This window comes from Streptomyces sp. 3214.6 (genome assembly GCF_900129855.1).
GTDB lineage: Bacteria > Actinomycetota > Actinomycetes > Streptomycetales > Streptomycetaceae > Streptomyces > Streptomyces soliscabiei.
In genome coordinates, this window is sequence record NZ_LT670819.1 from 5,029,280 (window position 1) to 5,086,154 (window position 56,875).

Genomic DNA, 56,875 nt, shown 5'->3' on the forward strand with positions numbered 1-56,875 from the left:
CGTGCTACGACGGAGGCTGGTTCTTCGGTGCCACCTCCCAGTACACCCACGCCTGTTACTCGGACATCCCTCACCTCTACCAGGGACGTGGCTTCGCCGACGGGCTCGTGCCGTACTTCGACAAGCTCCCCGGCGACATGGACTACCTCGAGTACCCGGTGCTGACCGGTGTGTTCATGGAGGTGGCCGCCTGGCTCACGCCCGGCAGCGGCAGCATCCAACACCAGGAACAGTGGTACTGGATGGTCAACGCCGGGATGTTGATGGCGTGCGCGGCCGTCATCGCCGTCTGCGTGGCCCGGACGCAGGCGCGGCGTCCCTGGGACGGCCTGCTCGTCGCCCTGGCACCCGCTTTCGCGCTGACCGCGACCATCAACTGGGATCTGCTGGCGGTCGCTCTTACGGCCGCCGCGATGCTCATGTGGTCGCGGGGCCGGTCCCTGGCCTTCGGCGTCTTGCTGGGGCTCGCCACGGCCGCCAAGCTCTATCCCGTCTTCCTGCTCGGCCCCCTGTTCGTACTGTGCTGGCGCGCGGGGAAATGGCGGGACTTCGGCAAGGCCTTCGGCGGTGCGGCCGTCGCCTGGCTGGTGGTGAACCTGCCGGTGATGCTCTTCGCCTTCGAAGGGTGGTCGAAGTTCTACCGGTTCAGTCAGGAGCGGGGCGTCGACTTCGGGTCCTTCTGGCTGATCCTGGCCCAGAACTCCAGCGATCCCCTCACCACGGACAGCGTCAACACCCTCGCCACGTTGCTCGTCGCGCTCTGCGCCGTCGGTATCGCGGTGCTGACCCTGACCGCGCCCCGTCGACCCCGCTTCGCCCAGCTGGCGTTCCTGATCGTGGCGGCCTTCATCCTCACCAACAAGGTCTACTCACCGCAGTACGTCCTGTGGTTGGTGCCGCTGGCGGTGCTGGCCCGGCCGAAGTGGCGGGACTTCCTGATCTGGCAGGCCTGCGAGGTCGCCTACTTCCTGGGCATCTGGATGTACCTCGCGTACACGATGAGCGGAGACGCCCACAAGGGCCTGCCGACCGACGGCTACCACTGGGCCATCGGCGTGCACCTGCTGGGGACGCTCTACCTGTGCGGGGTGGTCGTGCGCGACATCCTGATGCCGGAGCGGGACGTGGTGCGACAGGCCGGAGACGACGATCCCTCGGGCGGCGTGCTCGACGGGGCGGAGGACGTCTTCGTCCTCGGCGCTGCGGCCCACCCCCCGCGGCATGCCTCCCACTTCGACGGACCGCAGGTGGAATGGGGCAGGCAGGACGCCACCGAGGATTCGCCCTGAGCGAACACCGGGCTGCGGGGAGCCATGCGACACAAGGAAGGGCCGTGCACGGAGTCTCCGTGCACGGCCCTTCCTCTTGCTGCGTCCGTTCAGCGGCCCCCGACGGTCAGCGGTCCACCAGCCGGTCGAACTGCGTGGTGGTGTGCCGCAGATGGGCCACCAGCTCGTCGCCGACGTGCGGTTCCGGGGCGTCCGAGGGTACGAACAGGATCGACACCTGCATGTGCGGTGGCTCGGCGAACCAGCGCTGTTTGCCGCCCCAGACGAACGGCGAGAGGTTCCGGTTCACCGTGGCAAGGCCGGCGCGGGCGACACCCTTGGCGCGCGGCATGACGCCGTGCAAAGCCTTCGGGGCCTCCAGACCCACCCCGTGCGACGTTCCGCCCGCCACGACCACCAGGAAACCGTCCGAGGCCGCCTTCTGCTGCCGGTAGCCGAAGCGGTCGCCCTTGGCAACGCGCGTGACGTCCAGGACGGCCCCGCGGTACTCGGTGGCGTCGTGGTCCCCCAGCCACAGCCGCGTGCCGATCCGGGCGCGGAAGCGGGTCTGCGGGAACTGCTGCTGCAACCGGGCGAGTTCGTCCGCCTTGAGGTGGCTGACGAACATCGTGTGCAGCGGCAGCCGGGCCGCGCGAAGGCGGTCCATCCAGCCGATGACCTCCTCGACGGCGTCGGAGCCGTCGGTACGGTCCAGCGGCAGGTGGATGGCGAAGCCCTCCAGCCGGACATTCTCGATCGCGGAGTGCAGCTGTGCCAGGTCCTGCTCGCTGATGCCGTGCCGTTTCATGGACGACATCACCTCGATGACCACGCGGGCCCCCACGAGGCCGTACACGCCGTCCACCGACGACACCGAGCGCACCACGCGGTCCGGCAGCGGGACGGGCTCCTCGCCGCGCCGGTAGGGCGTCAGCACCAGCAGATCGCCGCCGAAGAAGTCCTTGATGCGCGCGGCCTCGTAGGTCGTGCCGACGGCGAGGATGTCCGAGCCCAGCCGGGTGGCCTCCTCCGCCAGCCGCTCGTGCCCGAAGCCGTAGCCGTTGCCCTTGCAGACCGGGACGAGTGCCGGGAACTGCTCCTGCACGTGCTTGTGGTGCGCCCGCCAGCGCGCGGTGTCGACGTAGAGCGTGAGCGCCATGGCCGGACCTGGGACCTTTCTCGTGGCTGCGGTGTGGGGAAGTGCGTCAGGGGTTCAGAGTTATGGAAGCACTGAAACACGACGTCAGCGGCGCGACATGTAGATGTCGAGCGCCTTGTGGAGCAGCTTGTTGAGCGGGAAGTCCCACTCGCCGAGGTACTCCGCGGCCTGTCCGCCCGTGCCGACCTTGAACTGGATCAGGCCGAACAGGTGGTCGGTCTCGTCCAGAGAGTCGGAGATGCCGCGCAGGTCGTAAACGGTGGCGCCGAGCGCGTAGGCGTCGCGCAGCATCCGCCACTGCATGGCGTTCGACGGGCGGAACTCACGGCCGATGTTGTCCGAGGCGCCATAGGAGTACCAGACGTGTCCGCCGACGATCAGCATCGTCGCCGCCGAAAGGTTCACGCCGTTGTGGCGGGCGAAGTACAGCCGCATGCGGTTGGGGTCCTCGGTGTTGAGGGCCGACCACATGCGCTGGAAGTACGACAGCGGGCGTGGCCGGAAGTGGTCACGCACGGCCGTGATCTCGTACAGCCGCTGCCACTCCTCAAGGTCGTGGTAGCCGCCCTGGACGACCTCGACACCGGCCTTCTCGGCCTTCTTGATGTTGCGGCGCCACAACTGGTTGAAGTTCTTGTGGACCTCTTCGAGCGAGCGGTTCGCCAGCGGCACCTGGTAGACGTAACGCGGCTGGACGTCGCCGAAGCCGGCGCCGCCGTCCTCGCCCTGCTGCCAACCCATACGGCGCAGCTTGTCCGCCACCTCGAAGGCGCGCGGCTCGATGAAATCGGCCTCGATGTCACGCAGCCGCTTCACGTCCGGGTTCTGGATGCCCGCCTTGATGGAGGTCGCCTCCCAGCGCCGGATGATCACCGGCGGGCCCATCTTCACTGAGAAGGCACCCTGCTGCTTGAGGTGCGCGAGCATCGGTTCCAGCCACTCGGTCAGATTCGGCGCATACCAGTTGATGACCGGACCCTCGGGCAGATAGGCCAGATAGCGCTTGATCTTGGGCAGCTGACGGTAGAGGACGAGACCCACGCCGACCAGTTCACCGGTCCGCTCGTCGAACCAGCCGAGGCTCTCCGACCGCCACTCGGCCTTGACATCTGCCCAGGCCGGAACCTGCATGTGGCTCGCCGAGGGCAGGCTCTGGATGTATGCCAGATGCTGCTCGCGGCTGATCGTCCTCAGGGTCAGGCTCATTCGGGGCGCTCCTCGGGCTGGTGTGTCCCCATGGGTACAGGGGCTCCGGCTCTCGCGCCGAAGCCTACTGCGCCTTGCGAGCGCCCCGACTGGGCGTACGGCACCTTCGCCCCGGCCCGTGCGCGGCCGGGGCGTTCCGTCAGGGTTCGTAGGTGTTCTACGTGTCTCTCGGTGCGGACGGTGTCCCCGATGCCGGAACCGGCCGGGTCACCAGACCCCGCCGAAGAGACCCCCGTGGGCCATTCCGATGAAGAAGCCGACGCCCGCGGCACCGAGACCCAGGATCAGACCGAAGCGCTCACGGGTGGTCTCGGAGATCCACTGTCCGTACGCACCGGTGAGGATCGCCACCAGGCCGGCCCAGGAGCTGAGCAGATGCAGGCTGTGGAAGAACGACGTGATGAAGGCCGTCACACCGAGCACCAGCGTCACCGCGAGCAGGGTGTCCTGGAGCGGATGGGGTTTGCCGTCGGTGGCGAAGAGAGATCCGGCGGTATTGGGTCGCAATGCCTGTGCCATGTGGCACCTCCTGCGGAAGGCGGCGCATCGTAGCGCCATACACACCCGACGTGTACAGATTGACGCCCACCCACGCCGGATTTCAACCGGAAGCACGTGTGCAGGTAGTCTGTACCGTCTGCACCGGTGTCTGCCCAGGCAGAGCCAGGGAGTCCGCCCAGCTCAGGGTGGGGATGTCGCTTGCCGATCCCCGACTGTCAGTGGCGGCCGATACCGTTGCGTACGCATCACAACCCTCCTGCCACGGATCGACCGTGGCCGCTGAGTCCAAAGGAGGTGGGTTCCACATGCGTCACTACGAGGTGATGGTCATCCTCGACCCCGATCTCGAGGAGCGCGCTGTCTCCCCGCTGATCGAGAACTTCCTCTCCGTCGTCCGTGAGGGCAACGGAAAGGTGGAGAAGGTCGACACCTGGGGCCGTCGTCGTCTCTCGTACGAGATCAAGAAGAAGCCTGAGGGCATCTACTCGGTCATCGACCTGCAGGCCGAGCCTGCGGTCGTCAAGGAGCTCGACCGCCAGATGAACCTGAACGAGTCGGTCCTCCGGACCAAGGTCCTCCGTCCCGAGACCCACTGAGCTCGCACGCTCAGCTGATCTCGGGATTCTGAGTAGCAGCACAAGCAGCCAGCAGCAAACCCGCCGAGAGGTACCCCCATGGCAGGCGAGACCGTCATCACGGTCGTCGGCAATCTTGTCGACGACCCCGAGCTGCGCTTCACCCCCTCCGGTGCGGCGGTCGCGAAGTTCCGTGTCGCGTCCACTCCCCGCACCTTCGACCGTCAGACGAACGAGTGGAAGGACGGCGAGAGCCTGTTCCTGACCTGCTCGGTCTGGCGTCAGGCGGCGGAGAACGTCGCGGAGTCGCTCCAGCGAGGCATGCGCGTCATCGTGCAGGGCCGGCTGAAGCAGCGGTCCTACGAGGACCGTGAGGGCGTCAAGCGCACGGTCTACGAGCTGGACGTCGAGGAAGTCGGCGCCAGCCTGCGCAGTGCCACGGCCAAGGTCACCAAGGCCTCCGGCCGCGGTGGCCAGGGCGGCCAGGGTGGTTACGGCGGCGGTGGCGGCCAGGGTGGCGGCGGCTGGGGCGGAAGCTCCGGCAGCGGCCAGCAGGGCGGCGGCGCTCCTGCCGACGACCCGTGGGCGACCGGCGCTCCCGCCGGTGGTCAGCAGGGCGGCGGCGGTGGCGGCGGCTGGGGTGGAAACTCCGGCGGCTCCAGCGGCGGCGGCTACTCGGACGAACCCCCCTTCTAGGCCCTCGGGCCCGGGTGTCCGGGCCCGATCGGGTCGAAGGCGGGTCGAATCCCAACTTCTTGATCACACAGGAGAAACACCATGGCGAAGCCGCCTGTGCGCAAGCCTAAGAAGAAGGTCTGCGCTTTCTGCAAGGACAAGGTCACGTACGTGGACTACAAGGACACGAACATGCTGCGGAAGTTCATTTCCGACCGCGGCAAGATCCGTGCCCGCCGCGTGACCGGCAACTGCACGCAGCACCAGCGTGACGTCGCCACGGCCGTCAAGAACAGCCGTGAGATGGCGCTGCTGCCGTACACCGCCCAGGCGCGATAAGGGAAGGGTGACCGACAAATGAAGATCATCCTCACCCACGAGGTCTCCGGCCTCGGTGCCGCGGGCGACGTCGTCGACGTCAAGGACGGCTACGCTCGCAACTACCTGATCCCGCGGAACTTCGCGATCCGTTGGACCAAGGGTGGCGAGAAGGACGTCGAGCAGATTCGTCGCGCTCGCAAGATCCACGAGATCCAGACCATCGAGCAGGCCAACGCTGTCAAGGCCCAGCTCGAGGGCGTCAAGGTCCGCCTGGCCGTCCGCTCCGGCGACGCCGGTCGTCTCTTCGGTTCCGTCACCCCGGCCGACATCGCCTCGGCGATCAAGGCTTCCGGTGGCCCCGAGGTCGACAAGCGTCGTATCGAGCTCGGTTCGCCGATCAAGACCCTGGGCGCCCACGAGACGTCCGTGCGTCTGCACCCCGAGGTTGCCGCCAAGGTCAACATCGAGGTCATCGCGGCCTGATCGCTGCGCTCGGCTTGAAGAGCTGAGAAGGGGCCGCACCCGCTGGGTGCGGCCCCTTCCGCTTGCTCTGTTTCTGTTTCACGTGAAACGTCAGTTTCACGTGAAACGGTCAGCGGGTCGCGCCGGTGACGACCCAGCGGCCCGACCGGGCGCGTAGCCAGAGGGTGAGCATCCGTACGGCCATCATCAATGTCATCGCTCCCCACACCGCGGTGAGGCCGCCGCCGAGAACCGGCACGAGTAGGGCCACCGGTGTGAAGACGGCCAGGGTCAGCACCATGGCCCAGGCGAGATAGGGGCCGTCTCCCGCGCCCATCAGCACACCGTCCAGCACGAAGACGATGCCGCAGACAGGCTGGGCGAGTGCCACCACGAGCAGAGCGGGCAGCGCCGCCTCCTTCACAGCCGGGTCGCTGGTGAAAAGCGGCAGGAGGAGAGGTCGGCTGATCACGACCAACAGACCGAGCACGACACCGACGGCGATGCCCCACTCGACCATCCGGCTGCAGGCGTCACGGGCGCCCTGGGCGTCATCGGCACCGAGATAGCGCCCGATGATGGCCTGCCCGGCGATGGCGATGGCGTCGAGGGCGAAGGCGAGCAGGCTCCACAGGCCCAGGGCGATCTGGTGTGCCGCGATGTCGTCGTCCCCGAGTCGGGCTGCCACTGCGGTGGCGATCATCAGGATCGCCCGCAGCGAGAGCGTGCGGACCAGCAGAGGCACCCCGGCCTGGGCGGATGCCCTGATACCGGAGGCGTCGGGGCGCAGGGACGCGCCGTGGCGGCGGGCTCCCCGGATCACCACCGTGAGGTAGACAACGGCCATGGCGCACTGCGCGATGACGGTTCCCCAGGCGGAGCCGGCGATGCCGAGGTCCGCACCGTAGACGAGGCCGACGTTCAGGGCGGCATTGGTGATGAAGCCGGCGACGGCGACGTAGAGCGGTGTCCTCGTGTCCTGGAGTCCGCGCAGGACACCGGTCGCGGCCAGGACGACGAGCATGGCCGGTATCCCGAGTGCGGAGATGCGCAGATAGGTGGTCGCATAAGGGGCGGCCGTCTCCGAGGCGCCGAAGAGCTCCACGAGTGCCGGGGCGGTGGGCAGGACAGCCGCGATCACCGCGGCACCGAGCAGCAGCGCCAGCCAGATGCCGTCCATGCCCTGGCGGATGGCGGCCGGGAGGTCGCCGGCGCCCACCCGGCGCGCGACGCCGGCGGTGGTGGCGTAGGCGAGGAAGACGAAGACGCTGACGGCTGTCATGAGGAGTGCGGAGGCGACTCCCAGCCCGGCCAGTTGGGCGGTGCCCAGGTGGCCCACGATCGCGCTGTCGGCCATGACGAAGAGGGGCTCGGCGACGAGTGCGCCGAAGGCCGGTACGGCCAGTGCGACGATCTCTCGATCGTGCTGTCGCCGAGTGGCCCTGGGGGGCGCGGGAGCCTGTGTCATGGCCACCAATCTAATCGTCCACAGGTAAGAGATGCAATCGCATAGTGACCCTTACCTCGTCTGGCACTCCGTGTCCTCCGGCGCGCCGTTCGAAGGGATCTTGGCCCGACTGGGCAACTTTTTCTTCTGCACAGCCAGTGGATGGGGAACATGCAGGTCAGGGGTGCTTGGCAGGAAAAGACGAGGGCTTGTTCACAGCACTGTCCACCGGGTCGTGCACAGGTTTTGCGGAGTTCTCCACAGCATAGGGGCCGTCGTCCACATGGCCTGTGGATAACCAGATTGGCTGACGGTGCCCGCGGGCCTACCGTGGTCCGGCGCCCGCTCCGTCCGTCGGTCGAGAAAACCCTTACAAAACCGACGCGCCGCAACCGGAGTTGGGCCTCTCAGTTGTCAGTGCCGTGCCGTAGAAAAGAGACACGGCGAGGTCCGCTCGGCGGACGGGAGGAGGTGGCTCGGTTGAGCATTTCCGAGCCCTTGGACGACCCGTGGGCCGACAGCGGTCCCAGTGATCGTCTGCCCTCTTCCCGCCGGCGCGGTGACGGCGGGCGCGGCCGGGACGAACAGCATGATCGCGGCCGGGACAGCGGTGAGTGGGAAGGCGGGGGCACCGCCTTCGAGCGGGTACCGCCGCAGGACCTCGACGCCGAGCAGTCCGTCCTCGGCGGCATGCTCCTGTCCAAGGACGCCATCGCCGACGTGGTCGAGGTGCTCAAGGGCCACGACTTCTACAAGCCCGCGCACGAGACGATCTACCAGGCGATCCTCGACATCTACGCCAAGGGTGAGCCGGCCGACCCGATCACCATCGCCGCCGAGCTCACCAAACGCGGCGAGATCAACAAGGTCGGCGGCGCGTCCTATCTGCACACCCTCGTCCAAACGGTGCCGACGGCCGCCAACGCCGAGTACTACGCGGAGATCGTCCACGAGCGTGCGGTGCTGCGCCGCCTGGTCGAGGCCGGCACGCGTATCACCCAGATGGGATACGCGGCCGACGACGACGTCGACGAGATCGTCAACCGCGCCCAAGCGGAGATCTACGCGGTCACCGAGCAGCGCACCAGCGAGGACTACCTCCCGCTCGGCGACATCATGGAGGGCGCCCTCGACGAGATCGAGGCGATCGGCTCACGCAGCGGCGAGATGACGGGAGTGCCCACCGGCTTCACGGACCTCGACTCGCTCACCAACGGTCTGCACCCGGGCCAGATGATCGTGATCGCGGCCCGTCCCGCCATGGGCAAGTCCACGCTCGCGCTGGACTTCGCCCGCGCGGCGTCGATCAAGCACAACCTGCCGAGTGTCATCTTCTCCCTGGAAATGGGGCGCAACGAGATCGCGATGCGTCTGCTCTCCGCTGAGGCCCGCGTCGCCCTGCACCACATGCGGTCCGGCACCATGACGGACGAGGATTGGACCCGCCTGGCCCGCCGGATGCCCGAGGTGTCCTCCGCGCCGCTCTACATCGACGACTCCCCGAACCTGTCGATGATGGAGATCCGCGCCAAGTGCCGCCGGCTGAAGCAGCGCAACGACATCAAGCTCGTGATCATCGACTATCTGCAGCTGATGCAGGCCGGTGGCTCCAAGCGCTCCGAGAGTCGTCAGCAGGAGGTTTCGGACATGTCCCGTAACCTCAAGCTGCTGGCCAAGGAGCTGGAGGTCCCGGTGATCGCGCTCTCGCAGCTCAACCGAGGTCCCGAGCAGCGCACGGACAAGAAGCCGATGGTGTCCGACCTGCGTGAATCCGGCTCCATCGAGCAGGACGCCGACATGGTGATCCTGCTGCACCGTGAGGACGCGTACGAGAAGGAGTCCCCGCGCGCGGGCGAGGCGGACATCATCGTGGGCAAGCACCGTAACGGCCCCACGGCCACGATCACCGTGGCCTTCCAGGGCCACTACTCGCGCTTCGTGGACATGGCGCAGACCTGATCCCCGGAGGGGATACCGGTCTGGAGCTCCGGAACTGGCACGCGACGGTGAGCCCCGCCCGGACTATCGCCCGGAGCGACCGTGTGAGGCGCGATACACGGCTAAGGCCGATGAGCTGGGGGTATCACCTCGCGCCGTGAAGAAGTGGGTCGCTGATTTTCGTCGTCGCGGAGAGGCTGGGCTCGCGCCGAAGAAGGCAACAGAAAAGCCACACTCCGGAGTTGATGACCGGTGGGTGGAGACCCTCGGGCAGCCCGCAGAGCCGGACGGCCCTGAGGAAGAGGCATTGGTGGACGCGCCCGAGACGGGCGATGACGACGAGGCCGATCTGGAAGACCTGGGTGACGACGACTTTTACGCGGACGCCCTGGAGGACGTGTGAGCACGTTCAGTCCGCAGTCCCTGGGCAATCTGGCGTTGTCGCGGAAAGCTGGCAGCCCCCTCTCACCCTGCTGAGCGGGCTCGAACTTCCCGGCCCCGATCCGGACCAGATCGACGTTCCCCGCCTGCACCAACTCATCCGCCAGCGCAAGAACCCGGTCCAGCACGCCGCCGATACCTTCAGCACGAGCATCGAGGCGATCCGACTCGTCCTGGACGAACAGCCGGCCCCTGCTCTCCCGCCGACTGAGGCTGCGGCCAAGGCCACGGGCCGTACCCGCTTCAGGGCCCGCCAGGAAGTATCAAGAAAGACTCTCTCCCGCCTCTACCTGGATGAATACCGCTCACTTCAGCAGATCGCCGACCTCACCGGCTTCTCCCGCAAGGTGCTGACCGAGCTTGCGCGGGAGTACGGCATCCCGCTCCGCGACGGACCGCAGGACTACAGGCCCAGGGGAACCGTCGAACGGGAATGGCTGGTCGAGCAGTACGTCGTCCGCCGGCGGACCTTGCCTGATCTCGCCCGTGAGATGGGCATGAGCACTGCGAACATGGCGCGGTGGGCCCACGCCCATAACATCCCTCTCCGGCCCCGCGGCGGAGGAAGCCACAACGCCGCTTTTCGCACGGCAGACCAGGCGACCGCCGCCCCGGTCGTCCTGCGTGAAGCTCTCACAAGTCCCCACGCGTGGCAGCGACTCGAACGCTTCGTGGCGGCACTGCGCTATCCCACGATCGGCGAGGCAGCCAAAGCACTCGGCACCACCCAGCCCGCGCTGACGACCCAGATCACCCACCTTGAACGTGACCTCGGACAGCCTTTACTCGAACGAGCTGAACGGGGCCGAGCCATGACGGCGACACCTTTTGGAAAGCGTGTGGTCGCGGCGGCCAGAGAGATCCTTGCGGAGGAAAAGACAAGGCAGTGAATTCACCGAGCACAGGGTCCTCCCCCTGCCCGGCTGTCACTCCGTGTCGAAGTCCGTCCCCCGGGAGATCTTCTCCCACTCGGTGAGCTCGGCCCGCACGGAGTCCAGGTGCGCGGTCAGGAGGTCGACTGCGTCGCCGCCGAGGGCAAGGCGGAGCGGGGTCTTCTCGGCGTCCAGAGCCAGCCGGATCGCCGCCGCGGCCTTCGCCGGGTCGCCGGGCTGGCTGCCGTCGCTGCCCTGCACCATCCGCCGGGTCGCGCCGACCTTTTCCACGTACGCCGGGTTCTCCTCGGAGAAGTACGCCGCACCCTTGCCGAAGAGGTTGGTACGGAACGCGCCGGGCTCCACGATCAGCACCTTGATGCCGAACGGCGCCACCTCGTCGGCCAAGGCCTCCGACAGTTGCTCCAGCGCCGCCTTGGTCGCGCTGTACGCGGAGAACCCGGCGAAGGACAGTTGCCCGCCGAAGCTGCTGATGTTCACGACCGATCCACTGCCCCGCTCCCTCATCTGCGGCAGCAGCGCCCGGGTCAGCCGCGCCGGGCCGAGCACGTGCAGCTCGAACAGGTCGCGCAGCTCCTGGTCGGTGGTCTCCTCGAACGCCCCTACCTGGGTGCGGCCCGCGTTGTTCACCAGCACGTTCACCCTGCCGTAGCGGGCCAGGACGTCGGCGGCCACCTCATCGATTCGCTCGCCGTCGGTGACGTCCAGGCTGATCGCCTCGACACGGTCCGGGTGCGCGGCGACCAGGTCGTCCAGCGCCTCGGTTCGCCGGGCGGTGCCGATCACCGTGTCACCAGCGGCGATCGCGGCCTCCGTGATGGCCCGCCCGAAACCGCTGCTCGCGCCGGTGACCAGCCAGACCTTGGCGTCCTCGCTCATCTTCATCTCCCTCGTCAACTGCCGTTCGGGCCGCCCCGTCGGCAGGTCCCATCCTTCGCCAGGCACCGGGGCGGCGTCCAAGATCCGTTGTGATAGCCATGAGTTATGGACGTCCATGGGCGTGATCTGCGCTACTTCACCTCGGTCGCCGAGGAATTGAGCTTCACCCGCGCCGCCGAGCGGCTGTTCGTCTCCCAACCCGCTCTGAGCAAGCAGATACGGATGCTGGAGAAGCAACTCGGCGTGGTCCTGTTCGAACGAGACCGGCGGACAGTGCGGTTGACCGCGGTGGGGGAAGCCCTGTTACCGCACGCCCGCGCGGTGCTGGCCGCCTGGCAGGCCGCGGAGGCGGCGGTGGAGGAGGCGAAGACCGCCGAGCGGTGCACTCTGGTGATCGGCATGTCCACCAGCCCGGGCCGCGGGCTGCTGCCCGCTCTGCGGACCCGCCTTGTCTCCCGACATCCGGACGCGCAGCCTGTCCTGCGCCAGGTCAACTGGGCGGATTCCAGCGCCGGGTTGGCGGATGGATCCAGCGACGTGGCCTTCGTCTGGCTGCCACTGCCGGACGAAGACCGTTACCAGTATGCGGTGGTAGCCCGCGAGCCTCGGCTGGTCGCACTCCCGGACGGACACCCCTTGGCGGCGCGGGCCGCGTCCGACCCCGAGGGAAAGGTGGACTTCACCGACCTGCTGGAGGAGCCCTTCCTCGCCCTCCCTCCGGAGGCCGGCCCGCTGCGGGACTTCTGGCTTGCCCTGGACGCCCGGGACGGTCGCCAGCCGCGGATCGGCGGGGTGGTGGCCAGCGCCGAGGAGACCCACGAGGCGGTCGTCGGCGGCCAGGGGGTGGCGCTGCTGGCCGCCGGTAACGCCCCGCTGGTCGTCCGGGACGAGGTGATCGCCGTGCCGGTCCGGGGCATTTCCCCGTCCCAACTGGCGGTGGCCGCCTGCCAGGACGACACACGGCCACTGGTTCTCGCCTACCTTGCCGCTGCGCGGGAGGTTGGGGCCACAACCTCTTAGCTTGTCTTTTAACCTCTGTCCGTCACTCCAGCAGCACTGTCGTGAACCTCAGGTGGTGCGTCGCCAGCCATTCCTGCATGCGGTCCCAGCGTTGCCAGCCACCGCGCTCGGCCAGAGCTTGGGTGTAGACGGGCTCCCCGCCGGCCACGCGGTCGGCGACGAAGGCCCGGCAGGACGCGGTGGCCTGTTCGATGACGTCGGGCAGTTCAGCGCGGTCCTGCCGGGATAGCCCGTAACCGTCGGCGAGAATCCGCAATCGCGTCGGGGCATCCAGCCCTGCGGGATAGAGAGCCATCGCGGATTCGGGATCGAGCATGGGAACCCAGTACCGGGCGGTCATGGCGACATCCCACAGCGGTCGGCCAGGGGCCGCCAGGTCGAAATCGATCAGGCCCGCCGCACGACCATCGCGGAACACGACGTTCTCCAGGCACACGTCGTTGTGGCACAGCATCGTCCCGCCCTTGGGGTCGGCCAGGTCCCGGGGCCACTCGACATCTGTATCGGCCGGGATGGTCGCGCTGGCCTCGTGCAGGCGCCGCAGCAGGCTTCCCACCGATCTCAGCGCGCTCTGCGTCATCGCCCAGCGCGGAAACGGCGGCAGGGCGACGTCGCCGGGGATGAAGGTCAGCCGTTCGCGGCCGTCCGCGGTGAGACCGACCGGGGTGGGAGCCGCGTCGAAGCCGTGCTCTTCGAGCGCGAGGAGGTAGGAGTGAAGGGCGCGCGCGGTGCGCGGGGCCGGGCGTTCCACCAGGGTGCCACGCCGGACGACCGCGCCCGCGTTCACCATGCCGCCGACCAGTGCTTCGTCATCTGTGGCTTCACCCTCAGCTGCCATGTCGATCACGTTATCGCCAGGTCGGCCGCGTGAGGGATGTTTCGAAATGTGCTTCGAACTTGGACGTTCACCTGGGTGTTCGCCGGACGCTGGGGCGGCCTTCGTCTGATCCTGTGCTCCGACCAAGGTGCACTGATCAAGACGAAGGCCGTGAGGGTGAGTCTGCTGTCTGACGCCGGTCCTGGGGAGGCGTTCGCGCAAGCGTCACGCTTTCGGGAGGACTTATTCGACTGCCTGACCGCGCGCGGGGACGAGCTGTTCGAGCTTGTCGATGCGTTGCTGTGTGCGGACGGTCCGGTGACTTCGCCGGTGGATCTGACGCTGGTGGCCGAGCACCGGCGTGGGCACGGCGCGATGTACGACGCGTTGAACTGCGGGAACGTGGATGTGCCGCGGCTGCGACAGGTGCTGGCCGGGTTGCCGATGCCGCGAGCCGCCGACGGGCGCTTGGTCCTGGCGGTCGACGTCAGCAACTGGCTCCGCCCGGACGCGCCGACCAGCGCGGACCGCCTGTTCTGCCACGTCTACGGTCGCAGCGGACGGTCCTCGGATCAGTTCATCCCCGGCTGGCCGTACTCCTTCGTCGCCGCCCTCGAATCGGGTCGGACATCCTGGTGCCAGCTGCTGGACGCCGTCCGTCTCGGCCCGGAGGACGACGTCGCCGAGGTCACCGCCGCCCAGCTCCGCCGCGTGGTCGAGGACCTGATCGAGATGGGCCGCTGGCACCTCGGCGACCGCGACATCCTCATTGTCTTCGACGCCGGCTACGACGGACCGCGCATGGCCCACCTCCTGGCCGGCCTCCCGGTCGAGGTGCTGGGACGGATGCGCTCCGACCGCGTCATGCGACGGCCGACACCTTCGCTCAAGGAGTACGCCCTGGCCTACCCGCAGGGCGGGCGGCCGCCGAAGCACGGCAAGGAGTTCCGCTTCGCCAAGCCGGACACCTGGGGCGAGCCAGACGCGGCCACCGTGCAGGTCACCGACCGATACGGCACCGCCCACGCGATGGCCTGGGACCGCATCCACCCCCGCCTGACCACCCGCTCCGCATGGATCGACCACACCGGCGAACTCCCCATCATCGAGGGCACGCTGATCCGCCTCCAGGTCGACCGCCTGCCCGGCGGAGGCGACCCGCTCCCGCTCTGGCTCTGGTCGTCCGCCACCGGCCTGAACAGCAAGGACGTCGACGTGCGCTGGCAGGCGTTCCTGAGAAGATTCGACATCGAGCACCTCTTCAGGCTGATGAAACAGACCCTCGGGTGGACCCGCCCGAAGCTGCGGACCCCCGAGGCCGGCGAGCGATGGACCTGGCTGGTCATCGCCGCGCAAACCCAGATCCGCCTCCTGCGCGAGGCCGCCGCCGACTTGCGGCGACCGTGGGAGAGGCCCGCCGAGCCCAGCCGGCCCACCCCGGCCAGAGTCCGCCGGGGGTTCAGAAACCTCCGCCCGCACCTGCGCTGTCCGGCCCGTGCACCGAAACCCGCAACACCCGGACCAGGCAGGCCACTTGGCTCGAAGAACCGGCGGCCCGCCACCCGCTACGACGTGGGCAAGACCGTGAAACGGCCCGAGAGCATCATCGAACGAAACCGACTCAGACCATAAAGAACAAGCTTAGTCGTACGCCAGGAACTCACACACACCTCGGCGACCAGTCGTTCCGGATCGGCCTCGACTTCCTGGTGAAATGAGCTCGACGCCGACCGCGTGGGCGGGTGGACTGGGCCTATGACGACACCTCAGGAAGAGCTGCTCCCCGGTACGCGGCGGGCGCTGCTCCACCGGATCGCCGTGGCCCAGGCCGAAGGGCGTTCCCCCTCGCTGGTCGCCGCGGTCGTACGGGACGGGCGGGCCGTGTGGCACGGGGCACGGACCTCGGTCGATGGTCACGCGCCGGATGAGAACGTGCAGTACCGGATCGGCTCCATCACGAAGACCTTCACCGCAGTCCTTGTGCTGCGGCTGCGCGACGAGGGGGTGCTCGACCTCGGGGACCCCCTGGAGAAGCACCTGCCCGGCACCGGCGCGGGGGAGGCCACGGTGGCCGAACTGCTCGCCCATACCAGCGGGCTGCCGGCCGAGGCGCCCGGACCGTGGTGGGAGCGGACCCCGGGCTCGCTACGGCCCGAACTCGCCGACGTCCTCGGTGACCAGGCCACCCCGCACCAGGCCGGCCGCCGGTACCACTACTCGAACCCCGGTTACACCCTCCTGGGCGCTCTTGTGGAAGAGCTCCGTGGAGCGTCCTGGGAAGAGGTATTGCGGCGTGAAGTGCTCGAACCCCTGGGTCTCAACCGCACGACTGTCCGATCGCAGGCGCCGGCTGCGGGTGGGTGGGCGGTGCACCCGTGGGCGGATGTGATGCTGCCGGAGCCGGCCGAGGACTTCGGGCGGATGGCCCCGGCGGGGCAGCTGTGGTCAACGACCGGTGATCTCGCGCGATTCGCCGCCTTCCTGATGCGGGGGGACGACCGGGTGCTGAGCGCGGAAACTCTGCGCGAGATGTGGACGCCCGCGGCTCCGGCCGGGCTGGCGGATGTGGCGGACGGCGCCACGTATGGACTCGGACTGCAGGTTCAGCACCGGGACGGCCGACTGCTCGTGGGCCACTCCGGCTCGGTTCCCGGATTCCTGGCGACCCTCACCGTGGGCGTGGCGGACGACGTTGCCGCGGTGGTGCTCGCCAACTGCACCTCCGGCCTTCTGACGTCCCAGGTGGCCGTCGATCTCGTACGCATCGTCGCCGAGGCGGAGCCACGGATTCCCGAACCGTGGCGTCCGCTGCGAGAGGTCGACTCTTCCGCCTTGGAGCTGGCGGGCCAGTGGTACTGGGGTACGAACCCTTTCGCCCTGCGTGTGACGGCCGACGGGCTCATCTCGTTGGGGCCGCTGTCCGGCGGCGGTCGGCGTTCCCGGTTCCGGCCGAACGGGGACGGTACCTGGACCGGTCTGGAGGGCTACTACGCCGAAGAGCTGCTGAGGGCCGTACGACGGCCTGACGGGAGCGTGGACCACCTGGACCTCGGGTCGTTCGTGTTCACGCGTCAGCCGTACGACGAGGGAGCGGCTGTCCCCGGCGGCGTCGACCCGGAGGGGTGGCGGGCTATCGGCTAGCCACACCTGCCGGGTGGAAGCGCGCTGTTTCACGTGAAACAGCGCGCTTCCACCCCGGAACGCTTCTCCCGGCACGCCGAGCCTTCAGAGCTGCAGCTTGAAGCCCATGTGGGAGGCCACGAAGCCCAGCCGCTCGTAGAAGCGATGGGCGTCGGTGCGTGTGGTGTCGGAGGTCAGCTGCACCAACTGGCAGTTCTCCCGCCGGGATTCCTCCACCGCCCACTCGACGAACCGCGTGCCCAGGCCGCTGCCGCGCTCGTCGGCGTGTACCCGCACGCCCTCGATGATCGACCTGGTCGAGCCGCGGCGGGACAGGCCCGGGACGATCGTCAGCTGGAGGGTGCCGACAACGCGCCCCTTGCGGACAGCGACGACCAGGCGCTGGTTCGGGTCGGCGGTGAGTCGTTCCAACGCGGTCAGATACGGGCTGAGGTCGTCCGGCGACTCGCGCTGTGCGCCGAGGGGGTCGTCCGCGAGCATGCCGACGATCGCGGGGATGTCCTCGGCGACGGCCGCCCGTATTTCAAGATCTTCCATGCCCGCGACCCTATGCACCCAAGGCGGCGGGTGCCTTCAGTGACTCCACGACCTGTACCAGCGGGGCCAGTTCCGGGTTCTTCGCGGCTTCGTCGAGTGCCTCGCGCAGGGCGGCGTCGTTGGTCGGGCGGGCTTCGGCGAGCAGCTTCAGACCGGCTTCGGTGACGTTGGTGTAGATGCCGCGGCGGTCGGTGGGACACAGGTAGCGCTCGAGCAGTCCGCGGTCCTCGAGCCTGGTCACCAGTCGGGTGGTGGCGCTCTGGCTGAGGACGACCGCGTCGGCCACCTGCTTCATCTGCAGATGCCCGCCGTCGCCGTCGTGCTGTCGGCTGAGCACGTCGAGCAGGGAGTACTCGCGCACGCTCAGGTCGTGGCGGGCCTGCAGCGCGCGCTCGATGTGGGCCTCGATCCTCCCGTGCAGGAGGGAGAGGGCGCACCAGCTCTGGGCGAGGGCGGTGAGTGCGGGGTCCGTCGCAGTCATGGGTTCTCCTCGGTCCCGGAGCGGCTGACACCAGGATAGAGCAACTCCGAAATAGACGGCGGTTGCACTTAGCCCGCGTCTGCAACTATTGTTGGCGCACGTAAAGCGCACGTGCAATCTTCTCGGAAGGTGTCACCTCCTATGCCTCTCGCGCTTCTGGCCCTCGCGATCGGGGCCTTCGGAATCGGAACCACCGAATTCGTGATCGTCGGCCTGCTCCCCGACGTCGCGGACGACTTCGGCGTCTCCATTCCCACGGCCGGCTTCCTCGTGACCGGTTACGCGCTCGGAGTCATGTTCGGAGCTCCGCTCATGACTGCCCTCGGCACCAAGGTCGCCCGCAAGCGAATGCTGATGCTGCTGATGGTTCTGTTCATCGTCGGCAACCTGCTCTCCGCCGTCGCCCCCACCTTCACCGTCATGCTGATCGGCCGTGTGGTCGCCTCCCTCGCCCATGGCGCCTTCTTCGGCATCGGCTCGGTCGTCGCGGCCGAGCTGGTCGCCGCCGACAAGAAGGCCGGGGCCATCGCGATGATGTTCACCGGCCTCACCGTCGCCAACGTCGTCGGCGTCCCGCTCGGCACTCTCGTCGGCCAGAACGTCGGCTGGCGAGTCACCTTCGCTGTCGTCGCCGCGCTCGGCGTCGTCGGGCTGGTCGGCATCGCCAAGCTCGTGCCCGAGCTACCCCGGGTCGAGGGCGTCCACCTGCGGCACGAGCTGGCCGCCCTCAAGAACGCCCAGGTCCTGCTCGCCATGGCGATGACCGTCCTCGGCTTCGGCGGCGTCTTCGCGGCCATCACCTACATCTCGCCGATGATGACCCATGTGGCCGGCTTCGCCGACGGCTCCGTCACCTGGCTGCTCGTTCTCTTCGGACTCGGCATGGTGGGCGGCAACCTCATCGGCGGAAAGTTCGCCGACCGCGCCCTGATGCCCATGCTGTACGCCTCACTGGGTGCCCTGGCGGTCGTCCTGGCCCTCTTCACGGTGACCGCCCACAACAAGATCCTCGCGGCCCTCACGATCGTGCTGATCGGCGCCCTGGGCTTCGCCGCCGTCCCGCCCCTGCAGAAGCGCGTCCTGGACCAGGCGCACGGAGCCCCGACCCTGGCCTCGGCGGTGAACATCGGAGCATTCAACCTCGGCAACGCACTGTCCGCCTGGCTCGGCGGACTCGTCATTACGGCGGGCCTGGGATACACCGCGCCGAACTGGGTCGGCGCCGCCCTCGCCGCTAGCGCCCTGTTCCTCGCCTTCGTCTCGGCCGCCCTGGAACGCCGCGACCGGGCCTCGGGCATTCCCAGCGCCGTCGTCGCGGGCGGCACGCCCGTGGGGCGGCAGACGACCCCCCGGCGCTGAACTTGGGCCGTTCGCCCGTCTGCCCTTCCCTCAACCACTAGGAGAACTGCCTGATGAGTACCACCGCCGTCGCGCCATTGACCAAAATCGCCGCGACCGCCGTGGAGACGCTCGTCTGACAGCGGCAGTCCACGAAGAACGCCGACTTCCCGTTAACAGGGGAATCGGCGTTCTGTCAGTCCGCGTGTCCTCAGGTAGCCGCGACCGTCAGAGGGGCGAAGCGGCGGCGCCAGTCGCCCGGCAACTCCGTGATCCCGTAGGTCATCACGGAGTTGAAGGCAACGGGCTCCAGCCCACGTGCCTTCACCCATGTGAGCAGTTCCTCGTGCCGTATGTCGATGTCGGTGCGCAGCGGTCGGTCCGCGTGGGCGGCGAGGGAGGAGAGAAGGGCCTTCGCGGTCGCCGTGTCCCGGGCGATCAGCGGGCCCACGACCTGGGTGTCCATGTTGGGCCACGCGGCCGCGTAGCCGATGATCCGGCCCTTGTCCTCGGCGACCCGCAACTGGTCGGCGAAGGCGGGCAAGCGGGTGATCATGTGCGTGCGATCGGTGCCGAAGACCTCCTCGTCGAGCCGGAGGATCGAGGACAGGTCCTCGGCAGTGGCCGCACGGGTGGCGACGCCCGGAGCCCGTTCGTCCGGCGTGAAATGACCTCGCACCATTTCCGCGCGGCCTGTGCACTTGAAGCCCAGCTCCTCGTAGAGCGGACGTCCGTTCGGTGTGGCATGCAGCGTCAGAGGGGTGGCATCCATCACGGAGACGACATGGCGCATCAGCCGCCGGCCGACACCCTGCCGGGCGTGCCGCTCAGCGACCAGCACCATGCCGATGGCGCCGAGATCCGGACTGCCGTACGGGCCGTACTCGGTGACGACGCAGGCGCTGACGAGCCCCCCGTCGGGGTCGTCGATGCCGTATCCCTTGCCGGCCGAGAGGAGGAGGCCCCACTTGTGTTCCTCGCGTGGCCACCCCCGATCCTCGGACAAGTCGGCGCAGGCGGTGAGGTCCCGGTGCGTCAGACGGCGGATGGGTAGAGCGGTGAGGGGAGGAGTCGGCACGCAGGTCAGGCTGTACGACCGGCACCGTCGGCGTCCACCGGTTTCCCCGTGGACATACGTGCTTTTGGCCATGCTGCGGCGACTGCACAGTACGTCGCCCGCGATGGCATGTTTCACGTGAAACAGAGGGGTCGAGCAAAGCCGCTGTTCCACGAGGGAAGGCGGGACTTGTGCCGCGAGCGGCGGCCGGTATGGTCGACTCCGGTTCGCTTCCGGGACGAGATGCGCCTGACGTGATGCACATTCCGTGCGAGCCGAGAGCAGGGCAATGCAGCCTAACGGGACGGAGAGATCGAAGACCTGCATTTCCGGTGATGTGACCGAGGCGCCTGCACAGGATGGGATGCTGCGGTGAGAGCGCTGCGCCCCATGTCACGCTCTCGCCTTACGTGTTCGCGGCGCGGAAATACGGGTGGACCGCGGCTGTCACGGTTGCGGAACCGATGGGGAAAGCAAGCCGTCTGCGGGGAAAGCAGGCACCTTCCGATCCAGGAAGTGCGCAGACCGATCGAATGATGTTCGAGGCGAGGCACACCATGGACGCTCCGACCAGCAGGTCGGCCGACAACGGCACGTCCGGCGGCGGGGACGGATGGTTCACACCGCGTAAGCAGCCGGAACCGGCTGCGGGGGGCGAGCAGGGGACTTCAGGGGGCCGCCGTCTGGCCGCGCTACGCCCGGTGGGCCGGAACGCGACCGACTCGCACGCCGACGCACCTGAAGTGGGCACCACGGACACCGGGCCCCGAATACCGCCGGGCCCGAAGCCCCCCGCCGCGACGGCCGCCCCCGCCGACGCACATCCCCAGTCGCTGACCGAACCGCCTTCGCTCCTCGACACTTCGAACCCGGTCGAGGCGCACACCTCCGTGGAGCCCTGGACGCCCGCCCGGCAGGAGGACCCCTCCCCGCCTCAGGCGCCCGTCCAACCGCAGGCCCTTGAGGAGTCGCAAGCGCCCGTGGACTCGCATCCTCCCGCGCAACAGCTCACTGCCTCGCCCCTTGAACCCCTCGTGCCCGCCCAACGGTCCGCACCCGACACGGACGCGTCGCCGGACGCCATCCTCATCCGGCGCACCATGGCCGAGGTGGCCCCGGTGGCCGACAAGGTCACGTCGTACTTCTACGCGATGCTCTTCGTCCGCCATCCCGACCTGCGCTCGCTCTTCCCGCCCGCGATGGACGCCCAGCGGGACCGGCTCCTCAAGGCCCTGCTCACCGCCGCCGAGCACATCGACAACACCCCGGTCCTCGTCGAGTACCTGCAGAACCTCGGCCGTGGCCACCGCAAGTACGGCACCCGGGCCGAGCACTACCCGGCCGTCGGCGAGTGCCTCATCGGCGCGCTGAGCAAGTACGCCGACTCCGTGTGGGACGCCGAGACGGAGGCGGCCTGGGTCCGGACCTACACCACGATCTCCCAGGTGATGATCGACGCGGCGGCCGCCGACGAACTGCGCGCACCGGCGTGGTGGTACGCGGAGGTCGTCTCCCACGACCTTCGGACGCCGGATGTCGCCATCCTCACCGTCCGCCCCGATCAGCCCTACCCGTTCCTCGCCGGGCAGTACACGAGTCTGGAAACGCCGTGGTGGCCGCGGATCTGGCGGCACTACTCCTTCGCCTCGGCGCCGCGCTCCGACGGTCTGTTGACGCTCCACGTGAAGGCCGTCCCCGCGGGATGGGTCTCCAACGCCCTGGTGCACCGCGCACGCCCGGGCGACGTCATCCGGCTCGGGCCGCCGGCCGGTTCCATGACCGTCGATCACACCAGGGACAGCGGTCTGCTCTGTCTGGGCGGCGGCACCGGCATAGCCCCCATCAAGGCACTCGTCGAGGACGTCGCCGAGCGCGGCGCCCGCCGTCCGGTGGAGGTGTTCTACGGCGCCCGCAGCGACCACGACCTGTACGACCTCGACACGATGCTCAGACTCCAGCGGTCCCACCCCTGGCTGGAGGTGCGCCCGGTGGTGGACCGGCACGGTCTGCTTCAGCTGCCCGAAGCGATACGCACCTTCGGTCCCTGGACCGGATACGACGCCTATGTCTCCGGTCCGCCCGGCATGATCCGCAGCGGTGTGGACGCCCTGCGCGGTCTCGGTATCCCCGCCGAGCGCATACGCCACGACTCCGTCGAGGAACTCGTCGCCGCCGGGAGCTGACCCGATGCCCTGTGGTCAGCCGAGGTCGGGAGCGTGCATGGCGCGGACGCCCTCGATGTTGCCGTCGAGATAGTGCCGCAGGGACAGCGGCACGAGATGGACGGAGGCGATTCCGACGCGGGTGAACGGTACGCGGACGATCTCGTACTCGCCGGCGGGCTCCTCGATCTCGGGGCCGTGCCGCTGGGACGGGTCCATGGACTCCAGGTGGCAGACGAAGAAGTGCTGCACTTTGACGCCGGTCGCGCCGCCGTCGTCGCCGATGTGCTCCACGGTGTCGACGAAGCAGGGCACGACGTCGGTGATCTTGGCGCCGAGTTCCTCGTGAACCTCACGGTGCAAGGCGTCCACGACGGTTGCGTCATCGGGCTCGACCCCGCCACCGGGCGTGACCCAGTAGGGATCCACACCGGGCTTGGTGCGCTTGATCAGGATCAGGTTGTCGCCGTCCAGCAGAACGGCTCGTGCGGTGCGCTTGACCACGGGTCGGACGGTCATGGGAGAAATGTGGCCCGGCTGGTTCCACGTGAAACATCGCGAAACGTCACCGGGCGGGCTCATGCCGTGACCTCCTACCGGGAGTCGGCTCAGCACCACTCGGCGGCTGCCTCCAGCAACCACGCGTGGGCCCGTGCGACATGCGGCATCGCCAGCGTTCCGGTGCGCACCACCAGGACGTACGTCCGTAGCGGCGGCACCGTCGGCTCGTGCAGCGCTACGACGTCACCACGTTCGAGAGCGGCCGCACACAGATAGCGGGGCAGAACGGCCAGGCCGGCGCCCGCAACCGTGCAGGCGAGCACCGCGCGCAGGTCGGGCACGATGACGGTGCCCGAGGCAGCGGGGCGGGAGTCGAAGACGGAGGCCCAGTAGCGGGAGACGAGAGGCAGCGACTCGTGGACCTCGACGACAGGGAGGTTCTCCAGCGCGGACGCGCCCTTGCGGCGCACCTGCCCCGCGTCGATCCGTTCGTCCCACTGCGGGGCGGCGACCAGGACATGCTCCTCGTCGCACAGCAGGGTGGCCGTGAGCAGCGCTCCGCGCGGCCGAGCCGTGCTGATGGCCAGGTCGTGGCGTCCGGCCGCCAGGCCCTCCAGGACATCTTCCGCGTTTCCGAAGGAGGCGCGCAGGGCGAACCCCTGTCCGTCGGCGCCGGACAGCTCGGTGAGCGCGGGAAGAGCCCGTTCGGCGGTGAACTCGAGAGGACCGGCGAGGTGCAGCGTCCGTAAGGCGGATTCGTCGTCGAGGCCGGTCTCGGCGATCTCGACGAGGGCGTCGAGGTGGGGGGCGGCCTTGTGGGCGAGCTCGTCCCCGATGCTCGTCGGCGTCACCCCGCGGGCCTGGCGCAGGAACAGGGGGCGGCCGAGCTGCCGCTCCAGCGTGCGAATCTGGGAGGTGACGGCCGGCTGGGACAGACCCAGCAGAGCGGCGGCGCGGGTGAAGGAGCCGGCCCGGTGCACGGTCACGAAGGTGCGGAGCAAGGCCAGATCCATGGAGTGTCCTCCCCCTTCCCAGCTCTTTTCTCCGGCTCCGAGGCAGGGCCCAACTATAAATAAGTCGATAGGTCTGTGTCGCTCCAGTGATTGGACACTGACACAGAGTCAATTAGCCTTGTTCGCGCGGTTCTTCGCGCGCGGAACCGGGGACGGTCCGAGCCACGAGGGGGGAGGCTCGGACCGTCCGTTGTGCTGAGCGGGACTGCGTAGGGGCGCGCGTAAGCGGGTCACCGCGCCGACTCCGCCAGCGCGCGCAGCACATCCGCCACCAGGTCCTCGGGGTCCTCGGCGCCGACGGAGAGCCGGATGAAGCCCTCCGGCACCGCGTCCCCGCCCCAGCGCCCGCGCCGCTCCGCGGTGGAGCGCACCCCGCCGAAGCTGGTCGCGTCGTCCACGAGGCGCAGCGCCTCAAGGAAACGCTCGGCACGCGCGCGCGTGGGCAGCGTGAAGGAGACCACGCACCCATAGCGCCGCATCTGCTGCGAGGCGACCTTGTGGGAGAGATCGTCGGGCAGACCCGGGTACCTCAGGGCGCTCACCCCGGGCCTCCCCCGCAGCGCCTCGGCCACGGCCAGGGCGGCGGCGCTCTGCCGGTCGACACGCAACTGCAGCGTGGCGATCGACCGATGGGCCAGCCAGGCCTCCATGGGCCCGGGGATGGCCCCGACGATCTTCCGCCAACGCCGTACGGCCGTCATCGGCTCGCCGGGCCGGCCGGTGACGTAGCCGAGCAGGACGTCGCCGTGGCCCGTGAGCTGCTTGGTGCCGCTGGCCACCGAGAAGTCGGCGCCGAGTTCCAGCGGACGCTGCCCGAGCGGCGTGGCGAGGGTGTTGTCCACGGCCACGAGCGCACCACGCGCGTGTGCCGCCTCGACGAGCCGCCGGATGTCGCACACGTCGAGCCCGGGGTTCGACGGTGACTCGATCCACAGCAGCTTCGCGCCGTCCAGGACGTGGAGCTGGGCGTCGTCGCCGGTCGGGGCGGTACGCACCTCGATGCCGTACGCCTCCAACTGCGCCCGCACCAGGGGCAGTACCTGGTAGCCGTCGGCAGGCAGCACGACGGTGTCCCCGGCCCGCAGCTGGGAGAAGAGCACCGACGAGATCGCGGCCATGCCGGAGGCGAAGACGAGCGTCTCGACGCCGTCCTGCCCCGGCGCCTCGAGCTCGCCGATGGCGCGCTCCAGATGGGTCCAGGTCGGGTTCTCGTCACGGCCGTAGGTGTACGGGCCCGTGGGCTCGCCGGGCAGGTGGAAGTGCGCCGCGAACACCGGGCCGGGAAGGGTCGGCTCGTACTTCACCGGCTCGGGCAGCCCGGCCCGCACCGCGCGCGTACCCTCGCCGTCGCCTCCCTCAGGCCCTCCCTTCGGAGCGGAATCGTTCATGCCATCTGTCCTTCCACGTCGGCATGCACCGCGGCGAGCAGACCGGCGCTCGCCTCCTCCACCATCTCAAGGCACTCCTCGAAACTGTCCCGGCCCCCGTAGTAAGGGTCGGGGACGTCGAGATCGTCGCAGGCCGCGGGGTCGAAAGAGCGCAGCAGCCGTACCTTCGCCGCGTCCTCCTCGGTGGGTGCGAGGAGCCGCAGGGCCTTGAGATGGCTCGAGTCCAGCGCGATCACGAGGTCGAGGCGGGCGAACCAGGCCGGCTCGAACCGTCGAGCCGTGTGATCGAGGGCATATCCGCGCTGCTCCAGAAGGGACAGGGTGCGCGGATCGGCGTTCTCGCCCTCGTGCCAGTCGCCCGTGCCGGCACTGTCGACCTCGACCAGTCCGTCGAGGCCCGCGTCCGCCACGCGCGCGCGGAAGACCGACTCGGCCATCGGCGAACGGCAGATGTTGCCGGTACACACGAAACAGACACGGTAGGTCATCGCGGACTCATTCCCCGTCGGGCAGGACGACGTTGAGCGCCCAGGAGACGACGGAGATGATCAGACCGCCCAGGACCGCCGTCCAGAAGCCCTCCACATGGAAACTGACGTCGAGCTTGTCGGCCAGCCACGAGGTCAGCAGCAACATCAAGGCGTTGACCACCAGGGTGATCAGACCGAGCGTGAGGATGAACAGGGGAAAGGTCAGCACCTTCACGACCGGCTTGACCAGGAAGTTCACCAGGCCGAAGAGCAGTGCGACGACGATGAGGGTGCCGATCTTCTTGCCCGTGCTGTCACCGGTCAGAGTGATCTTGTCGAGCAGCCAGACGGCGACCGCCAGGGCGCCCGCGTTGGCGATCGTCTTGACTACGAAATTCTTCATGTGTCTGATCGTGGCAGAGAGATCGCAAACGAGCACTGGACGAGGGCGGACAAGGTCGATGAAGGCATTCCGGTTGGATGAACTGGAGGCGGAGCGAGCCGCCAACGACGGCGCCTACCTGCAGTTTCTGCGTGAGCGGAACATGTCCGTCGGGTTGTACGCGCTCGATGCCGGCACGCATGATCCACAGAACCCGCACAACCAGGACGAGGTGTACTTCGTCGTGAGCGGGCGCGCCTCGATCACCGTCGGCATGGAGACCACACAGGTCGCACGCGGCAGTGTGGTGTACGTCCCGGCGGGTGTCGCCCACAAGTTCCATCACATCAGTGAGGATCTCCGGGTCCTGGTGGTGTTCTCGCCGCCCGAGGGCTGAGCGTCTCCGCCTCGCAGCCGATCCATGGCCTCGGGGTTCCCTAGGGGATCGGTCAGGGGAGGACAAGGGACGCGACGCCCCCGTAGGCACCCTCTTCGGATCTAGCATCGACGGCAGGACATCGAAAGGATCCGGCCCGACAGGGTGCCGGACATCGACCGAAGAGGATGAGGACAAGGGCGATGCGAGAGATCTTCGCGGGACTGCCGTGGTGGGTGAAGTGGGTTGCGGTGCCGGTCATCGCGCTGGTCGTGTTCGGCGGGCTGATAGCCAGCGTCGTCGGGTTCGTGATCGGCCTGCTCTTCAAGCTGCTGGTCTTCGTGGCGCTGGTCGGCGGACTCATCTACGTCGTACGGAAGTTCATGTCGAGTTCGTCGTCGCGAAGCGACTGGTGAGCGGTCCGGGAGGCCGGTGATCGGTAACAGGAATCACCGGTTCCCTCGGCCGGGGGAAGTTTTCCTGACAGCCCGTCTGCAAGCGGTGGCGGACGGTTAAAGTCCGGAATTCGACGCGGGGACGACCCCCGCGAGCGGCGTACACCCCCCTCCCGTGTTCCCCCGCACGGACCGCCCCCTCGCGCTTCGGGAGTGACCCTTGGCCATGGTTGACACCGCATCCGCACAGCCGTACGCGCCCCCCGCCCGTCCGCTTTCCTCCACACCCCCACTTCAACGCCCGCCGAGCCCCGGCGGCGGCGCCGAACATCCCCACCCCGCGGCCACCCTGATCGGCTCCGTCCAGCGTGCGATGCGCTTGCTGGAGACCGTCGCCGAGCACCAGTACGGGGCTCCGGCCAAGCAGCTCGCCCGGGAGACCGGCCTCGCGCTGCCCACGGCATACCACCTCCTGCGCACCCTCGTGCATGAGGGCTATCTGCGCCGGGACAAGGGGCTGTTCTTCCTCGGCGAGGCAGCCGAGCGGCTCGGCAGCAGCGGGGCGGCGCAGAAACGTCGCAGCACGGTCGCCGACACCCTCGCCCAATGGCGCGATTCGATCGGTGTCCCCGTGTACTACGCGCGATACCGCAACGGCGAGATCGAGATCATGTGCGTCTCCGACACCCCGGGCAACCCGGCGGTGGAGGAATGGGCCGACTTCCGCGAGACCGGACACGCGCATGCCATCGGCCAGTGCCTGCTCTCCCAACTGGACGAGGACGCGCGCCGCGACCACCTGGACCGCTACCCGGCCCGGTCGATCACCCCGTACACCGTGCGTGACGACCACACCCTTCTGCGGCGTCTGGAACGGACGCGGCGCATGGAACCGGTCGTCGAACGGCAGGAGTACGCGCTGGGCACGGTGTGCGCCGCGATCCCGATCACCGTGGGCGCCACGGCGGCGACGATGGCGATCTCTCTCCCCTCCCATCACGCCGACCGCCTGCTCCCGGCGGCGCGGCAACTGCAGAGCGAGGTCGGACGGTCGCTGGGGTCAATCGCGATCTCTATCAGTATCTGAAAACTCACTCCTTGTGATCTGTTGTGTACGTTCAGCAAGATGCGGTGCAGTGTCAGGGGTTGAATACCGGCCATTCGACAGCAAATGACGGGGTAACGCGATGCGCGAGTCCGTACAGGCAGTACAGGCAGAGGTCATGATGAGCTTCCTCGTCTCCGAGGAACTCTCGTTCCGCATCCCGGTGGAGCTGGGTTACGAGTCGTGCGATCCCTATGCCGTGCGACTCACCTTCCATTTGCCCGGTGACGCCCCGGTGACCTGGGCCTTCGGGCGTGAGCTGCTCATCGACGGGGTGGGCCGAGCGTGTGGCGAAGGGGACGTCCGTGTCTCGCCCGTCGATCCCGACGTGCTGGGAGAGGTTCTGATCCGGCTTCAGGTCGGGGGTGACCAGGCGTTGTTCCGCTCCTCGGCGGCTCCCCTCGTTGCGTTTCTCGACCGCACCGACAAGCTGGTACCGCTGGGTCAGGAGGGTGCACTTGCCGATTTCGACGCGCATCTGGACGAAGCGCTGGACCGGATCCTGGCCGAGGAGCAGAGTGCCGGCTGACGCGTCGGCGGCACGGGGGTGACGGTGCACTTCGTCATGGGTGGGGCCGTGCAGGAACGCTTCTTCTCGGGGCGGTGAAGAAAGTGGTGCGCCCGCCCGAGAGCCGGCCAGTGCGGTTCGGCTTCCGGGTGCCGGTCGGCTCAGCGTTTGCGTCGCCTGCCTCGGCCGCCACGGCCCTGGGCGGGACCCGCGGCCGTCGCTCCTGCCGTAACCTCCGTGGCCGCCGGAGACGTCTCCGGGGCCGGGGCGGGGGCCGTCGCGGTGCCCGGACGGTCGGCGGAGACCACGAGGGCGGCCAGGGCCGTCGTGACGGGCACGGAGGCGACCAGGCCGATCGACCCCACCAGCGTGCGCACGATCTCTTCGGCGACCAACTCACTGTTGGCGACGCCGCCCACACTGCTCTGGGCGATCGAGAAGAGCAGCAGCAGCGGCAGCGCGGCACCGGCGTAGGCGAGGACGAGCGTGTTCACCACGGACGCGATGTGGTCGCGGCCGATGCGGATGCCTGCCCGGTACAGCCCGCGCCAGCCCATCGACGGGTTCGCCTCGTGCAGCTCCCAGACCGCCGACGTCTGGGTGACCGTCACATCGTCGAGGACACCGAGCGAGCCGATGATGATGCCGGCGAGCAGCAGACCACTCATGTCGATCGACGGGTACAGCCCGTGGATCAGGCCCGTGTTGTCGTCCGTGTTGCCCGTCAACGCGGCCCAGTCGATGAACAGCGAACCCAGGATGCCGATCAGCAGCAGCGAGATGAGCGTGCCGAGCACCGCGACCGAGGTGCGGGCCGAGAGACCATGACACAGATATAGCGCGATCAGCATGATGGCGCTCGCCCCCACCACCGCCACGACCAACGGGTTCGAGCCTTGCAGGATCGCGGGCAGGACGAAGAAGTTCAGCAGCAGGAAGCTGATGGCCAGTGCGACCAGCGCCATGACGCCCCGAAGCCGCCCGACGACCACGACGGCGACCGCGAAGATGAGGGCGAGCACGGTCATAGGGACGCGGCGGTTCACGTCGGTGACCGAGTACTGCAGGTCCTTCGGCGCGGAGGGCTCGTAGGCGACCACGACCTTCTCGCCCTGTTCCAACTGCCGTGACTGGTCCGGCTGGACGATCTCGGTGAACGTCCGGCCCTTGTCGTTGCCGGTGTCCACACGGATCGTGGCCTTCTTGCAGGTTCCGCTCGCCTGCTGCTGTGCGGAGGATCCCTCGGCCGTGGAGGTGTCGCCGGTCGGCGTCTCGCTCGAGGCGTTCACCGACGCGCAGCTCACGCTCACGACCTTGGTGACCGTGGCCTGCTGGGTCTGCCGGTCGAAGCCGACTCCCGTGCGCTCGTGCGCCGGCGCGCCACCGGGCCACAGCACCACGAGCCCGACCACCACGGCCACGGCGAACGGGATGAGGATGGCCGCGATGACCTTGCGCAGGTGCTGGGAGACGGGGGCCGCAGGGCCATGGCTGTGGCTGTGCCCGTGACCACCCCCGGAACCGTGGCCGTGCCCATCGCCGGACCCCCCGCGGCCGTGCCCGTGTCCCCCGTGCCTGTGCCCGTGCTCGTCGCCCGGGCCACGTTCCTGGCCGTCACCAGGTCCCGCGCCAGGTCCCGCGCCTAGTCCCGCGCCAGGTCCCTCGCCAGAGCCGTGCCTGGTGCCGTTTCCGGGGCCGTTCCCGGGGTCGCCGCCATAACCATGGTCGGGATTCTGCGCATGACCGTGCTCGCCGCGCCCACGCCCGTATCCGTACTCGGGGCCAGTGCCGGCGCTGGCCCCGTAGCCCGGGCCGACGCCGGTGTCCGCATCGGCACCGTCGAGACGGCCGTATCCAGGACCGTATCCAGGTTCGTAGCCGTACCCTCGTCCGTTGCCGCCTCCCGCCTGGTTCCCCGGCGCGGAGGCTCCGCCGGGCTCCTGCGCCCGGCCTCTGGGGGTTCCACCACGCCCCAGCCGACCCAGTCCACCGGCGTACCCCGGTCCGTGATCGGGGCTCTGCCCGTGATCACGCCCGCCATCGTGACCGCTGTGGACATCTCGGTCGTTCCCGGGGCCGCTCCCGGAGCCGCTGCCAGGAGCGGGGCCACTGGCGGCGCCGTTTCCGGAGCCCGGCCGGCGAGGCGGCTCGGGGGGCGGGTACGGGGGCTGGTGTGTCGTGGTCACCGACCGATCATCGCAAGAACGACGGGGGCCCTCTGTTCACCGCGCCCGAATTGACGCTAGCGTGGAGGCACCTTTGCACACGCGGGAGCTCGGAGCACCGGGCTGAGAGGGCGCTGACCTCCGTCTTAGCGATGTTTCACGTGGAACGTCTCTCGATTCGAGTGATGTTTCACAGGAAACGTCGGCAGGCGGTAGCCGCTGCGTCGACCGCCGAACCTGTTACCGGGTAATGCCGGCGTAGGGAGTAGGTCTCATGACCAACAAGGACGCGCGCACGCCTGCCTTCACGCAGAACGCGACCAGCGAAAACGAGGTCGACGCGAACACCGTGGAGGCCAGGAAGTCCATCGGCTGGCACAAGGGCTACGTCGAGGGCACTCGCCCCGACCTGCGGGTGCCGGTCCGTCAGGTGCACCTCACCAACGGGCAGTCGGTCACGCTGTACGACACCTCTGGTCCGTACACCGATCCGCTCGCCGACACCGATGTGCGCAGGGGGCTGTTGCCGCTGCGCGAGAACTGGATCATCGCCCGGGGGGACACCGAAGAGTACGCGGGCCGGCCGGTCCGTCCCGAGGACGACGGCCTCAAGCACACGTCGCCGCGCGGCGGTCTGCGCAACCTCGACGCGGTCTTCCCCGGGCGGCCGCGCCTGCCGCGCCGCAGCAGGGACGGCGCGGCGGTCACCCAACTCGCGTATGCGCGCCGGGGGGAGATCACGCCCGAGATGGAGTTCGTGGCCATCAGGGAGAACGTTTCTCCGGAGGTCGTCCGCGAGGAGATCGCGGCGGGCCGCGCGGTGTTGCCGGCCAACGTCAACCACCCGGAGATCGAGCCGATGATCATCGGCAAGCGGTTCCTGGTGAAGGTCAACGCCAACATCGGCAACTCGGCGGTGACGTCCTCCATCGAGGAGGAGGTCGAGAAGATGACCTGGGCGACCCGCTGGGGCGCCGACACGGTCATGGACCTGTCCACCGGCCGGAACATCCACACCACCCGCGAGTGGGTGCTGCGCAACTCCCCCGTCCCGATCGGCACGGTTCCGCTCTACCAGGCGTTGGAGAAGGTGGACGGCCGGGCCGAGGAGCTCACCTGGGAGATCTACAAGGACACGGTCATCGAACAGGCCGAGCAGGGTGTGGACTACATGACGGTCCACGCCGGCGTCCGCCTCCCGTACGTCCCGCTCACCGCCAACCGGAAGACCGGCATCGTCTCGCGCGGCGGCTCGATCATGGCGGCCTGGTGCCTCGCGCACCACAAGGAGTCGTTCCTCTACGAGAACTTCGAGGAACTCTGCGAGATCCTCGCCGCCTACGACGTCACGTACTCGCTGGGCGACGGGCTGCGGCCGGGTTCCATCGCGGACGCCAACGACGAGGCGCAGTTCGCCGAGCTGAGGACGCTCGGGGAACTCAACCGGATCGCGAAGCGTTTCCATGTACAGACGATGATCGAGGGCCCGGGACATGTCCCGATGCACAAGATCAAGGAGAACATCGACCTTCAGCAGGAGATCTGTGATGAAGCTCCGTTCTATACGCTCGGCCCGCTGACGACGGACGTCGCGCCGGCGTACGACCACATCACCTCCGGCATCGGTGCCGCGATGATCGCCTGGTGGGGCACGGCCATGCTCTGCTATGTCACGCCCAAGGAACACCTGGGCCTGCCCAACCGTGACGACGTCAAGACCGGCGTCATCACCTACAAGATCGCCGCCCACGCAGCCGACCTCGCCAAGGGGCACCCCGGTGCACAGGAATGGGACGACGCGCTGTCCGACGCCCGCTTCGAGTTCCGCTGGGAGGACCAGTTCAACCTCGCCCTCGACCCGGACACGGCACGGGAGTTCCACGATGAGACGCTTCCGGCCGAGCCGGCGAAGACGGCCCACTTCTGCTCCATGTGCGGGCCGAAGTTCTGCTCGATGAAGATCAGTCAGAGCATCACCGAGCGGTTCGGCGGTGGGGCGGCCGACGGTGCCTCGGCGGAGGAGATCGCCGAGGGGATGCTGGAGAAGTCGAAGGAGTTCGCGGCGAGCGGCAACCGGGTCTATCTGCCGCTGGCCGACTGACAGACCATCTGCCTGCCTGCCTGCCTGCCTGCCTGCCTGCCTGCCTGCCTGCCTGCCTGCCTGCCTGCCTGCCTGCCTGCCTGCCTGCCTGCACGGCGTACGGCTTGCGCTCCCCTCGGCAAGGGTCGGCGGGGGCGCAAGCCGAGTGCCTATTCCGGCCGATTCTCCGGGCCGCCGAAGTCCGGGCTCGTGTAGTCCGGGCTGCTGAAGCTCGGGCGGGGGCCCGTCGAACGGCCGTCGTCCGGGCTGGTGAAGCCCGGCCGGTCGTAGCCGATCTTCGGAAGGCGGCCCGTGACCGTGGGCGGGACCGGGTCGGTGTGCAGGGCGGTCGCCGCACCGGGGGCGGCGAGTGCCTCCCGGAGGAACGGCAGGATGCCGCGTTCCAGCAGGGCCTCCCGCCAGGCCTCCCTGGCCGCGGCGACCTCCTCGCTCAGCTCGCCGTACGGTTCGGCCTCCAGGGAGGGCCGGTTGCGCAGGGCGGCGAGCAGCAGCGCGACGGTGGCGACGAGGATCGCGGCCACGGCCACGGCACCGAACGCCCACCCGGCGGTGAGCATGGTCCTGGCGAACGCCTGGTCGGGGTCCAGCGCCCTGAGGAGATAGCCCACGAGCAGGAAGATCACCGCTGCGGTCCCGGCGAGAACGGGGGTGAGGACGGCGGCGACGGCGCCCGCCCCGGCGGCCTCGGCGGCCTGGGCCGCCTCCCCCATGGTGGTGGCGAGCCCCACCGCGGTCGCGCCCGGCTCGGCGGAGCCGGTCTCGGACGTGGACGACGGGGTGGACGGCGCGGGGTGGCGCAGTTCCTCGCGGACCTTTATGTAGTGCTGGTACTCGGACGCCGCGGCCACCGTGATGAGCGCGGAGGCGTTGAGCGCCATGGTGCGCAGCTGTTCTGGGTTGAGCCGCTGCCCCACAGCGGCCAGTTCCGGGTGGTGTGGTGCGGAGCGCAGCGCCTCGTCGAGGATCCGCTCGTACTCCTGGCGGTCCTCGCTGTGCAGGTGCTGCGGAACGCTGTTCATGTGCATCCCCCGATGCTCCGTAGGGCTTGGGGCTCGCATGCCAACGAGCCGTCGGGCAGAAACGGAGGGGAGCCTGCTACGGATAGACCGATGGTAGAGCGGCGACGGCATGAGGTGACAGGGGGTTTGCCGAAATTGGCCCCTGGCCTGCGGCGTCGCCGAGGTGTCCGAACGGGGCCCCGGCCGGCCCCGGAACGCTCAGATATTCAGGGGCAGTTGCTGGACCAGCAGTTTTCCGGCCATCGTCACGCCACCGTCCATCGCGATGGCCAGTCCGTCGGCGTAGACGTGCGGTCCTTCGACGTGCGGACCGCCGTTGTCCTCGCCGTCCTCGGAGCCGACTTCGCCCAGCAGATAGGGAATTGGGCTGTGGCCGTGAACGATGCGGGTGCCGCCGTACGTATCGAGCAGGGAGCGGACGGCGTCCGCGCCGCCCTCGTCGCGGAAGGAGAAGCGCTTGGTGAACTTGCGGAACAGATCCCACACCTCGTCCGCGTCGTTGCGCGTGATCGTCTCGCGGACGGTGTCGTTGACCGCCTCGATCGAGTCCCCGTAGTCGAGGTAGGCGGTGGTGTCGGAGTGGACGAGTAGGTGGCCGTCGACCTCCTCGACGGCGTCGAGGCGGGCCATCCACTGCAGGTGGTGGTCCTGGAGGCGGTCCATGTCGTACTTCTGGCCGCCGTTGAGCAGCCAGGCCGCCTGGAAGGTGGCGGTGCCCGCGCCGGAGTTGACGGGGGTGTCGCCGAAGCGTTTGGCGCCGAGCAGCAGCAGCTCGTGGTTGCCCATCAGGGCCTTGCAGTATCCGCCGGCCGCGGCGGCCTCGGCGGACAGGCGCATGACGAGGTCGATGACGCCGATGCCGTCCGGGCCGCGGTCGGTGAAGTCACCGAGGAACCACAGCCGGGCGGTGCCCGCGCACCAGTTGCCGGCGGCGTCGATCAGGCCCTTCTCCTGCAGTGCGGCCACCAGTTCGTCGAGGTAGCCGTGCACGTCGCCGACGACGAACAGCGGGCCCGGGCCGGTCGCGGGCAGCGGAGCCTGGACGGCCGCCGGGTCCACGGCCACCTGAAGGGTGTCGCCGCGACGGTTGATGACGGGCAGATCGCGCTGGGTGGGCGTGTAGCCCTCCGGATGCTCCAGCGGCTCCTCGAGGGGCGGCGCGGCGTTGCCGGGGTGCGCGCCGTGGCCGTACGGACCGGTCTCGTGGACGTACGCGGGCACCCGGAAGTCACGCAACGTCGCCGTCCGCTCCGCCTCGGGTCCCTGACCGGCCCCCTGAGTCATCAGACCCCTCCACCATCGCGCCGCATCTGCACTCTTCGGGCTGCCTGGTCGCAGCGGCCCGCGGTGCCGTGCGCCCATCATAGGAATGCGGATCGTGCCGTGTGATGACCCAGGGGTGGTGAATCGGAGCAAGGGACCTGTTCATCGCGGCTTTCGCCCCGATTGGGCCGGGCTTCGGAAGTCCCCACTCACCCGGCACTCACCGCGCCCACACCCGCACCCCACGCCCCGAGGGCGGCTCGGCCGCGTTGAGCGGCGGACCGTGTCGGCTGGGGGGAGTGTGATTCGGGAGGCGGGAGGGAGGGGGTTCGGGTGGGTGGGGTGGTGCCGGGAAGCCGGAATCCCGGCGGCTGGGTGAGGGCGTGTTTCGGTGGTGGCCGAGGTGAGGGCGAGTCCGCCGGGTGGGGCGCGGCGGCTTTCGCACCAGGCGATGCGGACGAGGCGGTGCGGCGGAGTGGATTCGGCGGAGTGGATTCGGCGGAGGGGACACGGCCGAGGGGATGCGGGCGAGGCGGTGTCGCCCATGGGTGGAGCATTTCTCCGGATCCGTGACGGTATCGGCCCATGTCGAAGCCCCTTCGGGGGCTGGGCAGGAAGGCGGTGGCCGCCTTTTCGCCGCCACTTGAGGCGGGGGCGCCCTGCCCCCGCCCTCGGTGCGTGCTGCCTCGAGCGCCTCGGAGATGGCGTCCCACCATGCGTGTAGCCGCGATCAAGCGCGGCGTCGCAGGTGGCGGGAGACGACCGACGCGGACGTCCCGGGCGACCGGGGGAGAGCCGGTCTACGGCGTTCCCTACGGCGGAGTCGAGTGGGAGGGACGCGGTGTCCGCCGGGGGGAGTGGGCACCCCGGACCTCTCGGAGAAGCGGCCGGACTCCGCCCGGAGCTCTCGGCTTCCGGGGAGAAGCCGGGGCCTCTCAGCCGCCCGGGAGGGCGTCGGCGTCCGCTAGCCGTCCGACGCCGCTGGAAACCGCCCGTACGTGCCTCTCGCCAACCTGTGTTGACGCGTACTCGCGGCCCCGGCCGCCCTGCCGCAAAACCGCCGCCCCCTCCCCACCCCACGTCGGTTCGTGGGCCAGGGAGGGGGCGGCGGTGGGTTACTTCTCTTCCGGTGCTCGGGGCGGGCTGACCGTTGTTCGTGGGGGGCGTCGCTGGGACGATGTCCGCACGATCAGTTCGGTCGGTATCACCTGCTCGACCGGTCGGTCCGACTCCACGCCCTCGATGGCGTCGATGAGGAGTTGGACGACCGCCGTGCCGATACGGCGCGGTTTCAGCGAGAGGGTGGTGACGGGCGGCTCGGTGTTGGCGTACACCGTGGACTCGCTGCAGCAGACGATCAGGAGGTCCTCCGGAACGCGCAGTCCGTAGCGGCGGGCGGCGGCGAGGAGGTCGGTGCCGTTGGGGTCGAACAGGCCGTAGACGGCGTCGGGGCGGTCGGGGCGGGCCAGCAGCCGATCGGCGGCCACGGCGCCCGCGCACGGGTCATGTGCGGGGTAGGCCTCGTAGACCGGGTCCTGGCCGACCCGCTCGCACCACCGCAGATACGCGCTGGTCGACAGGTGTGTGTACGTGTCCGTCGTGGTGCCGGTGAGGAGGCCGATGCGGCGGGCGCCGGCGTCGGCCAGGTGGTCGAGGATGTCGAGGACGGCGGCCTCGTGGTCGTTGTCCACCCAGGCGGTGACCGGGAGCGGGCCGGCCGGGCGGCCGTCGGAGACGACTGGTAAACCCTGCCGGACCAGCTCGCTGACCACCGGATCCTGGTCGGAGGGGTCGATGACGACCGTGCCGTCCAGGGCGACGTTCGACCACACGTCGTGGCGCGAGGTCGCGGGGAGGATGACGAGGGCGTAGCCGCGGGCGAGTGCGGCCGAGGTCGCGGCGCGCGCCATCTCCGCGAAGTACGCGAACTCGGTGAAGGTGAAAGGTTCATCCCCGTACGTGGTGACGGTCAGGCCGATGAGTCCTGACTTGCCGGTACGAAGGGTTCGGGCCGCCGCGGAGGGGCGGTAGCCCAGTCGGTCGGCGACCTCGCGGACATGGCGTCGGGTGGCGTCGGGGAGCCTGCCCTTGCCGTTGAGGGCGTCGGAGACGGTCGTGATGGAGACTCCGGCGGCGGCGGCCACGTCCCTGATGCCCGCCCGGCCCGGCCGGCTGCCTCGGCGTGAGGTTTCCGCGCGGCTCACCTGGTGCTTCCCTGCTGCTGTCATGGCGAGCCGATAGTAGGGCTCATTCGGTGGGGTAGGGCGGACGCATATGCACGCGTTGACAGGCACGTTTCTGCAAGGTCATAAAGGGTCAAGTGCATTAGAAATAAAGGTAGTTGAAGGTCCAAATGCCAGGACGTGACGTGTCGGCACGGATGAGCCTGCCAAGGCACCGATGTTTCGAAGAGGTCTCAACTCACCTGCACGAGGGATGCGCGCTACGGCGTGAGCCACCGGCGCATAGATATATGTACAGCGCGCCCCCTGGCGGGTACGCCTTCGTGCGCCTTCGTCCCCAGAAGTCACGGACGTCCGCCGTCGGTCGTTCGAGCACCTGCATCGGCGGCTCCTGTCCCGGCGTCGGCTGCGCGCCTCCCGCGTGGTTCCCGCTCGCCTCATGCTCGCCGCCTGCGCGGTTCCTGCTCGGCTCCCGTTCGGCTCCTGCGTTTCGGACCGAGGTTCCTCGTCGCCCACGCACTTCGCACCCGCGCCGAATCCTCATAAGGTGAGCAGTATTGAAGCCGGTGGTGGTCAAGAGGAGGACTGCGGTGAGCGAGACGAGCCCCAAGCTGCGCGCCGAGCTGGAGGGGATCCCCACCTACAAGCCGGGCAAGCCGGCCGCGGCCGGTGGTCCCGTTGCCTACAAGCTGTCCTCCAACGAGAACCCCTATCCGCCGCTGCCGGGTGTGATGGAGACCGTGACGGCCGCTGCCGCGTCCTTCAACCGCTACCCGGACCTGGCCTGTACGGCGCTGGTGAACGAACTCGCCGAGCGCTTCGGGGTCCCCACCTCCCACCTGGCCACGGGCACCGGTTCGGTCGGCGTCGCCCAGCAGCTCGTCCAGGCGACCGCGGGGCCGGGGGACGAGGTGATCTACGCCTGGCGGTCCTTCGAGGCGTACCCGATCATCACGCGGATCAGCGGCGCGACTCCCGTGCAGGTGCCGCTGACGGCGGGGGACGTGCACGACCTGGACGCGATGGCCGACGCGATCACCGACCGGACCCGGCTGATCTTCGTCTGCAACCCCAACAACCCCACGGGCACCGTCGTGAAGCGGGCCGAGCTGGAACGATTCCTCGACCGGGTGCCGCGTGATGTGCTGGTCGTGCTCGACGAGGCCTACCGGGAGTTCATCCGCGATCCCGAAGTGCCGGACGGCGTGGAGCTGTACCGGAACCGGCCCAACGTCTGTGTGCTGCGGACCTTCTCCAAGGCGTACGGCCTCGCGGGTCTGCGCGTCGGTTTCGCCATTGCCCACGAGCCGGTGGCGGAGGCGCTGCGCAAGACGGCGGTGCCGTTCGGCGTGAGTCAGCTGGCGCAGGAGGCCGCGATCGCCTCGCTGCGTGCCGAGGACGCGCTGCTCGGCCGGGTCGGGTCCCTGGTGTGCGAGCGCCTGCGCGTGGTCGAGGGGCTGCGCGGGCAGGGCTGGACGGTGCCCGAGACGCAGGCCAACTTCGTCTGGCTGCGGCTGGGCGAGCACACGGTGGCCTTCGCGGCGGCGTGCGAGCAGGCCGGCGTCGTGGTGCGGCCGTTCCCGGGCGAGGGCGTGCGGGTGACGATCGGCGAGAACGAGGCGAACGACATCTTCCTGAAGGTGGCGGAAGGGTTCCGCAAGGAGCTGTAGCTTGCACCTGTTTCGACGGGTCGCCGGCGTTCAGTGGCGTTCCGGGGGGTTTCCGCGAGTAGCGGGGACCCCCCTTCGCTTGTCGAAAATCGGTGCGTCATACTAGCTTGTGAATGTGAACGCTTTCACAAGCGTGATCCACAAGTCTGTGAGCAGAGGAGTGACGACGTGGACCTGGCTTTGGCGCCGGAGACACTGGCGCGCTGGCAGTTCGGCATCACCACCGTCTACCACTTCCTCTTCGTCCCCCTGACGATCTCTCTCGCGGCCCTCACCGCCGGGCTGCAGACCGCCTGGGTGCGCACGGAGAACGAGAAGTACCTCAGGGCGACGAAGTTCTGGGGCAAGCTCTTCCTGATCAACATCGCGATGGGGGTCGTCACCGGCATCGTGCAGGAGTTCCAGTTCGGCATGAACTGGTCCGACTACTCGCGCTTCGTCGGTGACGTCTTCGGCGCTCCGCTCGCCTTCGAGGCCCTGATCGCGTTCTTCTTCGAGTCCACCTTCATCGGTCTGTGGATCTTCGGCTGGGACAAGCTGCCGAAGAAGATCCATCTGGCCTGCATCTGGATGGTCTCGATCGGGACGATCCTGTCGGCGTACTTCATCCTCGCGGCCAACTCGTGGATGCAGCACCCGGTCGGCTACCGGATCAACAAGGAGAAGGGGCGGGCCGAGCTCACCGACATCTGGGCCGTGCTGACCCAGAACACCACGCTCGCCCAGGTCTTCCACACCATGTCCGCGGCCTTCCTCACCGGCGGCGCCTTCATGGTCGGAATCGCCGCCTTCCACCTGTACCGCAAGAGGCACATCCCGGTGATGAAGACCTCGCTGCGGCTCGGCCTGGTCACCGTGGTCATCGCCGGCCTGCTCACCGCCATCAGCGGCGACACCCTCGGCAAGGTCATGTTCAAGCAGCAGCCGATGAAGATGGCCGCCGCCGAGGCGCTGTGGGACGGCGAGGCACCCGCGCCCTTCTCGGTCTTCGCCTACGGCGACGTCGAGAAGGGGCACAACAAGGTCGCCATAGAGATCCCCGGCCTGCTGTCCTTCCTCGCGAACGACGACTTCACCTCGCACGTTCCCGGCATCAACGACGTCAACAAGGCCGAACAGGAGAAGTTCGGACCCGGTGACTACCGGCCCAACATCCCCGTCGCCTACTGGGGCTTCCGTTGGATGATCGGCTTCGGCATGTCGTCCTTCGCCATCGGCCTGGCCGGACTCTGGCTGACCCGCAAGAAGTTCCTGCTGCCCCAGCACCTGAGGGTCGGCGAGGACGAGGTGCCGCATGTGGTGCTCTTCAGGAACAAGGCGCTCAACCCCAAGCTCACCAAGCTCTACTGGCTGGCGACGATCTGGACCCTGGGCTTCCCGCTGATCGCCAACTCCTGGGGCTGGATCTTCACGGAGATGGGCCGCCAGCCCTGGGTGGTCTACGGCGTCCTGCAGACCCGCGACGCGGTCTCCCCCGGGGTCTCCCAGGGCGAGGTCCTCACCTCGATGATCGTCTTCACCACGCTGTACGCGATCCTCGCCGTCGTCGAGGTCAAGCTGCTGGCGAAGTACGTGAAGGCCGGCCCGCCCGAGCTCACCGAGGCCGACCTCAACCCGCCCACGAAGATCGGCGGCGACTCCCGTGACGCCGACAAGCCGATGGCCTTCTCCTACTAGGCCGAGGGAGCTGCACAGTCATGGAACTGCACGACGTCTGGTTCGTCCTGATCGCCGTCCTGTGGACCGGCTACTTCTTCCTGGAGGGCTTCGACTTCGGGGTCGGGATCCTCACCAAGCTGCTCGCCCGCAACCGGGTCGAGAAGCGGGTGCTGATCAACACCATCGGACCCGTCTGGGACGGCAACGAGGTGTGGCTGCTCACCGCGGGCGGCGCGACCTTCGCCGCTTTCCCCGAGTGGTACGCCACGCTCTTCTCCGGCTTCTACCTGCCCCTGCTGCTGATCCTGGTCTGTCTGATCGTGCGGGGCGTCGCCTTCGAGTACCGGGCGAAGCGGCCCGAGGAGAACTGGCAGCGCAACTGGGAGACCGCGATCTTCTGGACCTCGCTGCTGCCCGCGTTCCTGTGGGGCGTCGCCTTCGGCAACATCGTGGGAGGCGTCAAGCTCGACCAGAACTTCGAGTACGTGGGCGACGTCTGGGACCTGCTCAACCCGTACGCGCTGCTCGGCGGTCTGGTGACCCTGTCGCTGTTCACCTTCCACGGTGCGGTTTTCACGGCGCTCAAGACCGTCGGGGAGATCCGCGAACGGGCGCGGCAGCTGGCGCTGAAGGTGGGTCTTGTGACCGCCGTGTTCGCGTTGGTCTTCCTGCTGTGGACGCAGATCGACAGTGGTGACGCCAAGAGCCTGGTCGCGCTGGTCGTGGCGGTCGCCGCCCTGGTCGCGGCGCTCGTGGCGAACCAGGCGGGACGTGAGGGCTGGTCGTTCGCCCTCTCCGGCGTCACCATCGTGGCCGCCGTGGCGATGCTCTTCCTGACGCTCTTTCCGAACGTCATGCCGTCCACGCTCAACCCGGACTGGAGCCTGACGGTGACCAACGCCTCGTCGAGCCCGTACACCCTGAAGATCATGACCTGGTGCGCGGGGATCGCCACGCCGATCGTGCTGCTGTACCAGAGCTGGACGTACTGGGTGTTCCGCAAGCGCATCGGCACGCAGCACATCGCCGACGCCGCGCACTGAGTCCGATGTGGGGCATGTTTCACGTGAAACATGCTCTTTGAGGAGAGGGTGTTTCACGTGAAACCGATCGACCCGCGTCTGCTCCGGTACGCCCGCGCCACTCGTCTCTTCCTGGGGGCGGTCATCGGTCTGGGCGCCGTCGGAGCAGCGCTGGTCATCGCTCAGGCGATGCTCATCGCCGAGGTGGTCGTCGGTGCCTTCCAACATGGCATGGCGGTTGCCGAACTGCGCACTCCCCTGCTGCTGTTGGTAGCCGTCGCGGTCGGCCGTGGCCTGGTCTCCTGGCTCACCGAACTCGCCGCGCACCGTGCGAGCGCCGCCGTGAAGTCGGAGCTGCGGGGACGGCTGCTGGAGCGGGCCACCGGGCTGGGGCCCGGCTGGCTCAGCGGGCAGCGCACCGGTTCGCTGGTCGCCCTCGCCACGAGGGGCGTGGACGCGCTCGACGACTACTTCTCGCGCTACTTGCCGCAATTGGGGCTGGCGGTGGTCGTGCCGGTCGCGGTGCTTGCGCGGATCGTGACCGAGGACTGGGTCTCCGCCGCGATCATCATCGGCACCCTGCCGCTGATCCCGGTCTTCATGGTGCTGATCGGCTGGGCCACGCAGGCGCGGATGGACCGCCAGTGGCGGCTGCTGTCCCGGCTCTCCGGACACTTCCTGGACGTTGTCGCGGGGCTGCCCACGCTGAAGGTGTTCGGGCGGGCCAAGGCGCAGGCCGAGTCGATCCGGCGCATCACCGGTGAGTACCGGCAGGCGACCATGCGGACGCTGCGGATCGCGTTCATCTCGTCGTTCGCGCTGGAGTTGCTCTCGACGCTCTCGGTGGCCCTGGTCGCCGTGACGATCGGCATGCGGCTCGTGCATGGCGAGATGGACCTGTACATCGGCTTGGTGATCCTCGTGCTCGCCCCCGAGGCGTATCTCCCGTTGCGGCAGGTGGGGGCGCAGTACCACGCGGCTGCGGAGGGGCTGGCGGCCGCCGAGGAGATCTTCGAGGTGCTGGAGACGCCGGTGCCGGAGTCCGGCGCGGACGCGGTGTCCGAGGGCGGGGTGGCCTTCGAGGGGGTGACCGTCCGCTACCCAGGCCGTTCCGGCGATGCCGTCTCGGACGTGTCGTTCACCGTCGAGCGCGGTGAGACGGTCGCGCTCGTCGGTCCGAGCGGTGCGGGCAAGTCGACGTTGCTGAACGTGCTGCTGGGGTTCGTGCGACCGGACGAGGGCCGAGTCATGGTCGGGGGAGTCGACCTTGCGGACGCCGATCTGGAGCAGTGGCGGTCGCGGATCGCATGGGTGCCGCAGCGACCGCATCTCTACGCCGGGACGATCGCCGAGAACGTACGGCTGGCGCGTCCCGACGCCAACGACGCGGCCGTGCGCAGGGCGCTGGCGGATGCCGGGGCGCTGGAGTTCGTCGACGCCCTGCCCGCCGGGGTGGGCACCGTGCTCGGCGAGGACGGGACCGGTCTGTCGGCCGGGCAGCGTCAGCGGCTCGCGCTGGCCCGGGCGTTCCTCGCGGACCGGCCGGTGTTGCTCCTGGACGAGCCGACGGCCGCGCTCGACGGGGAGACCGAGGCGGAGGTGGTGGGGGCCGTGCGGCGGCTGGCGGCCGGGCGGACGGTCCTGCTGGTCGTGCACCGGCCGGCGCTGCTGGCGGTGGCGGACCGCGTGGTGCGCCTGGCCGAGACCGAGACGCACAGGCCTGTGGAGGCCGCGGTCGGCGATGCTCCCGCCCCGCTGGAAGAGGTGGCGGCCGTGTCCGTCCCGGGGGAGCCGGCGACGAGGATCGCCACGAGCGGTGGCGGTGCCCTCGCGCGCGTTCGTGCGACGGCCGGTGCCCGGCGTGGCCGGCTCGCGCTCGCGCTGCTGTTGGGCAGCCTCGCCCTCGGCAGTGCCGTGGGGCTCATGGCCACCTCCGGCTGGCTCATCTCGCGGGCCTCGCAACAGCCTCCGGTGCTCTACCTGATGGTGGCCGTGACGGCGACTCGCGCGTTCGGCATCGGGCGGGCGGTGTTCCGGTACGCGGAGCGGCTCGTGTCGCACGACGCCGTGCTGCGGATGCTGGCCGACACCCGGGTCGCCGTCTACCGGCGGCTGGAGCGGCTGGCGCCCGCCGGCCTGCGGACGACCCGTCGGGGCGATCTGCTGACGCGGTTGGTCGCCGATGTGGACGCGCTGCAGGACTACTGGCTGCGCTGGCTGCTGCCGGCCGGTGCCGCCGTCGCGGTCTCGGCCGGGTCCGTGGCCTTCACGGCGTGGCTGCTGCCCGAGGCCGGGGCCGTCCTCGCCGCGGGGCTGCTGACCGCAGGGGTGGGAGTGCCGCTGATCACCGGAGCCGTGGCGCGCCGCGCCGAGCGGCGGCTCGCCCCGGCCCGAGGAGCACTGGCCACCCGCACGGCCGATCTGCTCACCGGCACCGCCGAACTGACCGTCGCGGGCGCGCTGCCCGCCCGTACCGCGGAGGTGCGTGTCGCGGACTCCGTGCTCACCCGGATCGCCTCGCGCGCGGCGACCGCCACCGCGTTGGGCGACGGACTGACCGCGCTCGTCTCCGGGCTGACCGTCGTGGCCGCCGCACTCGTGGGCGTTCAGGCGGTCGCTGACGGGCGGCTGGGCGGTGTGACCATGGCGGTGGTCGTCCTGACCCCGCTGGCCGCTTTCGAGGCCGTCCTGGGGCTGCCGCTGGCCGCGCAGTACCGCCAGCGGGTGCGCAGGAGCGCGGAGCGGGTGTACGAGGTGCTGGACTCCCCCGAGCCGGTGCGCGAGCCGGAGCAGCCCCGCCAGGCGCCCGCGTCGCCGTTCCCGCTCGTCCTCAAGGGGCTGGCCGCCCGGCACGCCGGACAGGGCCGGGACGCGCTCGCGGGAGTCGACCTCACCTTGACGCGGGGACGCCGGATCGCCGTCGTGGGACCCTCCGGGTCCGGCAAGACCACGCTCGCGCAGGTGCTGCTGCGGTTCCTGGACGCCGACGCGGGCTCGTACACGCTCGCCGGCGTGGACGCCCACGCCCTGGACGGTGACGACGTACGGCGGTTCGTCGGGCTGTGCGCGCAGGACGCGCACCTTTTCGACAGCTCGGTCCGGGAGAACCTGCTGCTCGCCAAGAAGGGGGCGAGCGAGGAGGAGTTGCGGGACGCGCTGGCCCGAGCCCGGCTGCTGGAGTGGGTCGACGGACTGCCCGACGGACTCGACACGCTCGTCGGCGAGCACGGGGCCCGTCTCTCCGGCGGGCAGCGGCAGCGACTCGCGCTGGCGCGGGCGCTGCTTGCCGACTTCCCGGTTCTCGTGCTCGACGAGCCCGCCGAGCATCTGGACCTGCCGACCGCCGACGCGCTCACCGAGGACCTGCTGGCCGCCACCGAGGGCCGTACGACCCTGCTCATCACTCATCGGTTGGCCGGTCTCGACGCGGTCGACGAGGTGGTCGTGCTGGACGAGGGCCGGGTGGTGCAGCGCGGCGCGTACGCGGAACTGACCGCCGTGGAGGGGCCGATGCGGAGGATGGCCGAGCGGGAGGAGGCCGCGGAGCTGCTGGCGGCGGCGCGGTGACCGGCGAGCCCGGCGGAACAGGACCGGCGGCCGCAGGAACGTCTCGGCGAACGCTCCGGGATCACACCCGCTCGGAGAGCAGTTGTTCGATGATGACGGCGACGCCGTCCTCGTTGTTGGCGACGGTCTGCCCGGAGGCCGCCTTGAGCACGTCCGGGTGGGCATTGCCCATCGCGTAGGAACGGCCAGCCCAGGTGAGCATCTCGACGTCGTTCGGCATGTCCCCGAACGCGACGACCTCCTCGTGGGAGATGCCGCGTTCCGCGCAGCACAGGGCGAGTGTGCTGGCCTTGGAGACGCCGGGGCCGCTGATCTCCAGCAGGGCGCTGGGGCTTGAGCGGGTGACGTCGGCGCGGTCGCCGATGGCCAGGCGGGCGAGGGTGAGGAAGGCGTCGGGGTCGATCGTGGGATGGAACGCGAGGATCTTCAGCACCGGCTCGCCGGCCCCCGGTGCGTCCGGCGCCAGCAGCTGCTCGGCCGGCGCGAGGGCGTCCGGGATCTCCATGTGCATCTTCGGATACTCCGGCTCCTGGTAGAAGCCGTACGTCTGCTCGATGGCGTACATGGTCCCGGGCGCCGCGTCACGCAGCAGCCGTACGGCGTCCAGCGCGTTCTCCCGCGCAAGCTCCCGCACCTTCACGAACCGGTGGGCGCCGGGCCCGCCGTGCAGGTCGACCACGGCGGCGCCGTTGCCGCAGATCGCCAGGCCGTGCCCGTGGACGTGGTCGCTGACGACGTCCATCCAGCGGGCCGGCCGGCCGGTGACGAAGAAGACCTCGATACCCGCCTCCTCGGCGGCGCCGAGGGCTGCGACCGTGCGCGGGGACACCGACTTGTCGTCGCGCAGCAGAGTCCCGTCGAGATCGGTGGCGATCAGCCGAGGCGGGAGGGCGGCGGCCGGGGTCTCGGGCTGTCGAGTCGCTGAGGTCACCGGGCCATTCTCGCGTATGCACCCGCACGACCGTGCGAGAGCCCGCACACATGAGGCACGGGCAGGCACAGATGACTTGATGCCGAGGTCAGCGCAGTTGCGCCGCCGCCCCCATGGCGATCTGCTCGAAGACCTTCTCGTCCGCGGCGAAGTCGGAGTCCGGGATGGGCCAGTGGACCACGATCTCCGTGAAGCCGAGTTCCTGGTGCCGGCCCGCGAAATCGACGAAGGCGTCCAGGGACTCCAGAGGCCGGCCGCGGTCCGGGGTGAACCCGGTGAGCAGGATCTTGTCGAGCTCCTTCACGTCCCGTCCGCGCTCGGCACAGGCGTCGGCGAGCTTCTCGGCCTGCCCGCGAATGGCCTGAACCGACTGCTCGGGGGTGCCGCTCTCGTACAGCTTGGGGTCGCCCGTGGTCACCCACGCCTGCCCGTACTGGGCGGCGAGCCGCAGCCCGCGCGGTCCGGTCGCGGCGACCGCGAACGGCAGCCGGGGACGCTGGACGCAGCCGGGGATGTTGCGCGCCTCGTGCGCCGAGTAGTGGTCGCCCTCGTAGGACACGGAGTCCTCGGTGAGCAGCCGGTCCAGCAGCGGTACGAACTCGCCGAGCCGGTCGGCGCGCTCGCGTGGCGTCCAGGGTTCCTGGCCGAGGGCGGTGGCGTCGAAGCCGGTGCCACCCGCGCCGATCCCCAGGGTCACCCGGCCGCCGGAGATGTCGTCCAGGGAGATCAGCTCCTTGGCGAGGGTGACCGGGTGCCGGAAGTTCGGCGAGGTCACCAGCGTGCCCAGACGCAGGCGCTCGGTGGCGGCCGCGGCGGCGGTGAGCGTCGGGATCGCGCCGAACCACGGGCCGTCGCGGAAGCTGCGCCAGGACAGGTGGTCGTAGGTGTACGCCGTGTGGAAGCCGAGCTGCTCGGCCCGCGTCCAGGCGGAACGGCCGCCCTCGTTCCAGCGGAGGTACGGGAGGATCACGGTGCTCAGGCGCAGACTCATGTCATCGAGCGTATGCGGCCGACGGTGTTTCACGTGAAACAGTCACCGTACGCGGCCGGCCAGCCACGGACTGAGTCCGACCGGGATGAACTCCTTGTGTACCCGGTCACCCGGCAGCGGAACCATCAGGATGTGGCTCGGCGGGAAGCGGCGCGCCTTGACCCAGGCGTGGCCCTCGTAGAGGGAGCGGAGGAAGGCAGGCACGTCGTCGCGGTCCACGTCGGGGCACTCCACCCCGTCGACGGTGATCAGAGCGTCGTCGTCCGGGTACAGCCGCACGCTCACACTCGGCCGGCCGCCGAGCTCGACGTGGGCCTCGTGCGGCAGCGAGCCGTCGGGGTCGGTGGTGACGCCGACGCCCGCGGCGGTGCGCCGGGAGGTCTGATCGGCGCCGATGTCGTGGGTGACCTCGATCTCGAGGGCGTAGGCGTCGGCGATGGCACGGAGGGCGGTGACGGCGGCCTCGGTGGTGGGGAGGTTCTCCATATCGCTGATCATGCAGGGTCAGTGGGACTCGGGGAACCGCAGATACTGCGGCGGCACCGCCTTCGTCAGCCACACCCCGTTGGCGCTGACGTGGAAGACATGGCCGTCGCGATGCATGGCGCCGGCGTCCACGGAGAGGACCACGGGGCGGCCCCGGCGGGAGCCGACGCGCGTCGCGGTCTCGCGGTCGGCCGACAGATGCACGTCGTGCCGGTTCATGGGCCGTAGCCCCTCGGCCCGGATCGCGTCCAGCCAGCGGGCCACGGTCCCGTGGTAGAGGAATGCGGGCGGGGTGGCCGGGGGCAGTCCGAGGTCGACCTCGACGCTGTGGCCCTGGCTGGCACGGATCCGGGTGCCTTCGATCGCGAAGCGCTTCTTGTCGTTGGTGGCGACGACATGGTCCAGCTCGTCCCGGGTGAAGCGGAAGCCGTGTGCGGCGCACGCGGCGATCAGCTCGTCGATCTCCACCCAGCCGGCCTCGTCGAGGGCGAGGCCGATGCGCTCGGGCTGGTGCCGCAGATGCTTCGAGAGGTACTTCGACACCTTCACGGTGCGTCTTTCGTCTCTGTCCTTTTCGTTCATCCGCTCAGCATGAAGGGAGAGACGTGGATCACGCATGCAATTTCGGGCCGGAGGTTTGATCCACAACCAACTGTAGTTATCCACAGGCTATTTGGCGATTCTGTGGACAACTGGCGGTCCTGTCGGGAGGGTTGACCAAGGTCACCCGAAAGCCAGTGACTTGAGGCGAGCGGTCCAAGTCATGGGCGTTCACTACCCGTTCAGCGGCGGTTCACAGCGGCGGATTCATCCGCGCCAGCGTTCTCAACGCCCTGGGCATGAACCGTGACAGGGCATATGAGACCTTCGCCTCCGAAGTGACGGGAACGACCGCCTCGTTGAGTACGACCGCCCGCATGATCGCCTCAGCCACTTTCTCCGGCGGGTAGTTGCGCAACCCGTACGCGCGCGTGGCACGCTTCTGAAGGCGTCGTTCCTCCGCCGCGTCCACTCCCACGAAGGTCGCCGTCGAGGTGATGTTGGTGTTCACCAGGCCTGGGCAGATCGCGGTAACTCCGATGTCCTGACCGGCGAGTTCGGCACGCAGACACTCGCTCAGCATCAGGACCGCCGCCTTGGAGGTGCTGTACGCGGGCAACGCCTTGGAGGGCAGATATGCGGCCGCCGAGGCGGTGTTGACGATGTGGCCGCCCTGCCCGCGCTCCGCCATCTGCCGACCGAAGAGACGGCAACCATGGATGACCCCCCACAGGTTGACGTCCAAAACCCTCCGCCAGTCCTCGGGAGTCGTGTCGAAGAAGGAGCCCGACAGGCCGATGCCCGCGTTGTTCACCAGCACGTCCACCACGCCGTGGTCCGTGTGGACCTTCGCCGCGAGCTTCTCCATCGCCTGCTCGTCGGAGACGTCCACCGCCTCCGCCCAGGCCTCGGACGCGCCCTTGAGAAGGGACAGTTCGGCGGTGCGGGCCGCGCTCTCCGCATCCCGGTCGACGGCGATGAGGCGCGCGCCCGCCTCGGCGAACGCGAGCGCCGTGGCCCGCCCGATGCCACTGCCCGCCCCGGTGACCAGCACCAACTGCCCGCCGAAGCGCTCGGCGTACCGTCCGGTGGCGGTCTTGCGCACCGGCTCACCGCCGTGTTCCAGGCCCTTTCCGGCTGCCGCGCGCTCCTGCGCGTGCTCCGTCTCCACCGAGGTGACGAAGTCGACGATCCAGGAGGTGACCTGGTCGGGACGGGTGCGCGGGATCCAGTGCCCGGCCGGCAGCGTGCGCCGGGTCAACCGCGGGGCCCACTCCTGCAGTTCGTCGTACAGACGCTCCGACAGAAACCTGTCCCCCAGGGGGGTGATGAGCTGCACGGGCGCGTGCGCGTGCGCGTCGGGACGCGGACGGCTCAGCCGGCCGCGGATGTTGTCCCGGTACAGCCAGGCGCCGTGCGCCGCGTCCGACGGCAGTGACGCCGTCGGGTAGTCGCTGCCGGGCACCTTCTCGATCCGCCGCAGGATGCCCGGCCAGCGCTTGCCGAGCGGGCCGCGCCAGGCGAGTTCGGGCAGAGCGGGCGTGTGCAGCAGGTACACGTACCAGGATTTGGCTCCCTGGCCGAGGAGTTGGCCGACCCGGCGCGGAGTCGGCCTGGTCAGGCGCTTGTTGAGCCAGTGGCCGAAATGGTCGAGGGACGGCCCGGACATCGACGTGAACGACGCGATCCTGCCCTTGGTGCGCGGCACGGTCACGAACTCCCAGGACTGCACCGAGCCCCAGTCGTGCCCCACCAGGTGTACCGGCCGGTCCGGGCTGACCGCGTCCACGACCGCCAGGAAGTCGTCTGTCAGCTTCTCCAGCGTGAACCCGCCCCGCAGCGGCTTCGGCGCGTCGGAACGGCCATGGCCCCGCACGTCGTACAGCACCACATGGAAACGGCCGGCCAGCCGGGACGCGACCTGCGACCACACCTCCTTGCTGTCCGGATAGCCGTGCACCAGGACGACCGTGGGCCGCCCGGGGTCACCCAGCTCGGCCACGCACAACTCGATCCCACCGGTCCGCACCCGGCGCTCCCGCGCACCCTCCAGCATCACTTCCCCCTCGTCCCACCGGTTCGCGTCGACTGCGGTACGTGTCCGTAACGTGACCCCGCCCGAATCTGGCACTTGTTAGAGGAAGCGTCAATAGGGAGGGGCGCACGCCGGAGTGAAGCCCGGCCGTAACTCTCAGGCAGGGGATCCCCTACGGGTCCGTACATCTGAGGTCTGACGCGAAAACGACTCTTGGGTCTGACGATTTCCGTGGCGTGCGTCACTAAATTCGACGCTGTGACTGTGATCGCGACCGAAAGCCTGAGCAAGCGGTTCCCCCGGGTGACCGCGCTTGACCGGCTCTCCGTGGACGTCGGGCCCGGTGTGACCGGGCTCGTCGGAGCCAACGGGGCCGGCAAGTCCACACTGATCAAGATCCTTCTGGGTCTGTCGCCCGCAACGGAGGGCCGAGCCGAGGTGCTCGGCCTCGACGTCGCGAGCAAGGGCGCCGCCATCCGCGAGCGGGTCGGCTACATGCCGGAGCACGACTGCCTGCCGCCGGACGTCTCGGCGACCGAGTTCGTCGTGCACATGGCCCGCATGTCCGGCCTACCGCCTACGGCCGCGCGCGAGCGCACCGCGGACACCCTGCGCCATGTGGGGCTGTACGAGGAGCGCTACCGCCCCATCGGCGGCTACTCGACCGGCATGAAGCAGCGCGTGAAGCTCGCCCAGGCCCTCGTCCACGACCCGCAGCTGGTCTTCCTGGACGAGCCCACCAACGGCCTCGACCCGGTCGGACGGGACGAGATGCTGGGCCTCATCCGCCGCATCCACACCGACTTCGGCATCTCGGTCCTGGTCACCTCCCACCTGCTGGGCGAACTGGAGCGCACCTGCGACCACGTCGTGGTCGTCGACGGCGGCAAGCTCCTGCGCTCCAGCTCCACCACCGACTTCACCCAGACCACGACCACCCTCGCGATCGAGGTCACCGACAACGACGACCACCCGGACGGCACCCGCGCGGTCCGCGAGGTGCTCCACGCGCGCGGGGTGGACGTCCTGGACAGCCAGAGCGGCCTGCCGGGCGCAGGCCACGTCCTGCTGCTGACCGCACAGGGCGAGGACACATACGACGTCGTCCGGGACGTGGTCGCCGACCTCGGCCTCGGCCTGGTGCGCATGGAACAGCGCAGGCACCACATCTCCGAGGTCTTCACGGACGGCGACGCCACCAACGACCAGCAGCGGAAGGAGGCCGTCGGCCATGGCAGTTGAGAACCCGGTCACCGCCCCATCGGGCGACCAGACCCGCATCCACAACATCGGCTACCGCAGCTACGACGGCCCCCGCCTGGGCCGCGCCTACGCCCGCCGCTCCCTCTACTCGCAGTCCCTGCGCGGCGCCTACGGCCTCGGCCGCTCGGTGAAGTCCAAGGTGCTGCCGATGCTGCTGTTCGTGGTGATGTGCGTGCCCGCGGCCATCATCGTCGCCGTGGCGGTCGCCACGAAGGCCAAGGAACTCCCCCTGGACTACACGCGGTACGCGATCGTCCTCCAGGCCGTCATCAGCCTCTACGTCGCCTCGCAGGCACCGCAGTCAGTCTCGCGCGACCTGCGCTTCAAGACGGTGCCGCTGTACTTCTCGCGGCCCATCGAGACCGCGGACTACGTACGAGCGAAGTTCGCGGCGCTGGCTTCGGCGCTCTTCGCCCTCACCGCGGCCCCGCTGTTGGTGCTGTACGTGGGCGCGCTGCTGGCGAAGCTCGACTTCGCCGACCAGACCAAGGGATTCGCCCAGGGACTCGTCTCCGTGGCACTGCTCTCACTGCTCTTCGCCGGCCTCGGCCTGGTCATCGCCTCGGTGACCCCGCGACGCGGCTTCGGCATCGCCGCCGTCATCGCCGTCCTGACCATCTCCTACGGAGCCGTCTCCACGCTCCAGGCCATCGCCGACGCGCAGAACAGCACCGGCTCCATCGCCTGGATCGGTCTGTTCTCGCCGGTCACGCTCATCGACGGCGTGCAGTCGGCCTTCCTGGGCGCCACCTCCGCCTTCCCGGGCGGAATCGGCCCCTCCGACGCGGAGGGCGTGGTCTACGTCCTCGTCGTCCTCGGCCTGATCGCAGCGAGCTACGGCCTCCTCATCCGCCGCTACCGGAAGGTGGGCCTGTGACCACGCTCAGCATCGACCACGTCTCCCGCTGGTTCGGCAACGTGGTCGCCGTCAACGACGTCACCATGACGATCGGCCCCGGCGTCACCGGCCTGCTCGGCCCCAACGGCGCCGGAAAGTCCACCCTCATCAACATGATGGGCGGCTTCCTGGCACCCTCCACCGGCACGGTCACCCTCGACGGACAGCCGGTCTGGCGCAACGAGGAGATCTACCGGCACATCGGCATCGTCCCCGAGCGCGAGGCGATGTACGACTTCCTCACCGGCCGCGAATTCGTCGTCGCCAACGCCGAGTTGCACGGTCTCGGCGCCAAGGCCGCCCAGAAGGCGCTGGCCACCGTCGAGATGGAGTACGCGCAGGACCGCAAGATCTCCACCTACTCCAAGGGCATGCGCCAGCGCGTGAAGATGGCGAGCGCCCTCGTCCACGACCCCTCGCTGCTCCTGCTCGACGAGCCCTTCAACGGCATGGACCCGCGCCAGCGCATGCAGCTCATGGACCTGCTGCGGCGCATGGGCGACGAGGGGCGCACGGTGCTGTTCTCGTCGCACATCCTCGAAGAGGTCGAGCAGCTCGCCTGGCACATCGAGGTCGTCGTCGCGGGTAGGCACGCGGCCAGCGGCGACTTCCGCAAGATCCGCCGCCTGATGACCGACCGCCCGCACCGCTACCTGGTGCGCTCCAGCGACGACCGGGCGCTCGCGGCCGCGCTCATCGCCGATCCGTCCACGGCCGGCATCGAAGTGGACCTCGCCGAGGGCGCGTTGCGCATCCAGGCCGTCGACTTCGCACGTTTCACGACCCTGCTGCCGAGGGTCGCGCGCGACCACGGCATCCGGCTGCTCACGGTCTCGCCGTCCGACGAGTCCCTCGAGTCCGTCTTCTCGTATCTCGTCGCGGCGTAGGAGGCCCCAGATGTACGACCCCACAGTCGCCCGGCTCACCTACCGGGCCCTGCTCGGCCGTCGCCGGGCCCTCATCCTGGGCGCCCTGCCCCTGCTGCTGGTCGCGATCTCGGTGGTCGTGCGCGCCCTCGCCGGAGCCGACGACCAGACGGCGTCCGACCTGCTCGGCGGGCTCGCGCTCGCCACGATGGTGCCGATCATCGGCGTCATCGCCGGCACGGGCGCGATCGGCCCGGAGATCGACGACGGCTCCGTGGTGTACCTGCTGTCCAAGCCGCTGAAGCGGCCGACGATCATCTTCACCAAGCTGATCGTGGCGATCGCGGTGACGATGGTGTTCTCCGCGCTGCCCACGCTCATCGCCGGCTTCATCCTCAACGGAAACGGCCAGCAGATCGCCGTCGCCTACACGGTGGCCGCGCTGGTCTCCTCCATCGCCTACGCGGCCGTCTTCCTGCTGCTGGGCACGGTGTCCCGGCACGCGGTGGTCTTCGGCCTCGTCTACGCCCTCGTCTGGGAGGCCCTGTTCGGCTCCCTGGTGCCGGGCGCGCGCACGCTCAGCGTCCAGCAGTGGTCGCTGGCCGTCGCCCACAAGGTCGCCGGCGGGGACCTCGTCACCTCCGACGTCGGACTGACGACGGCGACGGTGCTGCTGGTCGTGGTGACGGTGCTGGCCACCTGGTACGCGGGACAGAAACTGCGGTCGCTGACGCTGGCGGGCGAGGAGTGACCGGGCGTGCCGGGGTTCGGGCCGGGGCTCGGGCCGGTCGGCCTTGACGGTGGCTTCACCTGCACCCCGGCACACTGGGCGAAATCAGACTTGGATTGGAGGACGGGGATGGCGGACGACAACGCGGTGAGCGGCGGTCGCGGGCGGGCCGAGGGCGAGGTCTGGGACGGTCTCGTCCTGGACGAGGAGTTCATACGGGCCGCCGAGACGTCCGAGCCGTCCGCCCGGGCCCGGATGCTGGCCGCGCGCTGGCGGGCGGAGGAGCCCGAGCCGCAGCCGTGGCGCTCCGACGAGCCGCCCGCGGGTTGGTTCTTCAGCAAGGCGCGGCGACGCAGGTGGCGCCGCCGGTAGTCGCCGCTCGGCCTGCTTTTCGTACGGCTGTTTTATTCGGTGGCGTCCAACTCGTCCCCTGGGCACAGTGGTTGTACCCCGCAGCGCCGGAAGGGTTCCGGCGCCAGCGACCGGGAGAGGAGCGGGACGATGCCCATGCACGGCAGTACGTCCAGCTCCCTTCAGGGCAGCCGGGGGCGGGTTCCGGAGTAGTTACCCCTCCGTCGAACCCGTCCCGCACAGGGGAGCTGCCCGGGGCGGCCGCTTCGAGCACGCGATGTCGCTCTCGCGTGGGCCGCCCACCCGGAGGATTGGCCGAGTGGCAAGGCACCGGTTTGCTAAACCGTGGTCGGGGGTGACACCCCGCGCACGTTCGATCCGTGCATCCTCCGCGAGACGTTGTCACTGGGACTTGGCCGGGGTTTTGGCCAGGGGTACGTGGAGCTTGGCTCGGGTGGGTTTCGCGGGCCCGGAAGTCGTTCGGGTGCGGGAGCCGTTCGGGCCCGGAAGTCGCTCGGGTGCGGGAGCCGTTCGGGTGCGGGAGCCGTTCGGGTGCGGGAGCGTCGGGGCTGGTCGCGCAGTTTCCCGCGCCCCTGATCGCCTGCGGCGATCGCCCCGCCAGCCCGTCAGCCCGTCAGGTCGGCTGGTTGGGGCTGGTTAGGGGAGCAGTTGCTCCAGTACTGCCGCGATGCCGTCGTCCTCGTTCGAGGTTGTCACCTCGTCGGCTACTGCCTTGAGTTCCTCGTGGGCGTTGGCCATGGCTACGCCGTGTGCGGACCAGGCGAACATCGGGATGTCGTTGGGCATGTCGCCGAAGGCGATCGTGTCGGCGGCCTTCAGGCCCAGGCGGCGGGCCGCCAGGGAGAGGCCCGTGGCCTTGGACAGGCCCAGAGGGAGCAGCTCCACGATGCCCTGGCCGGCCATCGCGACCGTGACGAAGCCACCGGCGGCCCGCCGGGCGGCCTCGGCCAGCGCGTCGTCGGACAGCTCGGGATGCTGTATGTAGATCTTGCTCAGCGGCGCGGACCAGAGGTCGGACGCGTCCGTGAACGGCGTCGAAGGCAGTGCGCCGGTGACCGCGTAACCGGGGCCGACCAGCACGTCTCCGTCCAGGCCGGCCCGGCTGGCCGCCAGGTACAGCGGCCCGACCTCCGCCTCGATCTTCGCCAGGGCCACCGCGGCCAGCTGCCGGTCCAGGGTCACCGACGTCAGCAGACGATGCTCGCCGGCGTCGTACACCTGTGCGCCTTGGCCGCAGACCGCGAGGCCGTCGTAGCCGAGGTCGTCGAGGATGTGCCGGGTCCACGGGACCCCGCGGCCCGTCACCACGATGTGCGCGGCGCCCGCCGCGGTGGCCGCGGCGAGGGCGTCACGGGTGCGCCGGGAGACCGACTCGTCGGAGCGCAGCAGCGTTCCGTCGAGGTCGGTCGCGATCAGGCGGTAGGGGAGCCCGCGGGCGGGAGGCGCGGCGCTCACTTGGCCACCGGCTCTAGGACCTCCCGGCCGCCGAGGTACGGGCGCAGCACCTCGGGCACGTACACGGAACCGTCGGCCTGCTGGTGGTTCTCCAGGATCGCGACGATCGTGCGCGGGACGGCGCACAGCGTGCCGTTCAGCGTGGCCAGCGGGCGGACCTGCTTGCCCTCGCGGACGCGGATCGACAGACGGCGGGACTGGAACTCGGTGCAGTCCGAGGTCGAGGTCAGCTCGCGGTACTTGCCCTGGGTGGGGATCCACGCCTCGCAGTCGAACTTGCGGGCGGCCGAGGAGCCGAGGTCACCGGTGGCGACGTCGATGACGCGGAACGGCAGCTCCAGCGAGGACAGCCACTGCTTCTCCCACGCCAGCAGCCGCTGATGTTCGGCCGTCGAGTCCTCGGGCGTGACGTACGAGAACATCTCGACCTTGTCGAACTGGTGGACGCGGAAGATGCCCTTGGTGTCCTTGCCGTGCGAGCCGGCCTCGCGGCGGAAGCAGGGCGAGAAGCCCGCGTAGCGCAGTGGGAGCTTGTCCGCGTCGATGATCTCGTCCATGTGGTACGCGGCGAGGGGGACCTCGGAGGTGCCGACGAGGTAGAGGTCGTCCTTGTCGAGGTGGTAGACGTCCTGGGCGGCCTGGCCGAGGAAGCCGGTGCCCGCCATGGACTGCGGACGCACCAGCGCGGGGGTGAGCATCGGCGTGAAGCCGGCCGCCGTGGCCTGCGCGATCGCCGCGTTCACCAGGGCCAGCTCCAGCAGGGCGCCGACGCCGGTGAGGAAGTAGAAGCGGGAGCCGGAGACCTTCGCGCCGCGCTCGACGTCGATCGCGCCGAGGAGCTGGCCGAGCTCCAGGTGGTCCTTGGGCTCGAAGCCCTCGGCGCCGAAGTCGCGGATCGTGCCGTGCGTCTCGAGGGTGACGAAGTCCTCCTCGCCGCCCACGGGCACGTCGGGGTGCACGAGGTTGCCGAGCCGCTGCAGGAGCTCCTGGGTCTCGGCGTCGGCGGCGTCACGCTCGGCGTCGGCGGCCTTGACGTCGGCGGCGAGCTGGCTCGCCTTCTTCAGCAGCTCGGCCTTCTCGTCCGCGGAGGCCTTGGGGATGAGCTTGCCGAGCGACTTCTGCTCGGCGCGCAGCTCGTCGAAGCGGACGCCGGACGACCTGCGCCGCTCGTCGGCGGACAGGAGAGAGTCGACGAGCGCGACG

At 69.3% G+C, this 56,875-nt stretch carries 52 protein-coding genes and 1 tRNA gene (2 of these 53 cut by a window edge); 28 read left to right on the top strand and 25 right to left on the bottom strand.

The features are described 5' to 3' along the window. Positions 1–1,289, top strand: the 3' portion of a protein-coding gene (locus B5557_RS22610; protein ID WP_079661188.1) for a glycosyltransferase family 87 protein. The gene continues 211 nt to the left of window position 1, outside the view; the window shows 1,289 of its 1,500 coding nt (coding positions 212–1,500); its start codon lies beyond the left edge, outside the window; its stop codon occupies positions 1,287–1,289. A gap of 106 nt (positions 1,290–1,395) precedes the next feature. Here B5557_RS22610 and B5557_RS22615 read toward each other — a convergent pair whose 3' ends face one another. The 3 genes from B5557_RS22615 to B5557_RS22625 all read right to left on the bottom strand — a co-directional run bounded on the left by B5557_RS22615 (position 1,396) and on the right by B5557_RS22625 (position 4,152). Beyond that, positions 1,396–2,427, bottom strand: a complete 1,032-nt coding sequence (locus B5557_RS22615; protein WP_079661189.1) for an alanine racemase — start codon at positions 2,425–2,427, stop codon at positions 1,396–1,398. 84 nt (positions 2,428–2,511) lie between these two features. Beyond that, positions 2,512–3,633 (bottom strand): peptidoglycan bridge formation glycyltransferase FemX, encoded by a 1,122-nt coding sequence (gene femX, locus B5557_RS22620; protein WP_079661190.1) that lies wholly within the window; start codon positions 3,631–3,633, stop codon positions 2,512–2,514. Positions 3,634–3,840: 207 nt separating this feature from the next. Continuing rightward, complete coding sequence (locus B5557_RS22625; RefSeq protein WP_079661191.1) at positions 3,841–4,152, bottom strand: hypothetical protein; 312 nt, start codon at positions 4,150–4,152, stop codon at positions 3,841–3,843. A 287-nt stretch (positions 4,153–4,439) separates the two neighbouring features. Here B5557_RS22625 and rpsF point away from each other — a divergent pair, with 287 nt between their 5' ends. From rpsF to rplI, 4 genes are all read left to right on the top strand, one after another. Continuing rightward, the gene (rpsF, locus tag B5557_RS22630) at positions 4,440–4,730 is read left to right on the top strand and encodes a 30S ribosomal protein S6 (protein WP_006604399.1); all 291 of its coding nucleotides are present in this window, start codon (positions 4,440–4,442) and stop codon (positions 4,728–4,730) included. A 78-nt stretch (positions 4,731–4,808) separates the two neighbouring features. Next, positions 4,809–5,405: a single-stranded DNA-binding protein gene (locus B5557_RS22635; protein ID WP_079661192.1), complete on the top strand. Its 597-nt coding sequence runs from the start codon at positions 4,809–4,811 to the stop codon at positions 5,403–5,405. Positions 5,406–5,486: 81 nt separating this feature from the next. After that, entirely contained in the window at positions 5,487–5,723 is a 237-nt protein-coding gene (rpsR, locus tag B5557_RS22640) for a 30S ribosomal protein S18 (RefSeq protein WP_020130672.1), read from the top strand. Between the two features lie 18 nt (positions 5,724–5,741). Next, entirely contained in the window at positions 5,742–6,188 is a 447-nt protein-coding gene (rplI, locus tag B5557_RS22645) for a 50S ribosomal protein L9 (RefSeq protein ID WP_079661193.1), read from the top strand. A gap of 109 nt (positions 6,189–6,297) precedes the next feature. Here the strand turns inward: rplI and B5557_RS22650 are convergent, their stop codons facing one another. Then, entirely contained in the window at positions 6,298–7,650 is a 1,353-nt protein-coding gene (locus B5557_RS22650) for an MATE family efflux transporter (protein ID WP_331716843.1), read from the bottom strand. A gap of 444 nt (positions 7,651–8,094) precedes the next feature. On the opposite strand from B5557_RS22650, the gene dnaB reads away from it, so the two are divergent. The 3 genes from dnaB to B5557_RS22665 all read left to right on the top strand — a co-directional run bounded on the left by dnaB (position 8,095) and on the right by B5557_RS22665 (position 10,883). Further along, a complete protein-coding gene (dnaB, locus tag B5557_RS22655) occupies positions 8,095–9,573 on the top strand; it encodes a replicative DNA helicase (protein ID WP_079661194.1) in 1,479 nt (492 codons plus the stop codon). A gap of 115 nt (positions 9,574–9,688) precedes the next feature. Continuing rightward, positions 9,689–9,955 carry a hypothetical protein gene (locus B5557_RS45290; RefSeq protein WP_443031364.1) on the top strand — a complete coding sequence of 89 codons (267 nt, stop codon included), beginning with the start codon at positions 9,689–9,691 and terminating at the stop codon, positions 9,953–9,955. Beyond that, positions 9,915–10,883 carry a helix-turn-helix domain-containing protein gene (locus B5557_RS22665; protein WP_231976000.1) on the top strand — a complete coding sequence of 323 codons (969 nt, stop codon included), beginning with the start codon at positions 9,915–9,917 and terminating at the stop codon, positions 10,881–10,883. Before B5557_RS45290 ends, B5557_RS22665 begins: the two co-directional genes overlap by 41 nt. Before the next feature lie 36 nt (positions 10,884–10,919). Here B5557_RS22665 and B5557_RS22670 read toward each other — a convergent pair whose 3' ends face one another. Continuing rightward, positions 10,920–11,765 carry an oxidoreductase gene (locus B5557_RS22670; RefSeq protein WP_079664935.1) on the bottom strand — a complete coding sequence of 282 codons (846 nt, stop codon included), beginning with the start codon at positions 11,763–11,765 and terminating at the stop codon, positions 10,920–10,922. A gap of 105 nt (positions 11,766–11,870) precedes the next feature. Between B5557_RS22670 and B5557_RS22675 the strand changes: the two genes are divergently transcribed. Further along, the gene (locus tag B5557_RS22675; protein WP_079661196.1) at positions 11,871–12,785 is read left to right on the top strand and encodes a LysR substrate-binding domain-containing protein; all 915 of its coding nucleotides are present in this window, start codon (positions 11,871–11,873) and stop codon (positions 12,783–12,785) included. Positions 12,786–12,807: 22 nt separating this feature from the next. Here the strand turns inward: B5557_RS22675 and B5557_RS22680 are convergent, their stop codons facing one another. Then, positions 12,808–13,623 (bottom strand): phosphotransferase, encoded by an 816-nt coding sequence (locus tag B5557_RS22680; protein WP_079664936.1) that lies wholly within the window; start codon positions 13,621–13,623, stop codon positions 12,808–12,810. Positions 13,624–13,779: 156 nt separating this feature from the next. On the opposite strand from B5557_RS22680, the gene B5557_RS22685 reads away from it, so the two are divergent. Then, a complete protein-coding gene (locus B5557_RS22685) occupies positions 13,780–15,234 on the top strand; it encodes an NF041680 family putative transposase (protein ID WP_079664937.1) in 1,455 nt (484 codons plus the stop codon). Between the two features lie 123 nt (positions 15,235–15,357). Beyond that, positions 15,358–16,743, top strand: coding sequence for a serine hydrolase domain-containing protein (locus tag B5557_RS22690; protein ID WP_079661197.1), 1,386 nt, complete (start codon positions 15,358–15,360; stop codon positions 16,741–16,743). Positions 16,744–16,827: 84 nt separating this feature from the next. Here the strand turns inward: B5557_RS22690 and B5557_RS22695 are convergent, their stop codons facing one another. Both B5557_RS22695 and B5557_RS22700 read right to left on the bottom strand, forming a co-directional pair. Next, positions 16,828–17,280, bottom strand: coding sequence for a GNAT family N-acetyltransferase (locus B5557_RS22695; RefSeq protein ID WP_079661198.1), 453 nt, complete (start codon positions 17,278–17,280; stop codon positions 16,828–16,830). 10 nt (positions 17,281–17,290) lie between these two features. After that, positions 17,291–17,761 (bottom strand): MarR family winged helix-turn-helix transcriptional regulator, encoded by a 471-nt coding sequence (locus B5557_RS22700; protein ID WP_079661199.1) that lies wholly within the window; start codon positions 17,759–17,761, stop codon positions 17,291–17,293. Between the two features lie 141 nt (positions 17,762–17,902). Here B5557_RS22700 and B5557_RS22705 point away from each other — a divergent pair, with 141 nt between their 5' ends. Continuing rightward, entirely contained in the window at positions 17,903–19,120 is a 1,218-nt protein-coding gene (locus tag B5557_RS22705; RefSeq protein WP_079661200.1) for an MFS transporter, read from the top strand. Positions 19,121–19,310: 190 nt separating this feature from the next. Here B5557_RS22705 and B5557_RS22710 read toward each other — a convergent pair whose 3' ends face one another. Then, a complete protein-coding gene (locus B5557_RS22710; RefSeq protein WP_079661201.1) occupies positions 19,311–20,177 on the bottom strand; it encodes a GNAT family N-acetyltransferase in 867 nt (288 codons plus the stop codon). 515 nt (positions 20,178–20,692) lie between these two features. On the opposite strand from B5557_RS22710, the gene B5557_RS22715 reads away from it, so the two are divergent. Beyond that, the gene (locus tag B5557_RS22715; protein WP_079664938.1) at positions 20,693–22,339 is read left to right on the top strand and encodes a globin domain-containing protein; all 1,647 of its coding nucleotides are present in this window, start codon (positions 20,693–20,695) and stop codon (positions 22,337–22,339) included. Positions 22,340–22,354: 15 nt separating this feature from the next. Here the strand turns inward: B5557_RS22715 and B5557_RS22720 are convergent, their stop codons facing one another. The 5 genes from B5557_RS22720 to B5557_RS22740 form a co-directional block, all read right to left on the bottom strand. Next, on the bottom strand, positions 22,355–22,837 hold the full coding sequence (locus B5557_RS22720; protein WP_079661202.1) for an NUDIX domain-containing protein: 483 nt from the start codon (positions 22,835–22,837) through the stop codon (positions 22,355–22,357). Between the two features lie 89 nt (positions 22,838–22,926). Next, entirely contained in the window at positions 22,927–23,832 is a 906-nt protein-coding gene (locus B5557_RS22725; protein ID WP_079661203.1) for a LysR family transcriptional regulator, read from the bottom strand. 230 nt (positions 23,833–24,062) lie between these two features. Continuing rightward, positions 24,063–25,220, bottom strand: coding sequence for a cystathionine gamma-lyase (locus tag B5557_RS22730; protein WP_079661204.1), 1,158 nt, complete (start codon positions 25,218–25,220; stop codon positions 24,063–24,065). Then, the gene (locus B5557_RS22735; protein ID WP_079661205.1) at positions 25,217–25,708 is read right to left on the bottom strand and encodes a low molecular weight protein-tyrosine-phosphatase; all 492 of its coding nucleotides are present in this window, start codon (positions 25,706–25,708) and stop codon (positions 25,217–25,219) included. Before B5557_RS22735 ends, B5557_RS22730 begins: the two co-directional genes overlap by 4 nt. 7 nt (positions 25,709–25,715) lie before the next feature. Then, positions 25,716–26,093 carry a phage holin family protein gene (locus B5557_RS22740; protein ID WP_079661206.1) on the bottom strand — a complete coding sequence of 126 codons (378 nt, stop codon included), beginning with the start codon at positions 26,091–26,093 and terminating at the stop codon, positions 25,716–25,718. Between the two features lie 58 nt (positions 26,094–26,151). Here B5557_RS22740 and B5557_RS22745 point away from each other — a divergent pair, with 58 nt between their 5' ends. The 4 genes from B5557_RS22745 to B5557_RS22760 all read left to right on the top strand — a co-directional run bounded on the left by B5557_RS22745 (position 26,152) and on the right by B5557_RS22760 (position 28,477). Then, positions 26,152–26,469, top strand: coding sequence for a cupin domain-containing protein (locus tag B5557_RS22745; RefSeq protein ID WP_079661207.1), 318 nt, complete (start codon positions 26,152–26,154; stop codon positions 26,467–26,469). Positions 26,470–26,651: 182 nt separating this feature from the next. Beyond that, positions 26,652–26,864 carry a DUF5326 family protein gene (locus tag B5557_RS22750; RefSeq protein ID WP_079661208.1) on the top strand — a complete coding sequence of 71 codons (213 nt, stop codon included), beginning with the start codon at positions 26,652–26,654 and terminating at the stop codon, positions 26,862–26,864. 199 nt (positions 26,865–27,063) lie between these two features. After that, positions 27,064–27,930, top strand: coding sequence for an IclR family transcriptional regulator (locus B5557_RS22755; RefSeq protein ID WP_443031267.1), 867 nt, complete (start codon positions 27,064–27,066; stop codon positions 27,928–27,930). Between the two features lie 100 nt (positions 27,931–28,030). Then, positions 28,031–28,477 carry an SsgA family sporulation/cell division regulator gene (locus B5557_RS22760; RefSeq protein WP_079661209.1) on the top strand — a complete coding sequence of 149 codons (447 nt, stop codon included), beginning with the start codon at positions 28,031–28,033 and terminating at the stop codon, positions 28,475–28,477. Between the two features lie 140 nt (positions 28,478–28,617). On the opposite strand, the gene B5557_RS22765 is transcribed toward B5557_RS22760, so the two are convergent. After that, positions 28,618–29,877 (bottom strand): YibE/F family protein, encoded by a 1,260-nt coding sequence (locus B5557_RS22765; protein ID WP_443031268.1) that lies wholly within the window; start codon positions 29,875–29,877, stop codon positions 28,618–28,620. A gap of 1,018 nt (positions 29,878–30,895) precedes the next feature. Here B5557_RS22765 and thiC point away from each other — a divergent pair. Continuing rightward, positions 30,896–32,722 (top strand): phosphomethylpyrimidine synthase ThiC, encoded by a 1,827-nt coding sequence (gene thiC / locus B5557_RS22770; RefSeq protein ID WP_079661210.1) that lies wholly within the window; start codon positions 30,896–30,898, stop codon positions 32,720–32,722. A gap of 149 nt (positions 32,723–32,871) precedes the next feature. Here the strand turns inward: thiC and B5557_RS22775 are convergent, their stop codons facing one another. The 3 genes from B5557_RS22775 to B5557_RS22785 all read right to left on the bottom strand — a co-directional run bounded on the left by B5557_RS22775 (position 32,872) and on the right by B5557_RS22785 (position 37,232). After that, positions 32,872–33,747, bottom strand: coding sequence for a hypothetical protein (locus B5557_RS22775; RefSeq protein WP_079661211.1), 876 nt, complete (start codon positions 33,745–33,747; stop codon positions 32,872–32,874). A 192-nt stretch (positions 33,748–33,939) separates the two neighbouring features. After that, positions 33,940–35,025 (bottom strand): metallophosphoesterase, encoded by a 1,086-nt coding sequence (locus B5557_RS22780; RefSeq protein WP_079661212.1) that lies wholly within the window; start codon positions 35,023–35,025, stop codon positions 33,940–33,942. 1,094 nt (positions 35,026–36,119) lie between these two features. Continuing rightward, on the bottom strand, positions 36,120–37,232 hold the full coding sequence (locus B5557_RS22785) for a LacI family DNA-binding transcriptional regulator (RefSeq protein WP_079661213.1): 1,113 nt from the start codon (positions 37,230–37,232) through the stop codon (positions 36,120–36,122). 545 nt (positions 37,233–37,777) lie between these two features. Between B5557_RS22785 and hisC the strand changes: the two genes are divergently transcribed. The 4 genes from hisC to cydD all read left to right on the top strand — a co-directional run bounded on the left by hisC (position 37,778) and on the right by cydD (position 45,105). Then, positions 37,778–38,857 carry a histidinol-phosphate transaminase gene (gene hisC, locus B5557_RS22790; RefSeq protein ID WP_079661214.1) on the top strand — a complete coding sequence of 360 codons (1,080 nt, stop codon included), beginning with the start codon at positions 37,778–37,780 and terminating at the stop codon, positions 38,855–38,857. 168 nt (positions 38,858–39,025) lie between these two features. Further along, positions 39,026–40,534 (top strand): cytochrome ubiquinol oxidase subunit I, encoded by a 1,509-nt coding sequence (locus B5557_RS22795; RefSeq protein ID WP_079661215.1) that lies wholly within the window; start codon positions 39,026–39,028, stop codon positions 40,532–40,534. 20 nt (positions 40,535–40,554) lie between these two features. Further along, on the top strand, positions 40,555–41,559 hold the full coding sequence (gene cydB, locus B5557_RS22800) for a cytochrome d ubiquinol oxidase subunit II (protein ID WP_079661216.1): 1,005 nt from the start codon (positions 40,555–40,557) through the stop codon (positions 41,557–41,559). A 57-nt stretch (positions 41,560–41,616) separates the two neighbouring features. Continuing rightward, complete coding sequence (gene cydD, locus B5557_RS22805; protein ID WP_079661217.1) at positions 41,617–45,105, top strand: thiol reductant ABC exporter subunit CydD; 3,489 nt, start codon at positions 41,617–41,619, stop codon at positions 45,103–45,105. 61 nt (positions 45,106–45,166) lie between these two features. On the opposite strand, the gene B5557_RS22810 is transcribed toward cydD, so the two are convergent. The 5 genes from B5557_RS22810 to B5557_RS22830 all read right to left on the bottom strand — a co-directional run bounded on the left by B5557_RS22810 (position 45,167) and on the right by B5557_RS22830 (position 50,109). Next, on the bottom strand, positions 45,167–46,036 hold the full coding sequence (locus tag B5557_RS22810) for an HAD hydrolase family protein (protein ID WP_079661218.1): 870 nt from the start codon (positions 46,034–46,036) through the stop codon (positions 45,167–45,169). An 88-nt stretch (positions 46,037–46,124) separates the two neighbouring features. After that, positions 46,125–47,027 (bottom strand): LLM class flavin-dependent oxidoreductase, encoded by a 903-nt coding sequence (locus B5557_RS22815; RefSeq protein WP_079661219.1) that lies wholly within the window; start codon positions 47,025–47,027, stop codon positions 46,125–46,127. 42 nt (positions 47,028–47,069) lie between these two features. After that, the gene (locus tag B5557_RS22820) at positions 47,070–47,513 is read right to left on the bottom strand and encodes a hypothetical protein (RefSeq protein ID WP_231976002.1); all 444 of its coding nucleotides are present in this window, start codon (positions 47,511–47,513) and stop codon (positions 47,070–47,072) included. 18 nt (positions 47,514–47,531) lie between these two features. Then, complete coding sequence (locus tag B5557_RS22825; protein WP_079661221.1) at positions 47,532–48,095, bottom strand: RNA 2'-phosphotransferase; 564 nt, start codon at positions 48,093–48,095, stop codon at positions 47,532–47,534. Between the two features lie 211 nt (positions 48,096–48,306). Beyond that, the gene (locus tag B5557_RS22830; RefSeq protein WP_079661222.1) at positions 48,307–50,109 is read right to left on the bottom strand and encodes an SDR family oxidoreductase; all 1,803 of its coding nucleotides are present in this window, start codon (positions 50,107–50,109) and stop codon (positions 48,307–48,309) included. A 243-nt stretch (positions 50,110–50,352) separates the two neighbouring features. Between B5557_RS22830 and B5557_RS22835 the strand changes: the two genes are divergently transcribed. The 6 genes from B5557_RS22835 (at position 50,353) to B5557_RS22860 (ending at position 54,588) form a co-directional block, all read left to right on the top strand. Then, complete coding sequence (locus B5557_RS22835) at positions 50,353–51,330, top strand: ABC transporter ATP-binding protein (RefSeq protein WP_079664940.1); 978 nt, start codon at positions 50,353–50,355, stop codon at positions 51,328–51,330. Next, complete coding sequence (locus B5557_RS22840; RefSeq protein ID WP_079661223.1) at positions 51,320–52,228, top strand: hypothetical protein; 909 nt, start codon at positions 51,320–51,322, stop codon at positions 52,226–52,228. Before B5557_RS22835 ends, B5557_RS22840 begins: the two co-directional genes overlap by 11 nt. After that, positions 52,225–53,136, top strand: a complete 912-nt coding sequence (locus B5557_RS22845) for an ABC transporter ATP-binding protein (RefSeq protein WP_079661224.1) — start codon at positions 52,225–52,227, stop codon at positions 53,134–53,136. The genes B5557_RS22840 and B5557_RS22845 overlap by 4 nt, the downstream gene beginning before the upstream one ends. Before the next feature lie 10 nt (positions 53,137–53,146). After that, positions 53,147–53,866, top strand: coding sequence for an ABC transporter permease (locus B5557_RS22850; RefSeq protein WP_079661225.1), 720 nt, complete (start codon positions 53,147–53,149; stop codon positions 53,864–53,866). Between the two features lie 108 nt (positions 53,867–53,974). Then, positions 53,975–54,217: an SGM_3592 family protein gene (locus B5557_RS22855; RefSeq protein ID WP_079661226.1), complete on the top strand. Its 243-nt coding sequence runs from the start codon at positions 53,975–53,977 to the stop codon at positions 54,215–54,217. Positions 54,218–54,501: 284 nt separating this feature from the next. Next, positions 54,502–54,588 (top strand) — tRNA-Ser (locus tag B5557_RS22860). Positions 54,589–54,853: 265 nt separating this feature from the next. Here B5557_RS22860 and B5557_RS22865 read toward each other — a convergent pair. Together B5557_RS22865 and serS are read right to left on the bottom strand one after the other, a co-directional pair. Next, complete coding sequence (locus B5557_RS22865; protein WP_079661227.1) at positions 54,854–55,672, bottom strand: HAD family hydrolase; 819 nt, start codon at positions 55,670–55,672, stop codon at positions 54,854–54,856. Then, positions 55,669–56,875 carry the 3' portion of a serine--tRNA ligase gene (gene serS, locus B5557_RS22870; protein WP_079661228.1) on the bottom strand. 71 nt of this gene lie beyond the right edge of the window, so 1,207 of the gene's 1,278 nt are visible here — the last part of the coding sequence; its start codon lies beyond the right edge, outside the window; its stop codon occupies positions 55,669–55,671. Before serS ends, B5557_RS22865 begins: the two co-directional genes overlap by 4 nt.

Bases quoted from the DNA above. Each gene is read 5' to 3' on its own strand.
- B5557_RS22615 (WP_079661189.1), bottom strand. From the start codon at position 2,427: ATGGCGCTCACGCTCTACGTCGACACCGCGCGCTGGCGGGCGCACCAC.
- femX (WP_079661190.1), bottom strand. From the start codon at position 3,633: ATGAGCCTGACCCTGAGGACGATCAGCCGCGAGCAGCATCTGGCATAC.
- B5557_RS22625 (WP_079661191.1), bottom strand. From the start codon at position 4,152: ATGGCACAGGCATTGCGACCCAATACCGCCGGATCTCTCTTCGCCACC.
- rpsF (WP_006604399.1), top strand. From the start codon at position 4,440: ATGCGTCACTACGAGGTGATGGTCATCCTCGACCCCGATCTCGAGGAG.
- B5557_RS22635 (WP_079661192.1), top strand. From the start codon at position 4,809: ATGGCAGGCGAGACCGTCATCACGGTCGTCGGCAATCTTGTCGACGAC.
- rpsR (WP_020130672.1), top strand. From the start codon at position 5,487: ATGGCGAAGCCGCCTGTGCGCAAGCCTAAGAAGAAGGTCTGCGCTTTC.
- rplI (WP_079661193.1), top strand. From the start codon at position 5,742: ATGAAGATCATCCTCACCCACGAGGTCTCCGGCCTCGGTGCCGCGGGC.
- B5557_RS22670 (WP_079664935.1), bottom strand. From the start codon at position 11,765: ATGAGCGAGGACGCCAAGGTCTGGCTGGTCACCGGCGCGAGCAGCGGT.
- B5557_RS22675 (WP_079661196.1), top strand. From the start codon at position 11,871: ATGGACGTCCATGGGCGTGATCTGCGCTACTTCACCTCGGTCGCCGAG.
- B5557_RS22680 (WP_079664936.1), bottom strand. From the start codon at position 13,623: ATGGCAGCTGAGGGTGAAGCCACAGATGACGAAGCACTGGTCGGCGGC.
- B5557_RS22690 (WP_079661197.1), top strand. From the start codon at position 15,358: ATGACGACACCTCAGGAAGAGCTGCTCCCCGGTACGCGGCGGGCGCTG.
- B5557_RS22695 (WP_079661198.1), bottom strand. From the start codon at position 17,280: ATGGAAGATCTTGAAATACGGGCGGCCGTCGCCGAGGACATCCCCGCG.
- B5557_RS22700 (WP_079661199.1), bottom strand. From the start codon at position 17,761: ATGACTGCGACGGACCCCGCACTCACCGCCCTCGCCCAGAGCTGGTGC.
- B5557_RS22705 (WP_079661200.1), top strand. From the start codon at position 17,903: ATGCCTCTCGCGCTTCTGGCCCTCGCGATCGGGGCCTTCGGAATCGGA.
- B5557_RS22715 (WP_079664938.1), top strand. From the start codon at position 20,693: ATGTTCGAGGCGAGGCACACCATGGACGCTCCGACCAGCAGGTCGGCC.
- B5557_RS22720 (WP_079661202.1), bottom strand. From the start codon at position 22,837: ATGACCGTCCGACCCGTGGTCAAGCGCACCGCACGAGCCGTTCTGCTG.
- B5557_RS22725 (WP_079661203.1), bottom strand. From the start codon at position 23,832: ATGGATCTGGCCTTGCTCCGCACCTTCGTGACCGTGCACCGGGCCGGC.
- B5557_RS22730 (WP_079661204.1), bottom strand. From the start codon at position 25,220: ATGAACGATTCCGCTCCGAAGGGAGGGCCTGAGGGAGGCGACGGCGAG.
- B5557_RS22735 (WP_079661205.1), bottom strand. From the start codon at position 25,708: ATGACCTACCGTGTCTGTTTCGTGTGTACCGGCAACATCTGCCGTTCG.
- B5557_RS22740 (WP_079661206.1), bottom strand. From the start codon at position 26,093: ATGAAGAATTTCGTAGTCAAGACGATCGCCAACGCGGGCGCCCTGGCG.
- B5557_RS22745 (WP_079661207.1), top strand. From the start codon at position 26,152: ATGAAGGCATTCCGGTTGGATGAACTGGAGGCGGAGCGAGCCGCCAAC.
- B5557_RS22750 (WP_079661208.1), top strand. From the start codon at position 26,652: ATGCGAGAGATCTTCGCGGGACTGCCGTGGTGGGTGAAGTGGGTTGCG.
- B5557_RS22760 (WP_079661209.1), top strand. From the start codon at position 28,031: ATGCGCGAGTCCGTACAGGCAGTACAGGCAGAGGTCATGATGAGCTTC.
- thiC (WP_079661210.1), top strand. From the start codon at position 30,896: ATGACCAACAAGGACGCGCGCACGCCTGCCTTCACGCAGAACGCGACC.
- B5557_RS22775 (WP_079661211.1), bottom strand. From the start codon at position 33,747: ATGCACATGAACAGCGTTCCGCAGCACCTGCACAGCGAGGACCGCCAG.
- B5557_RS22780 (WP_079661212.1), bottom strand. From the start codon at position 35,025: ATGACTCAGGGGGCCGGTCAGGGACCCGAGGCGGAGCGGACGGCGACG.
- B5557_RS22785 (WP_079661213.1), bottom strand. From the start codon at position 37,232: ATGACAGCAGCAGGGAAGCACCAGGTGAGCCGCGCGGAAACCTCACGC.
- cydB (WP_079661216.1), top strand. From the start codon at position 40,555: ATGGAACTGCACGACGTCTGGTTCGTCCTGATCGCCGTCCTGTGGACC.
- B5557_RS22815 (WP_079661219.1), bottom strand. From the start codon at position 47,027: ATGAGTCTGCGCCTGAGCACCGTGATCCTCCCGTACCTCCGCTGGAAC.
- B5557_RS22820 (WP_231976002.1), bottom strand. From the start codon at position 47,513: ATGGAGAACCTCCCCACCACCGAGGCCGCCGTCACCGCCCTCCGTGCC.
- B5557_RS22825 (WP_079661221.1), bottom strand. From the start codon at position 48,095: ATGAACGAAAAGGACAGAGACGAAAGACGCACCGTGAAGGTGTCGAAG.
- B5557_RS22830 (WP_079661222.1), bottom strand. From the start codon at position 50,109: ATGCTGGAGGGTGCGCGGGAGCGCCGGGTGCGGACCGGTGGGATCGAG.
- B5557_RS22840 (WP_079661223.1), top strand. From the start codon at position 51,320: ATGGCAGTTGAGAACCCGGTCACCGCCCCATCGGGCGACCAGACCCGC.
- B5557_RS22850 (WP_079661225.1), top strand. From the start codon at position 53,147: ATGTACGACCCCACAGTCGCCCGGCTCACCTACCGGGCCCTGCTCGGC.
- B5557_RS22855 (WP_079661226.1), top strand. From the start codon at position 53,975: ATGGCGGACGACAACGCGGTGAGCGGCGGTCGCGGGCGGGCCGAGGGC.